This window comes from Cellulomonas sp. P4_H4, assembly GCF_056400865.1.
The window spans coordinates 1-55,348 of the sequence record NZ_JBFUKL010000002.1 but is presented as its reverse complement, the minus strand read 5'-3'; the positions used below and the strand labels follow the sequence as shown (position 1 = coordinate 55,348).

Annotated in this window: 59 protein-coding genes and 1 tRNA gene (1 of these 60 cut by a window edge); 30 read left to right on the top strand and 30 right to left on the bottom strand. The window is 71.6% G+C overall.

From position 1 onward, the window contains the following. The 6 genes from AC1DPN_RS06525 to AC1DPN_RS06500 form a co-directional block, all read right to left on the bottom strand. Positions 1–436, bottom strand: partial view of a uracil-DNA glycosylase family protein gene (locus AC1DPN_RS06525; RefSeq protein WP_477083925.1) — the 5' portion only. Its footprint begins 389 nt before the window's first position; only the first 436 of its 825 coding nucleotides appear in the window; it begins with the start codon at positions 434–436; the stop codon falls past the left edge of the window. A gap of 230 nt (positions 437–666) precedes the next feature. Beyond that, positions 667–1,587, bottom strand: coding sequence for a siderophore-interacting protein (locus AC1DPN_RS06520; RefSeq protein WP_477083924.1), 921 nt, complete (start codon positions 1,585–1,587; stop codon positions 667–669). Continuing rightward, on the bottom strand, positions 1,587–3,689 hold the full coding sequence (locus tag AC1DPN_RS06515; protein ID WP_477083923.1) for an iron ABC transporter permease: 2,103 nt from the start codon (positions 3,687–3,689) through the stop codon (positions 1,587–1,589). Before AC1DPN_RS06515 ends, AC1DPN_RS06520 begins: the two co-directional genes overlap by 1 nt. 34 nt (positions 3,690–3,723) lie before the next feature. Next, entirely contained in the window at positions 3,724–4,716 is a 993-nt protein-coding gene (locus tag AC1DPN_RS06510) for an ABC transporter substrate-binding protein (RefSeq protein ID WP_477083922.1), read from the bottom strand. A 32-nt stretch (positions 4,717–4,748) separates the two neighbouring features. Continuing rightward, complete coding sequence (locus tag AC1DPN_RS06505) at positions 4,749–5,600, bottom strand: ABC transporter ATP-binding protein (protein ID WP_477083921.1); 852 nt, start codon at positions 5,598–5,600, stop codon at positions 4,749–4,751. Positions 5,601–5,651: 51 nt separating this feature from the next. Continuing rightward, the gene (locus AC1DPN_RS06500; RefSeq protein WP_477083920.1) at positions 5,652–6,722 is read right to left on the bottom strand and encodes a VIT1/CCC1 transporter family protein; all 1,071 of its coding nucleotides are present in this window, start codon (positions 6,720–6,722) and stop codon (positions 5,652–5,654) included. 124 nt (positions 6,723–6,846) lie between these two features. Here AC1DPN_RS06500 and AC1DPN_RS06495 point away from each other — a divergent pair, with 124 nt between their 5' ends. Next, positions 6,847–7,230, top strand: coding sequence for an ATP-binding protein (locus AC1DPN_RS06495; protein WP_477083919.1), 384 nt, complete (start codon positions 6,847–6,849; stop codon positions 7,228–7,230). Between the two features lie 65 nt (positions 7,231–7,295). Here AC1DPN_RS06495 and AC1DPN_RS06490 read toward each other — a convergent pair whose 3' ends face one another. The 4 genes from AC1DPN_RS06490 to AC1DPN_RS06475 all read right to left on the bottom strand — a co-directional run bounded on the left by AC1DPN_RS06490 (position 7,296) and on the right by AC1DPN_RS06475 (position 11,535). Beyond that, entirely contained in the window at positions 7,296–8,393 is a 1,098-nt protein-coding gene (locus AC1DPN_RS06490; protein ID WP_477083918.1) for a Gfo/Idh/MocA family protein, read from the bottom strand. Further along, a complete protein-coding gene (locus tag AC1DPN_RS06485) occupies positions 8,390–8,941 on the bottom strand; it encodes a dihydrofolate reductase family protein (protein WP_477083917.1) in 552 nt (183 codons plus the stop codon). Before AC1DPN_RS06485 ends, AC1DPN_RS06490 begins: the two co-directional genes overlap by 4 nt. Before the next feature lie 13 nt (positions 8,942–8,954). Further along, positions 8,955–10,601 carry an ABC-F family ATP-binding cassette domain-containing protein gene (locus AC1DPN_RS06480; protein WP_477083916.1) on the bottom strand — a complete coding sequence of 549 codons (1,647 nt, stop codon included), beginning with the start codon at positions 10,599–10,601 and terminating at the stop codon, positions 8,955–8,957. Positions 10,602–10,674: 73 nt separating this feature from the next. Beyond that, a complete protein-coding gene (locus AC1DPN_RS06475; RefSeq protein ID WP_477083915.1) occupies positions 10,675–11,535 on the bottom strand; it encodes an SDR family oxidoreductase in 861 nt (286 codons plus the stop codon). A 100-nt stretch (positions 11,536–11,635) separates the two neighbouring features. Here AC1DPN_RS06475 and AC1DPN_RS06470 point away from each other — a divergent pair, with 100 nt between their 5' ends. From AC1DPN_RS06470 to AC1DPN_RS06420, 11 genes are all read left to right on the top strand, one after another. Further along, on the top strand, positions 11,636–12,007 hold the full coding sequence (locus tag AC1DPN_RS06470) for a winged helix-turn-helix transcriptional regulator (protein ID WP_477083914.1): 372 nt from the start codon (positions 11,636–11,638) through the stop codon (positions 12,005–12,007). A 106-nt stretch (positions 12,008–12,113) separates the two neighbouring features. Continuing rightward, entirely contained in the window at positions 12,114–13,841 is a 1,728-nt protein-coding gene (locus AC1DPN_RS06465; protein WP_477083913.1) for a DEAD/DEAH box helicase, read from the top strand. Positions 13,842–13,897: 56 nt separating this feature from the next. Then, complete coding sequence (locus tag AC1DPN_RS06460; protein WP_477083912.1) at positions 13,898–15,580, top strand: alpha-amylase family protein; 1,683 nt, start codon at positions 13,898–13,900, stop codon at positions 15,578–15,580. Between the two features lie 81 nt (positions 15,581–15,661). Beyond that, positions 15,662–16,618: an FKBP-type peptidyl-prolyl cis-trans isomerase gene (locus tag AC1DPN_RS06455; protein WP_477083911.1), complete on the top strand. Its 957-nt coding sequence runs from the start codon at positions 15,662–15,664 to the stop codon at positions 16,616–16,618. A gap of 100 nt (positions 16,619–16,718) precedes the next feature. After that, positions 16,719–18,767, top strand: a complete 2,049-nt coding sequence (locus AC1DPN_RS06450) for an elongation factor G (protein WP_477083910.1) — start codon at positions 16,719–16,721, stop codon at positions 18,765–18,767. A 127-nt stretch (positions 18,768–18,894) separates the two neighbouring features. Beyond that, entirely contained in the window at positions 18,895–19,851 is a 957-nt protein-coding gene (locus tag AC1DPN_RS06445) for an FKBP-type peptidyl-prolyl cis-trans isomerase (RefSeq protein ID WP_477083909.1), read from the top strand. 73 nt (positions 19,852–19,924) lie between these two features. After that, positions 19,925–20,281 carry a nucleotide pyrophosphohydrolase gene (locus AC1DPN_RS06440; protein ID WP_477083908.1) on the top strand — a complete coding sequence of 119 codons (357 nt, stop codon included), beginning with the start codon at positions 19,925–19,927 and terminating at the stop codon, positions 20,279–20,281. A 27-nt stretch (positions 20,282–20,308) separates the two neighbouring features. After that, positions 20,309–20,929 (top strand): L-threonylcarbamoyladenylate synthase, encoded by a 621-nt coding sequence (locus AC1DPN_RS06435; protein ID WP_477083907.1) that lies wholly within the window; start codon positions 20,309–20,311, stop codon positions 20,927–20,929. A 227-nt stretch (positions 20,930–21,156) separates the two neighbouring features. Then, positions 21,157–21,603, top strand: a complete 447-nt coding sequence (locus AC1DPN_RS06430; RefSeq protein WP_477083906.1) for a TIGR00725 family protein — start codon at positions 21,157–21,159, stop codon at positions 21,601–21,603. Then, positions 21,600–22,337: a uracil-DNA glycosylase gene (locus AC1DPN_RS06425; RefSeq protein ID WP_477083905.1), complete on the top strand. Its 738-nt coding sequence runs from the start codon at positions 21,600–21,602 to the stop codon at positions 22,335–22,337. The genes AC1DPN_RS06430 and AC1DPN_RS06425 overlap by 4 nt, the downstream gene beginning before the upstream one ends. Positions 22,338–22,348: 11 nt before the next feature. After that, positions 22,349–22,771, top strand: a complete 423-nt coding sequence (locus AC1DPN_RS06420; protein WP_477083904.1) for a VOC family protein — start codon at positions 22,349–22,351, stop codon at positions 22,769–22,771. Here AC1DPN_RS06420 and AC1DPN_RS06415 read toward each other — a convergent pair. From AC1DPN_RS06415 to AC1DPN_RS06395, 5 genes are all read right to left on the bottom strand, one after another. Next, a complete protein-coding gene (locus tag AC1DPN_RS06415; RefSeq protein ID WP_477083903.1) occupies positions 22,768–23,238 on the bottom strand; it encodes a DUF2510 domain-containing protein in 471 nt (156 codons plus the stop codon). The genes AC1DPN_RS06420 and AC1DPN_RS06415 overlap by 4 nt on opposite strands. Continuing rightward, a complete protein-coding gene (locus AC1DPN_RS06410; protein ID WP_477083902.1) occupies positions 23,235–24,128 on the bottom strand; it encodes a DUF2510 domain-containing protein in 894 nt (297 codons plus the stop codon). Before AC1DPN_RS06410 ends, AC1DPN_RS06415 begins: the two co-directional genes overlap by 4 nt. A 98-nt stretch (positions 24,129–24,226) precedes the next feature. Beyond that, a complete protein-coding gene (locus tag AC1DPN_RS06405) occupies positions 24,227–24,676 on the bottom strand; it encodes an HNH endonuclease (protein WP_477083901.1) in 450 nt (149 codons plus the stop codon). 19 nt (positions 24,677–24,695) lie between these two features. Continuing rightward, positions 24,696–24,769: transfer RNA gene (locus AC1DPN_RS06400), tRNA-Arg, on the bottom strand. Between the two features lie 299 nt (positions 24,770–25,068). Beyond that, positions 25,069–25,788, bottom strand: a complete 720-nt coding sequence (locus AC1DPN_RS06395) for a TetR/AcrR family transcriptional regulator (protein WP_477083900.1) — start codon at positions 25,786–25,788, stop codon at positions 25,069–25,071. 137 nt (positions 25,789–25,925) lie between these two features. On the opposite strand from AC1DPN_RS06395, the gene AC1DPN_RS06390 reads away from it, so the two are divergent. Continuing rightward, positions 25,926–26,834, top strand: a complete 909-nt coding sequence (locus AC1DPN_RS06390) for an NAD-dependent epimerase/dehydratase family protein (RefSeq protein ID WP_477083899.1) — start codon at positions 25,926–25,928, stop codon at positions 26,832–26,834. On the opposite strand, the gene AC1DPN_RS06385 is transcribed toward AC1DPN_RS06390, so the two are convergent. After that, positions 26,831–27,772: a hypothetical protein gene (locus tag AC1DPN_RS06385; RefSeq protein ID WP_477083898.1), complete on the bottom strand. Its 942-nt coding sequence runs from the start codon at positions 27,770–27,772 to the stop codon at positions 26,831–26,833. The genes AC1DPN_RS06390 and AC1DPN_RS06385 overlap by 4 nt on opposite strands. 255 nt (positions 27,773–28,027) lie before the next feature. Here AC1DPN_RS06385 and AC1DPN_RS06380 point away from each other — a divergent pair, with 255 nt between their 5' ends. Then, positions 28,028–28,849, top strand: coding sequence for a zinc ribbon domain-containing protein (locus AC1DPN_RS06380; protein ID WP_477083897.1), 822 nt, complete (start codon positions 28,028–28,030; stop codon positions 28,847–28,849). Positions 28,850–28,852: 3 nt separating this feature from the next. Here the strand turns inward: AC1DPN_RS06380 and AC1DPN_RS06375 are convergent, their stop codons facing one another. Next, positions 28,853–29,263: a VOC family protein gene (locus tag AC1DPN_RS06375; protein WP_477083896.1), complete on the bottom strand. Its 411-nt coding sequence runs from the start codon at positions 29,261–29,263 to the stop codon at positions 28,853–28,855. Positions 29,264–29,324: 61 nt separating this feature from the next. Between AC1DPN_RS06375 and AC1DPN_RS06370 the strand changes: the two genes are divergently transcribed. Then, positions 29,325–30,302, top strand: a complete 978-nt coding sequence (locus AC1DPN_RS06370; protein ID WP_477083895.1) for a helix-turn-helix transcriptional regulator — start codon at positions 29,325–29,327, stop codon at positions 30,300–30,302. Here the strand turns inward: AC1DPN_RS06370 and AC1DPN_RS06365 are convergent. Further along, on the bottom strand, positions 30,275–31,750 hold the full coding sequence (locus AC1DPN_RS06365; RefSeq protein WP_477083894.1) for a DHA2 family efflux MFS transporter permease subunit: 1,476 nt from the start codon (positions 31,748–31,750) through the stop codon (positions 30,275–30,277). The two genes, AC1DPN_RS06370 and AC1DPN_RS06365, sit on opposite strands and share 28 nt — an antisense overlap. Before the next feature lie 91 nt (positions 31,751–31,841). Beyond that, the gene (gene tsaA, locus AC1DPN_RS06360) at positions 31,842–32,249 is read right to left on the bottom strand and encodes a tRNA (N6-threonylcarbamoyladenosine(37)-N6)-methyltransferase TrmO (protein WP_477083893.1); all 408 of its coding nucleotides are present in this window, start codon (positions 32,247–32,249) and stop codon (positions 31,842–31,844) included. Between the two features lie 163 nt (positions 32,250–32,412). Here tsaA and AC1DPN_RS06355 point away from each other — a divergent pair, with 163 nt between their 5' ends. From AC1DPN_RS06355 to AC1DPN_RS06335, 5 genes are all read left to right on the top strand, one after another. After that, positions 32,413–34,629: a glycoside hydrolase domain-containing protein gene (locus tag AC1DPN_RS06355; protein WP_477083892.1), complete on the top strand. Its 2,217-nt coding sequence runs from the start codon at positions 32,413–32,415 to the stop codon at positions 34,627–34,629. Positions 34,630–34,639: 10 nt separating this feature from the next. Continuing rightward, on the top strand, positions 34,640–35,929 hold the full coding sequence (locus tag AC1DPN_RS06350; RefSeq protein WP_477083891.1) for a glycosyltransferase: 1,290 nt from the start codon (positions 34,640–34,642) through the stop codon (positions 35,927–35,929). A gap of 65 nt (positions 35,930–35,994) precedes the next feature. Next, positions 35,995–36,609, top strand: a complete 615-nt coding sequence (locus AC1DPN_RS06345) for a DUF6318 family protein (RefSeq protein ID WP_477083890.1) — start codon at positions 35,995–35,997, stop codon at positions 36,607–36,609. A 518-nt stretch (positions 36,610–37,127) separates the two neighbouring features. Next, positions 37,128–37,505: a hypothetical protein gene (locus AC1DPN_RS06340; RefSeq protein ID WP_477083889.1), complete on the top strand. Its 378-nt coding sequence runs from the start codon at positions 37,128–37,130 to the stop codon at positions 37,503–37,505. Between the two features lie 96 nt (positions 37,506–37,601). Continuing rightward, positions 37,602–38,621 (top strand): LLM class flavin-dependent oxidoreductase, encoded by a 1,020-nt coding sequence (locus AC1DPN_RS06335; RefSeq protein WP_477083888.1) that lies wholly within the window; start codon positions 37,602–37,604, stop codon positions 38,619–38,621. Here the strand turns inward: AC1DPN_RS06335 and AC1DPN_RS06330 are convergent. Both AC1DPN_RS06330 and AC1DPN_RS06325 read right to left on the bottom strand, forming a co-directional pair. After that, a complete protein-coding gene (locus tag AC1DPN_RS06330) occupies positions 38,610–39,455 on the bottom strand; it encodes a DUF429 domain-containing protein (RefSeq protein ID WP_477083887.1) in 846 nt (281 codons plus the stop codon). The genes AC1DPN_RS06335 and AC1DPN_RS06330 overlap by 12 nt on opposite strands. Positions 39,456–39,495: 40 nt before the next feature. Next, positions 39,496–40,308, bottom strand: a complete 813-nt coding sequence (locus tag AC1DPN_RS06325; protein ID WP_477083886.1) for an SCO4651 family lipoprotein — start codon at positions 40,306–40,308, stop codon at positions 39,496–39,498. Positions 40,309–40,478: 170 nt separating this feature from the next. Between AC1DPN_RS06325 and AC1DPN_RS06320 the strand changes: the two genes are divergently transcribed. The 3 genes from AC1DPN_RS06320 to AC1DPN_RS06310 are packed head-to-tail and all read left to right on the top strand — an operon-like array spanning position 40,479 to position 43,597. Then, positions 40,479–41,078: a DUF4956 domain-containing protein gene (locus AC1DPN_RS06320; protein WP_477083885.1), complete on the top strand. Its 600-nt coding sequence runs from the start codon at positions 40,479–40,481 to the stop codon at positions 41,076–41,078. After that, positions 41,075–41,812: a polyphosphate polymerase domain-containing protein gene (locus AC1DPN_RS06315; RefSeq protein WP_477083884.1), complete on the top strand. Its 738-nt coding sequence runs from the start codon at positions 41,075–41,077 to the stop codon at positions 41,810–41,812. The genes AC1DPN_RS06320 and AC1DPN_RS06315 overlap by 4 nt, the downstream gene beginning before the upstream one ends. 9 nt (positions 41,813–41,821) lie before the next feature. Further along, positions 41,822–43,597 carry a carbohydrate-binding domain-containing protein gene (locus AC1DPN_RS06310; RefSeq protein WP_477083883.1) on the top strand — a complete coding sequence of 592 codons (1,776 nt, stop codon included), beginning with the start codon at positions 41,822–41,824 and terminating at the stop codon, positions 43,595–43,597. A gap of 45 nt (positions 43,598–43,642) precedes the next feature. On the opposite strand, the gene AC1DPN_RS06305 is transcribed toward AC1DPN_RS06310, so the two are convergent. Next, positions 43,643–44,929, bottom strand: a complete 1,287-nt coding sequence (locus AC1DPN_RS06305; protein WP_477083882.1) for an alpha/beta fold hydrolase — start codon at positions 44,927–44,929, stop codon at positions 43,643–43,645. A gap of 159 nt (positions 44,930–45,088) precedes the next feature. Here AC1DPN_RS06305 and AC1DPN_RS06300 point away from each other — a divergent pair, with 159 nt between their 5' ends. The 3 genes from AC1DPN_RS06300 (at position 45,089) to AC1DPN_RS06290 (ending at position 47,182) form a co-directional block, all read left to right on the top strand. Continuing rightward, positions 45,089–46,450, top strand: coding sequence for an MFS transporter (locus tag AC1DPN_RS06300; protein ID WP_477083881.1), 1,362 nt, complete (start codon positions 45,089–45,091; stop codon positions 46,448–46,450). Positions 46,451–46,516: 66 nt separating this feature from the next. Continuing rightward, on the top strand, positions 46,517–46,699 hold the full coding sequence (locus AC1DPN_RS06295) for an Rv0909 family putative TA system antitoxin (protein WP_477083880.1): 183 nt from the start codon (positions 46,517–46,519) through the stop codon (positions 46,697–46,699). A gap of 45 nt (positions 46,700–46,744) precedes the next feature. Continuing rightward, the gene (locus AC1DPN_RS06290) at positions 46,745–47,182 is read left to right on the top strand and encodes a nitroreductase family deazaflavin-dependent oxidoreductase (RefSeq protein ID WP_477083879.1); all 438 of its coding nucleotides are present in this window, start codon (positions 46,745–46,747) and stop codon (positions 47,180–47,182) included. Here AC1DPN_RS06290 and AC1DPN_RS06285 read toward each other — a convergent pair. Genes AC1DPN_RS06285 through AC1DPN_RS06275 form a run of 3 tightly spaced genes read right to left on the bottom strand, consistent with a single transcriptional unit; the run spans position 47,148 to position 48,948 of the window. Then, positions 47,148–47,507 (bottom strand): DUF2809 domain-containing protein, encoded by a 360-nt coding sequence (locus AC1DPN_RS06285; protein WP_477083878.1) that lies wholly within the window; start codon positions 47,505–47,507, stop codon positions 47,148–47,150. The two genes, AC1DPN_RS06290 and AC1DPN_RS06285, sit on opposite strands and share 35 nt — an antisense overlap. A 32-nt stretch (positions 47,508–47,539) precedes the next feature. Continuing rightward, positions 47,540–47,935, bottom strand: a complete 396-nt coding sequence (locus AC1DPN_RS06280) for a MerR family transcriptional regulator (RefSeq protein WP_477083877.1) — start codon at positions 47,933–47,935, stop codon at positions 47,540–47,542. Between the two features lie 14 nt (positions 47,936–47,949). After that, on the bottom strand, positions 47,950–48,948 hold the full coding sequence (locus tag AC1DPN_RS06275) for an aldo/keto reductase (RefSeq protein WP_477084579.1): 999 nt from the start codon (positions 48,946–48,948) through the stop codon (positions 47,950–47,952). Between the two features lie 131 nt (positions 48,949–49,079). On the opposite strand from AC1DPN_RS06275, the gene AC1DPN_RS06270 reads away from it, so the two are divergent. Both AC1DPN_RS06270 and AC1DPN_RS06265 read left to right on the top strand, forming a co-directional pair. Beyond that, the gene (locus AC1DPN_RS06270; RefSeq protein WP_477083876.1) at positions 49,080–49,778 is read left to right on the top strand and encodes an HNH endonuclease family protein; all 699 of its coding nucleotides are present in this window, start codon (positions 49,080–49,082) and stop codon (positions 49,776–49,778) included. Further along, positions 49,775–50,932, top strand: a complete 1,158-nt coding sequence (locus tag AC1DPN_RS06265) for an alanine racemase (protein ID WP_477083875.1) — start codon at positions 49,775–49,777, stop codon at positions 50,930–50,932. Before AC1DPN_RS06270 ends, AC1DPN_RS06265 begins: the two co-directional genes overlap by 4 nt. 2 nt (positions 50,933–50,934) lie before the next feature. Here AC1DPN_RS06265 and AC1DPN_RS06260 read toward each other — a convergent pair whose 3' ends face one another. Together AC1DPN_RS06260 and AC1DPN_RS06255 are read right to left on the bottom strand one after the other, a co-directional pair. Continuing rightward, the gene (locus AC1DPN_RS06260; RefSeq protein WP_477083874.1) at positions 50,935–51,309 is read right to left on the bottom strand and encodes a RidA family protein; all 375 of its coding nucleotides are present in this window, start codon (positions 51,307–51,309) and stop codon (positions 50,935–50,937) included. Positions 51,310–51,319: 10 nt separating this feature from the next. Next, positions 51,320–52,852, bottom strand: coding sequence for an N-acyl-D-amino-acid deacylase family protein (locus AC1DPN_RS06255; protein WP_477083873.1), 1,533 nt, complete (start codon positions 52,850–52,852; stop codon positions 51,320–51,322). A gap of 144 nt (positions 52,853–52,996) precedes the next feature. On the opposite strand from AC1DPN_RS06255, the gene AC1DPN_RS06250 reads away from it, so the two are divergent. Continuing rightward, positions 52,997–53,431 (top strand): MarR family winged helix-turn-helix transcriptional regulator, encoded by a 435-nt coding sequence (locus AC1DPN_RS06250; protein ID WP_477083872.1) that lies wholly within the window; start codon positions 52,997–52,999, stop codon positions 53,429–53,431. Then, complete coding sequence (locus AC1DPN_RS06245) at positions 53,428–53,688, top strand: zinc ribbon domain-containing protein (protein WP_477083871.1); 261 nt, start codon at positions 53,428–53,430, stop codon at positions 53,686–53,688. Before AC1DPN_RS06250 ends, AC1DPN_RS06245 begins: the two co-directional genes overlap by 4 nt. Here the strand turns inward: AC1DPN_RS06245 and AC1DPN_RS06240 are convergent. The 3 genes from AC1DPN_RS06240 to AC1DPN_RS06230 all read right to left on the bottom strand — a co-directional run. Beyond that, the gene (locus AC1DPN_RS06240) at positions 53,669–54,394 is read right to left on the bottom strand and encodes a M50 family metallopeptidase (RefSeq protein ID WP_477083870.1); all 726 of its coding nucleotides are present in this window, start codon (positions 54,392–54,394) and stop codon (positions 53,669–53,671) included. The genes AC1DPN_RS06245 and AC1DPN_RS06240 overlap by 20 nt on opposite strands. Next, positions 54,391–55,095, bottom strand: coding sequence for an LmeA family phospholipid-binding protein (locus AC1DPN_RS06235; protein WP_477083869.1), 705 nt, complete (start codon positions 55,093–55,095; stop codon positions 54,391–54,393). Before AC1DPN_RS06235 ends, AC1DPN_RS06240 begins: the two co-directional genes overlap by 4 nt. 45 nt (positions 55,096–55,140) lie before the next feature. Continuing rightward, on the bottom strand, positions 55,141–55,348 hold a 208-nt coding region (locus AC1DPN_RS06230; RefSeq protein ID WP_477083868.1), incomplete at its 5' end, for an excalibur calcium-binding domain-containing protein.

Sequence of the window (55,348 nt, the reverse complement as noted above, 5' to 3'; positions counted from 1 at the left end):
GGTACGCCTGGTCGGCCAGCTGGCCGAGGCTGACGATCGCCTCGATCGGCTGGTCCTTCACGATCGTGTCGATCCACCGGTTGCGGTAGGCCGTGATCGCCGGGTCCCCGATGTGGCGTGACCCACCACCCTGGCCGTACACCGAGTACAGGAACGTGTTGACCAGGACGTAGCTGCGGGTGATGCCCAGACGCGCCAGCAGGCCCTGCGTCCGCTGCCCGGCCTCGCCGACCAGGATCCGCCGTGCGATGGCCTCGTGCGCCGCCGGGTCCTGACCGATGATCAGCACCCGAGCAGTTCCGTCCAGGCGGCCGCGATGGAAGATCGGTCCCCACTCGACCCGGAACGAGTCGGCCGGGTACACCGACTCGTCTGGGTAGCTCTCCACCAGCGGCCGGTAGACGCCGCGGTAACCCCGGTCGAATTCGCGCATCATCGCGCCCTCCTCGCCCCACCCCATGATGGCGCTCCGGGTCGTCGACCCACCAGACCCGCTGCACGCGAGCGCCGGACCTACGTGATCGCCCGCCGGCGATGAGCTTGCGCGGGGCGACGATGAACGTGAGCAGACGGAATGCTCAAGAAGATGACGTAGGCAAGGATCACGTCCCGGTCGTTCAGATACACACACGCCGTCCCGCGGAAGGGCGTGGTGCACGTCGTCGGTCACTCGTCCTCGCGACGTCCCGCCCGCCAGTACCCCATGAACGCCACGGCCTTGCGGTCGACGCCACACTCACGCACGAGGTGCCGGCGCAGGGTCTTGATGACGCTCGCCTCGCCCGCGAGCCAGGCGTAGAACCCGACCCACGACCGCAGGGGTGCGCCTGACGCGTCGACGGGGACCTCCCAGAGCAGGTCGCCGGCGTCCTCGGGCTCCGTGCCCTCGCCGGTGCAGGGCAGCAGTCGGGCGCAGGCCCCCTGCACGGCGGGCACCAGGAGCGAACCGTGCGGGCGTCCGTCGCGGCCGAGGAAACGGACGACCACACCCGCGGGTGCCACGAGCGGCAGGACGTCGTCGGACAGCGGCATCTCGAGCAGGGCCTCGCCGACGGCGTCGGCAGGCAGCCGCTCCAGGATCCCCGCGATCGCGGGCAGCGCGGTCTCGTCGCCGGCCAGCAGCAGCCGGTCCACGTGGGGCGGCGGGACGAAGTCGACGCCGCCGTGCGGGCCGTCGGCCAGCGCGTTCGGACCGAACAGGACGAGCTCGTCGCCGGGGACGGCAGCGGACGCCCAGCGCGAGGCGGGGCCGAGGTCGCCGTGCAGCACGATGTCGACGTCGAGCTCGCGGACCTCCGGACGGACGCCTCGCGCGGTGTACGTGCGCATCGGGTGCCTGTGGGAAGCCGGCAGCGCCCGGTACGCGCCGAACCAGTCCTCCGAACGCCCGGCAGCCAGCAGCTCGTCGTACGACACTCCCGGCAGCGGGAGGAAGAACTTGATGCGCTGGTCCAGGCCGTTGTCGGCGAACTGGTCCAGGTCGTGGCCCGTGAACGTCACCCGCAGCACGCTCGGGCTGAGGTAGGCGGTGCGGGCCACCTGGACGGCGAACATGCGCCAGGGCAGGGCTTCGACCAGGGTCGTCATCATGCGCTCCTTCGGGTTCGCCACAGCAGGTAGATGAAGTAGGGGGCGCCGATCAGGGCGGTCAGCAGCCCGGCGGGGATCTGGGCCGGCGCGATCACCGTGCGTCCGAGGGTGTCGGCGATGCTGACCAGCAGCGCGCCGAGCAGGACGGCGACCGGGATCACGCGGGAGTGCCGTGAGCCGACGAGCGAGCGGGCCAGGTGCGGCGCGATCAGGCCGACGAACCCGACGATGCCGATCGCCGAGACCGACGCGGCCGTGAGGAGGGCGGTCACGACGAGCAGACCGAGGCGGGTGCGCTCGAGCTGCACGCCGAGCACGCGTGCCACGTCGTCGTCGACCGAGAGCACGTCGAGGTCGCGCCGCCAGCGGACCACGAGCGGGGCGAGCACCAGCAGTGCGACCGCCACCGGCACGACCTGCTCCGCCGTGCGGCCGTAGGTCGACCCGGACAGCCAGGTGAGCGCCATGGTCGTGTTCCACGGGTTGGTAAGGACGACGATCAGGGTGATCAGGGACGTCGCCGCCGCGGAGACGCCGATGCCGACGAGCACGAGCCGGTCGGAGCTCAGGCCGCGTCGTGACGCGAGCGTGTAGACGAGCGCGAACGTCGCCAGCGCACCGACGCACGCCGCCGCGGACACCATCCAGATGTTGGCCCCGGGGAACAGGACGAGGGCGAGGACCGCTCCGACGCCCGCGCCGCCCGTGATGCCCAGCAACCCCGGTTCGGCGAGCGGGTTGCGTGCGACGGCCTGCACGGTCGTGCCGGCCAGGCCGAGCGCGGCGCCCGCGAGCACCGCGGCGAACACGCGCGGCGTGCGCTGGTCGAGCACGAACGACACCTGCGTGCCGCTGACGCCCGCGAACCAGTTGGCCACGTCACCGAGCAGGAGCATCCGGTCGCCGACGAGGAAGCCGGCCACCACGGACGCGAGCACGGCCAGCGCGAGCACGACGGTGATCGTCGCGGCCCTCACCGAGGACGCGGGCCGCGCGCCGACGGCGGCGGTGCTCCGGGCCGGGCCGCTGTCCCGCAGCCGACGCGCGAGCCAGACCATGATCACGGCGCCGAACAGGCTGGTCACGACTCCCGTCGGGATCGCTACACCGGCGGTCCCGGGCACGAGCACCCGCAGCAGCACGTCGGCCGCGAGGATCACCGCGCAGCCCGCCAGCGCGGACAACGGCAGCAGCAGCCGGTGCTTGGAGAGGCCCGGGACGCGGCCGGCGACGAGCCGCGCGATGACCGGCGCACTCAGCCCGACGAACCCGATCGGCCCGGCGACCGTCACCGCGACCGCGGCCAGGAGGACTGCGAGCAGCACGGTCACCACGCGCGTGCGGCGGACGTCGAGGCCCAGCACGGAGGCCGTGTCGTCGCCGAGGGCGAGCACGTCGAGGCGTCGCGACCAGAGCACGAGGATGACGCACGCGACCAGGACCACCGGCAGCGCGTCGAGGACCTTCTGCGTCCCCGACTGCACGATCGAGCCCTCGCCCCAGGCGAACAGCCCGAGGGTCTCCTGCTCGAACAGGAGCATGAGCAGGATCGTCAGCGACGAGAGCGCGAGCATCGTCGCCGAGCCCGCGAGCACCAGCCTCGTCGGCCCCTCGGCGCCGCCGCGGGCGATCGCGAGCACGAGCGCCGCGGCCGCGAGCCCGCCGACGAAGGCGAGGGCTCCGTCGATCGCGAACGGCAGCGTGAGGCCGGTGACTGCCGCGAGGACGACCGTGAAGTAGGCGCCGGCGTTGACGGCGAGCGTGTCGGGCGAGGCGAGCGGGTTGCGCGCCACCGACTGCAGGGCGCTGCCGGACATGCCCAGCGCGGTCCCGACGAGCAGCGCGGCGAGCACCCGCGGCGCGCGGCTGGCGACCAGGACCGCGAGCGCCTCGTCGTCGTCGGCCCCCAGGAGCACCCGGACGATGTCGATGGCGCCGATGTGCGACGTGCCGAGCATGAGGTCCACCAGCGCGAGGCCGACGACCGCGAGCACGGCGATCCCGAACACGACGACGATCGTCCGGGTGCGGGCAGGGGGCGACGATGCGGGGGCCGTGACGTCCACGGCCTCTGCCCTCGTCGCGACGTCCACGCTCACGCGTGCTCCGCCCGCCACCCGGAAGATCGGCTCATCAGGAGGTCACGGCCGCCACGGCGGCGTCGATGAACGCCTCGGCCGACTGGGGCCCGCCGAACATCCAGATGCCGTCGGGCAGGCGGTGCGTGTTGCCCGCCACGACGAAGGGCAGCTGCTCCCAGATCGCGTTCCCCGTCAGGCCGTCCTTGAAGGCGTCCCCGCCGTCGGTGTCGTTGCCCACGTAGAGGAACTGGATGTCGCCGAGCCCCGTCAGGCCCTCGACGTCGGTCTGCGCGAGGCCGTAGTCGGGGTCACCCTCGGCGGTCCAGGCGTTCTCCAGGCCGAGCTCGCCGGCGACGCCGCCGAGGAACGAGCCCGGGGTGTACATGCGGATGGAGACGGCGCCGTCGGAGATCCAGCCGTCGGCCATGGTGAACGCGGCACCGGCCGCGCCGGCGTCGTCGAGCTTCTGCTTGCCGTCGGCGACCGCCGTGTCGAAGTCCGCGAGCGCGGCCTCGGCGTCGTCCGAGGTTCCCGTCGCCTCGCCGAGCACCGTGAGGGTCTTGCGCATGTGACCGATCGGGTCGGACGCGTCCGAGCCCCGCAGCGCGATGACCGGGTACTGCTCCTCGATCTGAGCGATGACCTCGGCGGGCAGGTCGGTGGTCGTGACGACGAGGTCGGGCTCCAGAGCCGCGATCGCGTCGAGGCTCGGCTCACCGCGCATGCCGACGTCCGGCACCGACGCGTCCAGCGGCACCACCGTGTCCCACGTGTTGTAGCCCTTCACGTCCGCAGCACCGACCGGCGTGACGCCGAGGGTCAGCAGGTTCTCGGTCAGACCCCACTCGAGCGAGACGACCTTGGTGGCCGGGGCGTCGAGCGTCACGGTGCCGCGGTCGTCCTGCACGGTGACAGGGCCGGCACCTGAGTCGGTTGCCGACGCCGCGGGGTCTGCAGCCTCCTCGGTGGTGCCGCACGCGCTCAGGGTGAGCGCGACGACGGCGGCCAGGACGGCCGGCAGGGTCAGGCGATGGCGGTTGCGCACAGGGATGTCCTCTGGTTCGTCGACGGGATGGGTCAGGCGGTGGTGAGGTCCGCGCACTCGCGGACGCGGGGTGCCGGGCGGGCCGAGTGCCGGCCGACCGGGCGGGTGTGCACGCGTCCGGTGTGCTCGTCGAGCACGACGTCGACGCGGATGCCGTAGGTCTCGGTGAGCGCCTCGGCGGTCAGCACCTCGTGCGGCAGACCGGCACCGACGACGACGCCGCGGCGCAGGAGGACCAGGTGGTCGGCGACGGCGGCGGCCTGGTCGAGGTCGTGCAGCACCACGCCGACCGCCACCTCGTGCTCGTCGGCCAGGTCCCGGACCAGGTCCAGGATCTCGACCTGGTAGCGCAGGTCGAGGTACGTGGTCGGCTCGTCGAGCAGCAGGACGCCGGTCTCCTGCGCCAGGCACGTGGCCAGCCAGACGCGCTGCAGCTCGCCACCGGACAGCTCGTCGACCCCGCGGGCAGCCATGGACGTGACGCCGGTGACCTCCATGGCCCAGCCGATCGCGCGCGGGCCGTCGGCGTCGTTCTGCCGCCAGCGCCCGCGATACGGGTGGCGGCCGTAGCCGACGACGTCCTGCACGCTCACCCCGGTCGGCGTCGGCCGCGACTGCGACAGCAGCGTGACGCGACGCGCGAAGTCCTTCGCGGAGAGCGCGAGCGCGTCCGGAGCGTCGGGCAGGCTGACCGAGCCGAAGGTGGGGTGGTGCAGCCGTGCGAGCGCACGCAGGACGGTGGACTTGCCGGAGCCGTTGGGCCCGACGAGCGCCGTGACCTGGCCGGGCATCAGGCGCAGGCTGGCCGACTCGACCACGACGGTCCCGTGGTAGCCCAGCCGGAGGTCGTCGCCGCGTAGGGCAGCGCCGTCGATTGCGTTCACATGGGTGAGGTTAGCCTGTACTTACTTAGGTTTGGCAAACCTTGGCGCAGATCACACCGTCGCACCGAACGCGAGACCCAGCAGGTAGGTCGCTGCAGCAGCCCCGAACCCGATGGCCAGCTGGCGCAGCGCACGCTTGCCCGGGGACGCACCCGAGAGCACGCCCACCGCGGCGCCGGTGCCCAGGAGCGCGATCCCCACGAGCCCGGCGGACCAGGCCACGGCGTCCTTGCCCTCGGCGCCCAGCAGGTACGGCAGCACCGGGATCGCGGCACCGGACGCGAAGAAGCAGAAGCTCGCCAGCGCGGCTCCCATCGCGGAACCGATCGTCTCGTGCGCCTCCTCGGCCTCCCCGGGCGCCACCAAGGTCGGTCGCGACGACACGAGCACCTGGTCGGCGCGCGCCTGCGCGTCCTCCATGGACATGCCCCGCGCGCGGTACACGAGGGCAAGCTCGTTGGCGTCGACGTCGAGGAACGGCAGGGCCTCGGCCGCCGCGTTCCCGGGACGCGACGCCTCCAGCAGCTCGCGCTGCGAACGCACCGACACGTACTCACCCGCACCCATCGAGAGCGCGCCTGCGAGCAGCCCGGCCAGGCCGGCGAGCAGCACGGCCTGCTGGGACGCGCCGCTGGCGCCGATGCCCAGGATCAGGGCGAGGTTGCTCACCAGACCGTCGTTGGCGCCGAAGACGGCCGCACGGAAGGTGCCGGACATCTTGTTGCGCCCGCGCGTGGCCAGACCGCGGACGACCTCCTCGTGAATCGCCTCGTCGGCGGCCATCGCGGGCGTCGCGTCGTGGTCGTCGTTGTAGTCGGACCGCGCCTCGGCGCGCTGTGCGAGCGCGAGCACGAACACCGAACCGAACCGGCGGGCCAGGAAGCCGAGGATGCGGGTGCGCAGGTCGCCGCGGCGGGGGTGCCCGACATCGTTGCCGAGCAGATCGAGCCAGTGCTGCTCGTGGCGCCCCTCGGCGTCGGCGAGCGCCAGCAGGATCTCGCGCTCCTCGCCTGTGCGTCGCGACGCGATGTCGCGGTAGACGGCGGCCTCGGCTCGTTCGTCGGCGAGGTACTGCCGCCAACGGCGGATCTGGCTGCGGGAAGGCTGGGTCACGGCACCCATGGTCGCAGCCGTGATCACCCGAAAAGCGCTCCAGGGCCATGTTCGAGTTGCCGAATCAACAGATGTGAACAACCGTGGTCCGGGTCGACGGGAACCCGTCGCAAGCCCGGACGGGAGGCAGCCGATGTTCGCAGAGACGGCGGTCGCCCCCGCGCTCTCGTCGATCGCGCCCGCTCGGCACTGGGCGCGTGAGCGCCTGACCGAGGCCGGTGTGACCGACGGTCCGCTCGACACCGTGGTCCTGCTCGTCAGCGAGCTCGTCACCAATGCGGTCACCCACGCCCGCCCGCCGCTCGTGCTGCGGGTGGACGTCGACGCGGAGCGCACCCGCGTCGAGGTCACCGACGGCGCGCAGGCCCTCCCCGTGGTCCACGACCCTCCCCCCACGGCGGGCGGCGGCCGCGGTGTGATGTTCGTCGACCGCCTGGCCACACGGTGGGGGACGTCGCGCGAGAAGGGGTCCGCCAAGAAGGCGGTCTGGTTCGAGCTCCGGCACGACGACGTTTGATCCTGTCCGATTTGCGAGGTTGGCTGGACGAGTCCGTTCAGCCGTGATGTCGGCCGACGGGTACATCACCCGGCCCACGCCTCCGTGCCGACGCGGACCGTCTCGCCCGTGCGCGCCGCCTCCTCGATGGCCAGGCCCAGCAGGTGGTCGTGGCAACCGTCGGCCAGGGGGTACGGGGGTCCGGCCTCTCCGCGCAGCCAGGCACCGGTGGCGTCGAGCAGACCGGCGACCGCGATGTCCTCGTCGGACAGGCGCGCGCCGTTGTAGTCGTTCCGGAACAGCACCTCGCCGTCGAGGCTGAGGTGCTCGAGGTCGAACCCGTCGAGGTTCTGCTCGATCCCCGCGACCCGCCGCTCGATGGTCGAGCTGAGCACCGTCCGGTCGGCCGCCCAGCGCGTGAACGTCTGGTCGACCAGCTCGCCGTGCGACCCCCGGATCACGAGCCGGTTCGTGCGCAGCGGGTTGTGCCACTGGTTGTCGGTGAAGTCGTACAGCGCGCTGCGGCCCTCGCCGAAGTCGAGGGTGGCGAGGGTGGTGGCCGCCTGCGCGGGCTCGGTGGCGTTCGTCCAGCCGTCGCGGCTCAGCGGGTCGAGCAGCGGTGCGACGAAGGACGTCGCCTTGACGGTCACCGGCCCGCGGCCCGCCCCGAGGAACATCCGGATGAGCGCGACCGCGTGGTACAGGTGCGTCGACGAGATCTGCACGCTCGTCGGGACGCCGATGATCGGAAGGGCCGCGAGGCGCGCAGAGTGCACCGGAAGGTAGGGGCTGTGCTCGGCCACCTGCACCAGCCCGGTCGAGCCCACGTCGTCCCACAGCTCACGCAGGCCGTCGGGGTCGGGAGCGGGCGGCGTCTCCGCGAGCACCGGCACCCCCAGCGCCACGACTTCGCGGATCACCTCAGGCGTGACCGGCCAGGGCACCGAGACGACGACGAACTCCGGCCGGTCGGGCGACACACCGGCACCTGCGACCGCTCCCGTGACCAGCTCCTCGACCGTGCGCACGGTCGGTACGCCCCACTCGGCCTCGACGAACGCACCCCGTTCCGCCGACCGCGTCACGACACCTACGCACTCGAACCGGTCGGGCAGCAGGCGCGCCATCCGCACGAAGAACTCGGCCCGCCACCCGCTCCCGACGACCCCGAAACGCGTGGTCATGACGCCACCGCGTAGCGCAGCTGCACGACGCCGTTGCCGAAGGTCTTGGTCCCCAGCAGCCGCAGGTCCACCGGCACCTCGAGCGCCGGCCTGCCCGCCCCGATAGCGACGGGGTTCACGAACAGCCAGACCTCGTCGACGAGCCCGAGCCGGAAGAACTCCGCCGCGAGGTCAGGGCCGCCCACCACCATGTCGCCACCCGGCTGGTCCTTGAGCGCCAGCACCTCGTCCCGCGACACCGAGCGCACGACCGTCACGTTCCAGTCGGTGGAGACGTCGTGCTCCCGCGAGTAGACGTACTTCGGCTTGTCGCGCCAGATGCCGGCGTACTCGCCCACCGCTCCGCCCTGGGTCTCGTCGGCGGTCGGCCAGTACGCGGCCATCAGCTCGTGCGTCACGCGCCCGTCGAGGTAGGCGCTCATCGGCCGGAAGATGTCGTTGAAGTACTGGTGGAGCTCGTCGTCCACGCGACCCCAGGAGATGTCGTGGTCGGGGCCCTCGAAGTACCCGTCGAGCGAGACGGACAGCGAGAAGACGATCTTGCGCACGGGCGGAGCTCCTTCAGTCGGCGGTGACCTCGGTGACCTGGCCTTCCTCGACGTGCCAGCGGCGCGTGAGGCGAACGGTCTCCAGCATGCGCCTGTCGTGCGTCACCAGCAGGATCGTGCCCTCGAACGAGTCCATCGCTGACTCGAGCTGCTCGATGGCCGGCAGGTCCAGGTGGTTCGTCGGCTCGTCGAGGACGAGCAGGTTCACGCCGCGTGCCTGCAGCAGCGCGAGCGCGGCTCGGGTCCGCTCGCCGGGCGACAGCGAGACCGCACGCCGGTCGACGTGGTGCGCGCCGAGCCCGAACTTGGCCAGCAGGGTGCGCACGTCGGCGGTCGTCCAGTCGGGCACCTCGCGAGCGAAGGCGGTGGCCAGCGACTCCGGCCCCTCGAATGCGGCACGCGCCTGGTCGACCTCGCCCACCAGCACGCCCGAGCCCAGGTCGGCGGACCCCTCTGTCGGCTCGAGCCGGCCGAGCAGGAGCGCCAGGAGCGTCGACTTGCCCGACCCGTTCGGCCCGGTCACCGCGACGCGGTCCAGCCAGTCGAGCTGCAGCGTGACCGGCCCGAGAATGAAGTCGCCTCGGGTCACCACCGCGTGGCGCAGGGACGCGACGACCGCACCCGAGCGGCCCGCCGACGCGATCGTCATCTGCAGCTGCCACTCCTTGCGCGGCTCCTCGACGACCTCCAGCCGGGCGATCATCTTGTCGGTCTGACGGGCCTTCGCGGCCTGCTTCTCCGACGTCTCGCCGCGGAAGTGCTTGACGTGCTTGTCGTTGTCGGTCGCCTTGCGCCGGGCGTTGCGGACGCCCTTCTCCATCCAGGCGCGCTGCATCCGCGCGCGCTGGTTCAGCGCGTCGCGTCGGGCCGCGAAGCCCTCGTACGCCTCGCGCGCCTGCCGCCTGGCGACCGAGCGCTCCTCCAGGTAGGAGTCGTAGCTGCCGCCGTAGACGCTGACCTTCTGCAGGCTGCGGTCGATCTCGACGACCGCCGTGACCGTGCGGCTGAGGAACTCGCGGTCGTGGCTCACGACGACGATCGGTGCGTCCGAGCGCTCGACGAACTCCTCCAGCAGGTCGAGCCCGTCGGCGTCGAGGTCGTTGGTGGGCTCGTCGAGCAGGTAGAGGTCGTAGCGCGAGAGCAGGAGCGCGGCGAGGCCGACCCGGGCCGCCTGGCCGCCCGACAGCGAGGCCATCGTCTGGTCGAGGTCGACGGTCAGTCCGAGGTCGTCGGCGACGGTGCCCAGGCGGGCGTCGAGGTCCGCCCCGCCGAGCGCGAGCCAAGCCTCCAAGGCGTTGGAGTAGAGGTCGTCGGCCCCCGCGATACCTGCACCGAGGGCGTCCGCCGCGGCGTCCATCGCCTCCTGGGCCGGCGCGACGCCGGTCCGCCGCTCGAGGTGCGCCCGGACCGACTCCCCCGGCAGGCGCTCGATCTCCTGGGCCAGGTAGCCGAGCTGCGCGTGCGGCGGCGAGACCGACACCGACCCGTCGTCCGCTGCGCGGCGACCGCCGAGGATCTGCAACAGGGTCGACTTGCCCGCACCGTTCGGCCCGACCAGCCCGAGCACGTCCCCCGGTGCGACGACGAGATCGACGCCGCTGAACAGCTCCCGATCCCCGAACCCGGCGCCCACGCCCTTCGCCTGCACCGTCGCACTCATGGGCGCCATCCTCTCCTGACGGCACCGGCGGGCCCAACGCGTTTGCGCGGGCCCGCCGTCCGGGGCGAGGCGATCAGGCCGCGGCGGGAACCGCGAGCGCGCGCAGACCCTCGAGCAGCGGCGTCGTCGGGCGGCCGAGCAGGTCGCGCAGGTCGCTCGTCGCGTCACCGAGCACGCCTGCACGGATGTCAGCGTCCACGGCGACGAGGAACCCGACGGTCCCCGCGTCGAGACCGGCACCGGCAAGGATCTCCGCCTGCTCCTGGCCGGAGACGGCGGCGACCGCGACTGGGCGGCCGAGCACCTGCGCCGCGGCGGCGGCGAACTCGTCGGACGTCCACGCCACGTCGCCCGTGAGCTCGTAGACGCGGCCGTCGTGCCCGTCAGTGGTGAGCACCACGGCGGCGGCCTCGGCGAGGTCGGCGCGCGAGGCGGAGGCCACACGACCGTCGCCGACGCTGGTGAGCACCGTGCCGGTCTGGGCGGCCTGCTCGAGGGTCGGGGCGTAGTTCTCGTGGTACCAGTTGTTGCGCAGGATGGTCCAGGTGAGGCCGGAGGCGCGCAGCACCTCCTCGGTCGCCTTGTGCTCGGGCGACAGCGTCCACTCGGGGCCGGTCGCCTTCGGTGCGCTCGTGTAGACGACGCGACGGACGCCGACGGCCTTCGCGGCCTCGATCGCGCGGGTGTGCTGCGCGATTCGGGCACCGGGCTCGCTGCCGGAGACCAGCAGGACGGTGTCGGCGCCCGCGAACGCGGCCTCGAGGGTCGCCGAGTCGTCGAAGTCGGCGACCGCGACCGGGACGCCGAGGTCCGTCAGCCGCTCGGTGCGGCGGCCCGTCGCGAGGATCTCCTCGGCCGGGACACCCCCGGCGAGCAGGCTCTCGACGACGAGGCGGCCGAGGTGGCCGGTGGCTCCGGTGATGACGACGGACATGGTGGTTCCTCCAGGGGTCTAGGACGTTCGCTCGCCACAACCCGCGGAGGCGCAGCTACCTTCCTGTTCGTCGGTACCCACTTACGAGTAGGGTACGCACATGACGGTAAGTACCGAGGTCAGCGTCCTGCAGCGCATCCAGGCCGAGGGGGCCCTGACGACCGCGTGCCCCACACGGACCGTGCTCGACCACGTGACCAGCAAGTGGGGCGTGCTGCTGCTCGTCTTCCTCTCGGACAAGAGCATGCGATGGGGAGAGCTGCGGCGGGCCGTCGACGGCATCAGCGAGAAGATGCTCGCCCAGACCCTGCGCACGCTCGAGACCGACGGCTTGGTGCACCGCGAGGTCACGGCCACCGTCCCGCCGCGCGTCGACTACTCGCTGACCGAGCGTGGCAAGGGCCTCGTCGAGCGCCTGCTGCCCCTGATGGAGTGGATCGTGGACAACGCCGACGACATCGTCGGGGCGTGATCTGACAACCCATCCACCGGTCGCACTGAACTCGCGGCCCTGACGTGCCGAAGAATTTCAGGTAGGCGTCGTCGAGGGCGCCTCCCGATCCACGGACGAGGTCGCAGTGACGAGCCCGAGTGACGTGCTGTACGCCGCGCTCAGTGCGCGCGCGCCGCAGACCACTCGCGAGCTGACGCGCGGGCTCGCGCGCCTCGGGCACAAGCTCCTCCTCTCGTCGGACGTCGAACGACTGCTCCACGCGGACCCGCGGCTGCGCAACGACGGCGGTCGCCCCCTGCTCTGGCGTGCGCTGCCGGTCGGGAAGGCTCCTGCCCTGAGCGGTCCGCCGACTCCCAAGACGGCGCCGCCCGAGGTCCTCCCTCGTCGCGCGAAGGAGCTCAGCGCGACGCCGCGGCCGCTCGACCAGAGCGTGGTCGCCGCGCGCATCTCGCCGGTCGCCGCGTTCTGGCGCCAGCCCGTGTCGCTCGAACCCGCCGCTCAGCCGACGGATCTCGCCGCCGATCTGGGCGTGCCGGCCGTGCACCGCAAGCCGCTGCCGCCGGGCAGCCCGCCGCGGTACGTAGGTCCGCGCCTGCGGGCGTGGCAGGCGGACGTCCTCGACGGGTGGCTCGCGCACAAGCGCCGCGGGATCGTGCAGTCGGTCGCAGCGGCGGGCCGGGCGGGCGTCGGGGTCCTCGCGGCCTGGGACGGCGTCACTCGAGGCGAGAAGGTCCTGGTGCTGGTCCCGACGACCGACCTGCAGGAGCAGTGGCTGCACACGCTCGAGCTGCAGCTGCCCGGCCTGTCGCTCGGCCGCCGCGGGGGCGGCCCCACCCACACGTTCGACGACTGCGACGTGCTCGTCTCGCTCGCGGCCGCCACCACCGACGACCTCCTGCCCGACGGAACCGCCGGCCTGCTGATCGCCGACGACGTCCACCGCTTCGGGTCGAACGTGCTCGCCGCCACGCTCGCCGACCCCTTCGACGCGCGTCTGGGCCTGTCGGTCGCGCTCGAGGGGACCGACCAGGCGCTGCTGCCCTACTTCGACGCGGTGCTCGACGGCTGCGACCTGCGCCGCGGCCGCGACGACTCCGAGATCGCCCGCTACCGCGTCGGCCTGGTCCCCGTCGAGCTGCTGCCCGACGAGCGCGCCGAGTACCGCGAGCTGAGCCTGCGGATCGACCAGCTGGCCGCGCGGCTCGTCGCCACCCACGGCTGTGCACCCGAGACGTTCCTCGACGACATCGCGCGCCTGCAGGCCGGCTGGTCGCAGCGCCCGGACGCCGCGACCGACGCGAGCGCCTACCTGCGCACCGTGAGCGAGCGCCGCCTGGTCGTCTCGACCTCCGCCGCCAAGCTCGCCTCGCTCCCGCGTGTCGCGCCGACGCTCGCGCGCCACGAACGCAGCCTCGTCTTCACGCACTCCGCTGCGGACGCCGAGCGCGCCGCGACGATGCTCCAGGACAGCGGGGTCGACTCCGAACGGTTCCCGCACGGCCGGAACCTCGACGCGCGTCGGGCCGCGGTCCGGTACCTGCGCTCAGGCGAGGTGCGGACGCTCACCGCGCACCGACCGCTGTCGATCGGCACCGACCTGCCCGGCGTGTCCACGGTTGTGCTGCTGTCCGGCACGCGCACGGGGCGTCAGCTGATCGAGCGCGCGGATCCCGCGCTGCGGCCCAACCGTTTCGACGCGATCAGCACGCTGCTCGTCGTCTACGCCCGCGGCACCGTCGAGGACCCGGGCCACGGGCACCTCACGGACCTGCTCGACTCCGCGGTCGAGGTTCGCACGTTCGGGATCGACACCGACGGGGCGACGATCGCCGCGTGGTCGGTCGGCCTCTGACCCCGTCCGGGACGACCCACCGCGCGCGGTGGGCCCACCTCGGGTAGAACCGAGCGGTGAGGATCCACGACACCGGCGACCTGTGGTGGAAGAACGCGGTCATCTACTGCCTCGACGTCGAGACCTACATGGACTGGAACGACGACGGCGTCGGCGACCTGCCCGGGCTCGTGCAACGCATCGACCACCTGGCCGACCTGGGCGTGACGTGTCTGTGGCTGATGCCGTTCTACCCGACGCAGGACTACGACGACGGCTACGACATCTCCGACTTCCTCGGCGTCGACCCGCGGCTCGGCGACGCCGCCGACCTGGTCGAGGTGATCCGCACCGCCCGCGACCGCGGGATCCGGGTGATCGCCGACCTCGTCGTCAACCACACGTCGTGGAAGCACCCGTGGTTCCAGGAGGCCCGCAAGAGCGTCGACAACCCGTACCGGGACTTCTACGTGTGGCGCTCGGACAAGCCGCCCTCGACCAAGGACAAGGTCGTCTTCCCCGACAAGGAGGGCGGCATCTGGACCAAGGACGACGCGACCGGCGAGTGGTACCGGCACACGTTCTACCACCAGCAGCCGGACCTCAACACCGCGAACCCGCAGGTCAGGGACGCCATCGCGAAGGTCATCGGGTACTGGGCGGAGCTCGGCCTCTCGGGCTTCCGGGTCGACGCCGTGCCGTTCTTCCTCGCGGACGCGGCCAACACCCCGGGCGACGACATCGAGCACAAGCACGACTTCCTCAAGGAGCTGCGCTCGTTCCTGACCCGCCGGGTGGGCGACGCGATCCTCATGGGCGAGGTGAACCTGCCGTACGAGGAGCAGCGCCTGTACTTCGGGGGTGGCGCGGCGGACAGCGACGAGCTGACGCTCCAGTTCGACTTCATCGGCATGCAGAACCTGTACCTGTCCCTGGCCCGGCAGGATGCGGGCCCGATCACCCAGGCGTTGCGGGACCGCCCACCGATCCCGCACGACGCCCAGTGGGCGACGTTCGTGCGCAACCACGACGAGCTCACGCTCGACAAGCTCACCGACGACGAGCGCCAGGAGGTGTTCGACGCCTTCGGGCCCGACCCCGACATGCAGCTGTACGGCCGGGGACTGCGCCGTCGCATCCCGCCCATGCTCGGCGGGGACCCGCGACGCATCCGGATGGTCTACTCCCTGCTCTTCTCGCTGCCGGGCACCCCGGTGCTTTTCTACGGCGAGGAGATCGGCATGGGCGAGAACCTCGCCGCCGAGGGGCGGATGGCGGTGCGCACGCCGATGCAGTGGACCTCGGGGCGCAACGGCGGCTTCTCCCAGGCGACGCCGTCCCGGCTGCCCGGCCCCGTGACCACCGGCGGGTTCGGCCCCGAGCACGTCAACGTGGCCGACCAGCGCCGCGACCACGACTCGCTGCTCAACTTCGTCCAGCTGCTCGTCCGCCGGTACCGGGAGAGCCCCGAGCTGGGCTGGGCGCAGTCGCCGGAGATCCTCGACCAGCCGCACGCGGCCGTGCTCGCGCACCGCAGCACGTGGGGCGACGGCTCGACGATCAGCGTGCACAACCTCGGGTCCGAGCCCGTGTCGGTGCCCCTGCGGTTCGCCGACTGCGACGACACCGTGCAGCTCGTCGACCTGCTCCAGGACGGCACCTGCACGATCGACGCCCGCGGCCGCACCGAGGTCCAGCTCGACGGCTACGGCTACCGGTGGTTGCGCGTGGTCCGCCCCGACGACCGACGGCTCCTCTGAACGAACAGCGGGCTCCCAGCAACCTCGGCTAACCTCCCAGGGCCGCCGCGCTCGCGCGGCCCTGACCTTCCGGAGGCCCCCGTGCGACGCACGACCACCGCCCGACGCGGCATCGCCGCCACCGCCCTCGCGCTGACGCTCGGCCTCGTCCTGGCCGCGTGCTCCGGCGACTCGTCCGACGACGCGAGCGCGACGCCGACGCCGTCCGCGTCGGAGACGTCCGCCGTGAACGCGGCCGACGAGGCCGCGGTCGAGGGGATCGTCGTGACCGGCGACCTGGGCACCGAGCCCACCGTCACGCTGCCGACCACGCCGTTCACCGCGTCGACGGTCGTCGTCAAGGTCCTCGACCCCGGCACCGGCGCGACCATCGAGGAAGGTCAGCAGCTGACCATCAAGTCGGTCGTCGTCTCCGGGGCGGACGGATCGGTCGCCGCCTCGACGTACACGGGCGATCCCGACGTGGTCCCGCTCACGTCCGACCTGGGCGTGCTGCACGACACGCTCGTCGGTGAGAAGGTCGGCGTGCGGTTCGTCATGACGACGCCGCCGCAGTCGGCCGACGATCCCACCACCTACGTCCGCGTCGGCGAGATCGTCGACGCCGTGACGGTACCCACCCGCGCCTCGGGCACGCCCGTGACGCCGGCACCGGGTCTGCCGACCGTGAAGCTCGACGCCGACGGGGCGCCCACGATCACGCCGGCGACCGGCGCCGCGCCGACGACGCTCGTCGTGCAGCCGCTCATCACCGGTACCGGCGCACCCGTCACGGCCGAGCAGACGCTGACCGTGAACTACACGCTCGCCCTCTGGGACGGCACCGAGGTGCAGTCGACGTGGGAGGACGGCAAGACCGCGCAGTTCGCGCTGAGCAGCACGATCGCCGGCTGGCAGGAGGGCCTCGTCGGTCAGCCCGTGGGCAGCCAGGTCCTTCTCGTCGTCCCGCCGGACAAGGGCTACGGCGCCAAGGAGTCGGACACGATCCCGGCGAACTCGACGCTGGTCTACGTGGTCGACATCCTCTTCGCGAGCTGACCGCTCTCGCACGTCACGAGCCCAGGACGCCACGGTGCGTCCTGGGCTCGTCGCGTTCGCGAACCGTCGCTAGGGTGGCTCCCACAGCCCTGACCGGGAGATGCCGATGGCAACGATGCCCAGGATCCGCACAGTGGCGCTGCTGGGCGCCGCAGGATCCGGCAAGACGACTCTCACCGAAGCCTTGCTCCACCGCGCCGGGGTGCTCACGCGCGTCGGCCGTGTCGAGGACGGCTCCACGGTGACCGATCACGAGCCCGAGGAGATCGCGCGCGGGCAGTCGCTCACGCTGGGCGTCGCGCCGTTCTCGTGGACGACCGGCTCGGGCGCCTACGACGTCACGCTCCTCGACACCCCGGGCTCGGCGGACTTCGTCGGCGCGATGGACGCCGCGCTGTCAGCCGCGGACCTGGCGCTGCTCGTCGTCAGCGCGGTCGACGGCGTGCAGGCGGGCACGCACGCCGCCTGGCGGGCCGCTGTCGACGCCGGGCTCCCCCGGATCGTCGTGGTGACCAAGGAGGACAAGGCGCGCGCCGACTTCCGGCACGTCCTCGCCGACCTGCGGACCGCGTTCGGCGAGGGACTCGTGCCGCTCGAGCTCCCGCTCGGCGAGGAGACCGCGTTCACCGGGGTCGCCGACGTGCTCACCGACGAGGGCCTCACCTACGACGCCGACGGGCACCACCACAGCGAGCCGCTGGGCGCGGCGATCGCCGACGAGGAGCACCGGCTGCACGACGAGGTCACCGAGGAGATCGTCGCGCACGACGACGACCAGCTCGAGCGGTATCTGTCGGGCGACGTGCCGAGCGCCGCCGAGCAGCTCAGGACGCTCGCGCACGAGGTGCTCGAACAGACCGCGTTCCCGGTGCTCGTGGTCTCGGGCGTGACCGGCGTCGGCGTCGACCGCCTCGCCGACCTGTTGTGCGACCTCGGCCCGGACCCGGCCGACAGGTCGGTGCGCGCGGGCAGCACGACCGTCACCGTGCGCCCCGACCCGACCGGCCCGACGCTCGTGCACTGCTTCCGTACGCTCGCCGACCCGTTCGTCGGCCAGGTCACCATGTTCCGCGTGCTCAGCGGCACGGTCCGGCCGGGCGACCGCCTGGTCAACACGACGACCCACGTCGAGGAACGCGTGCCGGGGGTCTTCCGGCTGCGCGGCAAGGAGCACGTGCCGCTCGACTCCGTGCCGGCCGGGCAGATCGGGGCCGTCGCCAAGCTGACCGGGACACCGAGCGGCTCGCTGCTGGCCGAGCGGACCGGACCTGGTGCGTCCATGACCGCCGTCCCGCCGCACCGCCGCGAGCCGGTGTTCGGGCTGTCGCTCGAACCGGTCAGCCAGTCCGACGACGACCGGCTCTCCGCCGCCCTCACCCGCCTGACCGCCGAGGACCCCACCCTCAGCGTCGAGCGTTCCGGCGACCGCACGATCCTGCGCGGCCTGGGCGACACCCACCTCGCGGTCGCGCTCGACCGGCTGGCCCGCGTGTTCGGGGTGCACGTGAGCACGTCGCCCGTGCCCGTCGGCTACCGCGAGACCATCCGCCGGCCGGTCGCCGCCGAGGGCAAGGTGAAGAAGCAGTCGGGCGGGCACGGGCAGTACGCCGTGGTGCAGCTGCGCGTCTCGCCGCTCCCGCCGGGGTCGGGGTTCGAGTTCGTCGACGCCATCGTCGGCGGGGCCATCCCGCGCACCTACGTCCAGGCGGTGCACAAGGGCGTGGCCGAGGCGATGTCCGCGGGCGGCCCGCACGGGTACCCGGTGGTGGACCTGCGCGTCGAGGTCTACGACGGCAAGTCGCACTCGGTGGACTCCTCCGAGATGGCGTTCCGGACGGCGGCCGCCTACGGGCTGCGCGAAGCCCTGCAGGCGGGCGGCACCACCGTCCTCGAACCGATCAGCCACGTCTCCGTGACGGTGCCGACGACCGTGCAGGGCGACGTGATGAGCGACCTGTCCGCCCGCCGGGGACACATCAGCGCGACGACGTCGCTCGACGACGGCACGGTGCTCATCGAGGCGTCGGTGCCCGAGGCCGAGCTCGCCCGGTACGTGCTGGACCTGCGCTCGCTCACCGGTGGCCGAGGCGAGCTGTCGATGGTGCCGGACAGGTTCGACGTGTGCCCGGACCATCTGGTGCCTGCGTAGGTCCCGTGCGAGTTCGGCGTAGATAAGGTCCAGCGCCCGGTCCACTCAGCGCGCTCCCAGCCAACTCGCGTACGGTTTCCGCGTTCCGCCGTCTCGGGCGTGGACCCGAACTGACGGAGGACGTCCCGTGCGCCGACACCGCACCGCACGCCGCGGCCTGGCTGCCGCTGCCCTCACCGTGGCCCTTGGCCTCTCGCTGACCGCCTGCTCCGGCGACTCGGGCAACGACCCGTCGCCGAGCCCGACCAGCTCGGTCGACGCCGCCGAGGCCGCCGCCACCGCAGCCGACAAGGCGGCCCTCTCCGAGATCGACATCGAGTTCGGCGACGGCAAGCCCACGGTCACGCTGCCGAGCAGCCCCTTCTCGGTGACGACGGCGCCCGTCGAGGTCCGCGGGCCCGGTACGGGTGCGGAGCTCAAGGCCGGCCAGGCCATCACGATCGACTACGTCGCCGTGTCCGGCGACGACGGGTCGGAGCTCCACGAGACCTACTCGACCGACCCGGAGCCGGCCTCGCTGGGCGAGACCTCCGTGCTGAGCGCCCTGATCGGCGAGAAGGTCGGCGTCCAGTTCGTCGTCGCCCTCCCGCCGCAGGCCGAGGGTTCGCCCACGACCGTCATCGCGGGCACGATCGTCGAGGCCAAGGACGTCCCCACGCGCGCCTCGGGCGAGGCCGTCGCACCTGTCGCCGGTCTGCCGACCGTCACGCTCGCCGACGACGGCAAGCCGTCGCTGACCCCCGCCACCGGCGCGGCACCGACCACGCTCGTCGTGCAGCCCCTGATCAAGGGCTCCGGACCTGAGGTGACCGCGGGCCAGACCGTGACGGTCCACTACTCCGGCTGGCTCTGGGACGGCACCCCGTTCGACTCCTCCTGGGACCGCGGTGAGCCGTTCCTGGTGGAGAACGTGGGCCAGGCCCAGGTGATCGCCGGGTGGAACGAGGGCCTCGTCGGCCAGACCGTCGGCAGCCAGGTGCTGCTCGTCGTCCCGCCGGACAAGGGCTACGGCGCGACGGCCAACGGTGACATCCCCGCGAACTCGACGCTCGTCTTCGTGGTGGACATCCTCGCCGCGCAGTAGTCGTCGGCCTTGTCGACGAACCCCCGGGTGCCCCGCGCACCCGGGGGTTCGCGCGTTCTGAGAGGCTGGCGCGGTGACCGACGAACGAGAGATCGCCGAGCTGACCCGGCTCGTCCGGGAGTTCAGCACCGAACGCGACTGGCAGCAGTTCCACGACCCGAAGTCGGTGATCCTGGCCCTCGTCGGCGAGGTGGGCGAGCTGGCGGAGCTGTTCCAGTGGGTGCCGGCCGCCGAGGCCGTGGACCGGTTCTCGGCCCCCGACCGTCACGCGCGCGCAGCGGAGGAGATGGCCGACATCCTCGTCTACCTCGTGTGCCTGGCTGACGTGCTGGGGGTCGACCTGGGGTCGGCTGCGCGGGCCAAGCTCGCGGCCTCGCACCGGCGGTTCGCTGCCGACGAGGTCCGCGGCATCGCGCCGGAGAAAGCTTGACCCGCTCGCGCTACTAGGGTCGGTCCCATGGCGCGCTACTTCGACGTCCACCCCGAGCAACCTCAACCGCGGTCGATCGCGCAGGTGGTCGATCTGCTGCGCAACGACGCGCTGATCGCCTACCCGACCGACTCCTGCTACGCGCTGGGGGCGCGCATGGACAACCACGCCGGCGTCGACCGCATCCGCAAGATCCGCAACCTCGACGACCGGCACCACTTCACGATCGTCTGCTCCGACTTCGCGCAGCTCGGTCAGCTGGTGCAGCTCGACAACAGCGCGTTCCGCGCGATCAAGGCAGCGACCCCCGGGCCGTACACGTTCATCCTGCCGGCCACCCCCGAGGTGCCCAAGCGGCTGGCGCACCCGAAGAAGCGGTCCATCGGCGTGCGGATCCCGAACCATCCGGTCGCGCAGGCGATCCTGCGCGAGCTCGGCGAGCCGCTCCTGTCCAGCACGCTCCTGATGCCCGGTGCCGAGTGGCCGATGGTCGAGGGCTGGCAGATCAAGGAGGAGCTCGACCTCGTGCTGGACGCGGTCGTGGACGCCGGTGACTGCGGCACGGTGCCGACGACGGTCGTCGACTTCACGTCCGGCGCACCGGAGGTCGTGCGTGAGGGCGCGGGCGACCCGTCCCGGTTCGAGTAGCCCGCCACTCACCCCTCGGGCCGGCCGACACCCGCCCTCCCATGGTCCAGCTGACTCCCCCCCGCTCCGCCGACCCACCCACCCTCACCCAGCGCGCGCCCGCCGCCGAGACCGGCAGTCCGGCACGAGACCGGCAGTTCCGAGTGCCGGTCTCGTGTCACAGTGCCGGTCTCGCGTCACAGTGCCGGTCTCGCGTCGGAGGGCCGGTCAGGAGGAAGGTGACCCGCATGGCCTACATCGGAGTCGTCGGTCCGTCGGACGCGTCTGGCGACGAGGTCGCTGCTGCGCACGCTCTGGGCCACGGGCTCGCTCAGCGCGGGCACGTTGTCGTGTGCGGCGGGCTCGGCGGAGTGATGGCGGCGGTGTCGCACGGTGCCGCGGGGGCCGGCGGTGTCGTCGTCGGACTGCTGCCGGGGATCGACCGCGCGGCGGCGAACGAGCACGTCACGGTCGCGATCCCGACCGGGCTCGGGGAGCTGCGCAACGGGCTGCTCGTGCGCAGCTGCGACGTCGTCGTGAGCATCGGTGGCTCGTGGGGGACGCTCAGCGAGGTCGCCCTGGCGGTCCGCACCGGCGTCCCGGTGCTCGCGCTCGGTGGGTGGGAGCTGCCGCCCGGCCCGGTGCCCGTGGCGTCTGTCGCCGAAGTCCTCGAGCGGCTGGACACCGTGCGGTGAGGGATGCGGCCGAGGTCGCACGGGCGGCCCGGGACGCGCCCGACATCGCGACGCTCGACGCGATCGTCCCGGAGTGCCGGGCGTGCCCCCGGCTCGTGGCGTGGCGCGAGCTCGTCGGCGTGGAGAAGCGGGCCGCGTTCCGCGACGAGACCTACTGGGCCCGACCCGTGCCGGGCTTCGGCGACGCACTCGCGCGCGTGCTCGTCGTCGGACTCGCGCCTGCCGCGCACGGTGCCAACCGCACGGGCCGGATGTTCACGGGAGACCGGTCGGGCGACTTCCTGTTCGCGGCGATGCACCGGACCGCGTTCGCGTCCCAGCCGACCTCGACGTCCCGCGACGACGGGCTGGTCCTGTCCGACGTCCGCGTCACGGCACCGGTCCGCTGCGCGCCGCCCGCGAACGACCCGACGCCCGAGGAACGGCGCACCTGCGGGCCGTTCCTCGCCCGCGAGCTCGAGCTGCTGCAGCCGCGCGTCGTCGTGGTGCTCGGTGCGTTCGGGTGGCAGGCGCTGCTGGCGACGCTCGCCGAGCAGGGCTGGGAGGTCCCGCGCCCACGCCCACGGTTCGCGCACGGCGCGGAGGTCGACCTGCGACACCCGACGATCGGCTCGGTCACCCTGCTCGGGTGCTTCCACGTGAGCCAGCAGAACACGTTCACCGGACGGTTGACCCCGGCGATGCTCGACGCGGTGCTCGAGCGTGCGCGGGCGCTTGTCGGACCTCGTGGCTAGCGTCGGTGCGCATGGAGATCTCGTTCGTCGCCGGGTTCGGTCCGATCACACGTGACGCGGGTGCGGCCCGTGCGTTCTGGGAGGACGGGCTCGGCATCGCGCTCGAGGAGCCCGCACCGGGCTACCTGACCAACGACTCGCTCGAGGGCGTCAAGGCGTTCGCGCTCTGGCCGCTCACGCAAGCCGCGCAGTCGACGTTCGGGAGCCCGCAGTGGCCTGCCGACCTGCCGACGCCGCAGGCCTGGCTCGAGCTCGACGTCGAGTCGGTGGAGGCGGTCGGCGCGGGCGTCGCCGAGCTGACCGAGAAAGGTCATCGTCTGCTCCGGGACACCACCGAGGAGCCGTGGGGTCAGACGACGGCCCGGCTGCTCAGTCCCGAGGGTCTGCTGGTCGGTGTGACCTACACGCCGTGGCTGCACCCGAAAAGTGGCTAGACCATCCCGTTGAGCAGGACGAGCAGGCACAGCGCCGACGCGATGGCCCCGGTGACGAGCGCGAAGATCGCCCGACCGGTGCCGTGACCGCCCGAGCGCGCCTGACGCAGGGCGAGCACCCCGAGAACGATGGCGACCGGCCCCAGGATCCAGATGGCCAACGCCACGAGGCCGACGTACCCGGCGGTCACGGACTGCCAGGACCGGCCGACGGGGGCGATCCAGTGCAAGGCGTTGTTCGGCCCGTACTCGTCGGACGCCGGCTGACCCGCGGCGGGGTAGCCACCGGCGTAGCCGTAGCCGGTCGGCTGGCCCGCGTAGGACGGAGCCTGCCCGACCGAACCGGGGACCGGTGCCGTGTGGGCCGTCCAGTCGCGCCCGTCGTACCAGCGGAGCACGCCGGGGGTCACGTTGTCGGCGTACCAGCCGGGTGCGGTGGCGGTGGGCCACCCATTGTTGGTGCTCATCCTGCGCTCCCGCTGGTGGTCGGTGTGAGGCACAGCGCGGCCCCTGAGTCGTCGGGCAGGGGGACCACATGGTCCGCCCCGGTCGGGCACGTCATGCCGTCGGAGATCCGGGCCGAGGCGACGTAGGTGTGGGGGAACTCGCACGAGACCTGCCAGACCGAGGTACCGGATTCCGCCCAGCACGAACCTGCGTCGACCGACTCCGTCCCGGGCACTCCGGTCGAGGTGTACGCGTGCACGATCGAGATGACCGAGATCAGCACCGCCATCCCGCCCCCGATGCCCGCGAGCGCGGCACCGGACGAGCTCCACGGCTGGCCGCCCAGGCTCACCATGACCTTGTAGTTCTTGCGCGCGCGGTAGAGCGACGCGAGGCCTCCGACCACCCCGGCCGTCGAGACGTAGTGCCGGCCCCCGTACCCACCGGTCGTGCTCATCGAGGACGCCACCAAGGACGCGATGAGCGCGCCGAGCAGCAGCCAGCCGATGCCCAACCAGAAGTCGCGGTAGACGCGTCGGCGGGCCTGATCGATCGCCCGCTGATCGACGACCGTGCCGGGCAGCTGGTTGTAGGTGGCGGCGCCGAACCCGTAGCCGCCGCCGAAGCCATTGCCGTTGCCTTCGGAGTCGAACCGGGCGATGGTCGGCTGCTGCCCGAAGGCATCGAACCGGGAGGGCTCAGCGCTGAAGGGCTGCTGCCCAGGGGCGTGCGTCGGGAACGGGCTGTACTGCGCGACCGTCGGGCGAGCTGCGACGGGAGCGAACGCCACCTCGGCCGCGGGCGCCTCGACGGGGCGCGTGTGCTCGGTCCACGCGGTCCCGTCGAACCAACGCACGACCCCGGTCGTCACGCGGTCGTCGTACCACCCGGCAGCCAGTCCCCCTGTCACAACCCACTGTTCGGCAGATCTGAGGAATTTCTTGATCCCGAAGCGGTGACGATCCTGGCCCCGAACAGGTGACGCTCCTCAGTTCTCCTCAGTGCTCCTCAGTGGGCGAGCAGCTCGCGGTGGGTCGGGACGTGCGGCTCGAAGTGCAGCCTCATGCCGGCCTCCTGCGGGGTGCGGTCCCGCTTGCGGTGGTTGCAGTCGAGGCAGGCGGCGACGGTGTTGAGCCAGGTGCTCGTGCCGCCACGGCTCCGCGGCAGGACGTGGTCGACGGTCGCCGCGTCGCGCGAGCCGCAGTAGGCGCAGACATGGTGGTCCCGCTCGAGCATCGCGGACCGGGACCAGGCCGGGATGCCGCGGCGGTTGCGCCAGCGCATCTGCACGTAGCGGACCAGGCGGAGCACCCTGGGCAGCGGGTACGGCCCGAACGTGCGGCCGTCGACGGCCTCCTCGACGACTGCCACCTGGCGGTGCAGCATGCGGACGGCGTGCGCGAGGCTCACGCGATGGAGGGGCTCGTACCCCGCGTTCAGGACCAGGACTCCCGCCATGGCCGTTCCCTTCTGTGAGTGCCCTGCGCTGGACTTGAACCAGCTGCCTCCGGCTTCGTAGGCCGGCGCTCTGTCCTTCTGAGCTAGCAGGGCGTGGGGGGTGGTGAGACGGCGATGGGCCGCCCCCGAGATCGGAGACGGCCCATCGCGCGACTGAGTGTGTGCTCAGGCAAGGTTCGGTGACCTCCGAGGTCGGGTTCGGGACGTGCGCTTGGTCAGCTCGTACACCATGGCGTCGTCTCCTCTCGGCGGTCGGGTCGTCGGTCCAGCGCGACAAGGTCCGTGAACGCGTCGCGGGCCTGGTCCAGGGTGACCGACGAAACGCGATCCCACCAGGGGATTTCCGGATGAATCCCACGAACGGGCGTGGAACATCTGGCGGCGCCGGCTGCTCAGTCGAGGTCCACCACGAGCCCGACGCCCGCCGCGGCCGTGCCGATGGTGACGTCGAACAGACGCGCGAAGTCACCGGCGACGTTGTGCAGGTGCCCGAAGAGCTCGACCGAGATCGCCCCGACGAGCGACGTGAACAGGGTCACGGACCGCGCGGCGAGCCGGGCTACGTGGTCAGGAACGTCGGCGGGGTCCGAGAAGCCGACGAACGCGAACACCTGCGGCGCGACGCGGCCGCGCGGGTCGAAGTCGGGTCCGGCGGGGCTCAGCGCGCCTTCCGCGTCGGCGCGCATGACCAGCCCGACGAGCACGGCCCAGATCCGCACGGCGTGCACGACGGTGTCCTGCGGCGCCTGGTACCCGCGCACCGGCGTGCCGTAGATCAGCTCGAACGAGTGCGGGTGCTCGAGCGCCCAGCCGCGAACGGCACGGGCGACGTCGAGCCACACCGCCGCGGGGTGCTTGCCATGCGCGGCGGCCACCGCGGTCTCGGCGACGTGCCCCACGGCGTCGTACGCCTCGATGATGAGGAGCGTCAGCAGGGCGTCGCGCGAGTCGACGTACCGGTAGACCGCCGACGACGCCATGCCCAGGTCCCGTGCGACGGCGCGCAGCGACAGCTCGGCCGCACCGTCGGCGACCAGGCGGGCCCGCGCAGCGTTGAGCAGCTCGGCCATGACCTCGGCCCGTGCGCGCTCGCGGGCGGTGGTGGTTGTCATTGCCCCATTCTGCCTGCTCCGCGACGATATTGAGAGCACCGATCCGATGTGTGAGCACTGCTCTTGTATCGCCGATCGGATTGTGCGAGCATCGCTCTCGGACGAGAGCACCGCTCTCACATTCGGAGGGACTCATCATGACCCGGCACGTCATCGTCGGAAAGGGAGCCGTCGGCTCCACGCTCGCGCAGGAGCTCGTCGCACAGGGCCACGACGTCCTCGTCGTGAGCCGAACGGGCGGCACCGGATCCGGGCACGTGGCGCTCGACGCCACCGACGCGGACGCGCTGGCCGCCGTCGTGCAGGGCGCCGACGTCCTCTACAACTGCGCCAACCCGAAGTACACGCGCTGGACCACGGACTGGCCGCCGCTGTCGTCGGCGCTGCTGGACACGGCCGCGCGTACGGGGGCCGTCCTGGTCACCGCCGGGAACCTCTACGGCTACGGGGTGCACGGTGAGGTGATGACGGAGCAGACGCCCCTGCGCGCGACCGACGCCAAGGGCATGGTCCGTGCCCAGATGTGGCGGGACGCCGTCGCGCGCACCGACGTGCGGACCACGGAGATCCGCGGCGGCGACTACTTCGGCCCGCGTGCCGATGCGGCTGCCCACGCCGGACCGCGATTCGTCCAGCCGATCCTCGCCGGGAAGGTCACCCGGACGATCGTCGCGGTAGACCAGCCGCACAGCTGGACGTACCTGCCCGACTTCGCACGCGCCCTCGCCGCCGCCGGGCAGACCCCCGACGCATGGGGACGTGCCTGGCACGTGCCGACCGCGGAACCGCTGACGTTCCGTGCGCTCGGCGCACTGATCGCCGAGACGGCGGGAGCCCCGGCGCCGCGGATCAAGCCCATGAGCAGTGGGGTCCTACGGGCGCTCGGCGTCGTCTCGCCGCTCCTGCGCGAGGTCTCGGACGTCGCCGACCACTTCAGTGAGCCCTTCGTCATGGACACGACCGCGTCCTCGCAGATGCTCGGCATGACCGCGACCCCGTGGGCCCGGGCCGTCGCCGAGACGCTCGGGACCGGAGCGCGGGTCTAGGAGGAGGCCCCGGCGGCGCGTCGCGCGAGACGCACAGCACCCTCGACCGCGGGCACGTCCAGCATCCGCACGTCGGCGTCGGGGAGCCGCTCGAGGATCGATCGTCGGATCCCCGCGAACAACCGCGGCACCTCGGGTGCCACGTCGCCACCGACCACGGCGTGCACGACGTCGACACCGCGATCGGAGAGCTGGACGACGAGCGTCGCGATGGCCCGCGCGTTCGCCGTCACGAGGCCGTACGCGTCGCTCGACCCTTCGTCGGCAGCCTCGAAGACGGCCGGCGCGTGGCTGCTCCAGGGCAGCGCGCGGGCGTCCCAGCGCAGCACCTGGGCGAGCTCGTCGACCGACGTGAGCTGCATCGACTGCATGAGCCGGAGGTGCAGCACCTCCGGCCGGTCTCCGCGGGCCGCGCGGGTGAGGACCGCCATGGCGGCCTCGCGGACGAGCGCGCTGGCGCTGCCGGCGTCGGAGAACGCCCAGCTCGACATGCCGGAGAGCGAACCCGGACCTGTGGCCACGGCGATCGCGGAGCCGCCGACCAGGACTCCGACACCGCGGAACAGCCCGGCAGCGGGGACCAGCAGCTCGGCATCGTTGACGACGATCGTCGGCACCCGCAGTGCGGCACCGACCGTCGTGCCGAGCGCGTCACGCAGCGCGCGGACCTCGCAGCCGGTGGCCCCCACCCCGACCGCGACCAGCTCGACGTCGGCGCAGTCGTCGAGCGCACGGCGCACGGTGTCGACGATCCAGCCGGTCGCGTAGCGCAGAGGGGTCGCGGACCAGCTGGCCGACGCCGAGACGTGGTCGAGGACGATCGCGCCCGACGCCTGCTCCACCACCTGCACCTGCGCCGTGACGGCGCCGATGTCCAGGCCCATCACGACGCGTCGGCGCGCCACGGAGCGGTCGGGCGGCGGGTGGCGCTCGGTCATCTTTCGTCCTCGTGGTCTGACGGCGACCCCGCGGTGGGTGGGCGGGGGTCTGTCGTCGGGGAGATCACAGGGCGACCGGGTGTGGGGCGCCATCCGACATTTCACGTTAAGCGCCAGGTCAGGGGCCTATCCCGGACTTAGGTCCTGGGTCGGCACTGATCCCGATAACAAGATGGAAACGACCACCTGCCGAGGACCGGGCCCGCCGCCCCGCGAGGACGTGCACACTTGACCTACAGAGGCGAAGGAGCACTCATGCTGGAATGCCCGGTCTGCAAGTCGGACGAGCTGGAGCTCGTCGAGCGACTGCCGGACGATCGCCGGAAGATTCGTTGTTCGTCGTGCCACCACACGTGGATCCGCGGCGAGGCCAAGCGCGTGACCGAGACGCCCGCGTCGTACGCGGGCCTGCGCGACCGGTTCCCCGACCGCGCGTCGGTCGACCCCGCTCGGATGGCCGTCGTGGAGGAGCTCAAGGGGGTGTTCCTGCAGGAGCACCAGACGCCCGACCCCGAGGTGCTGGCCTACTGGGCCAAGTACCAGGAGATCTTCAGCGCCGAGAACATCGTCGACGCCGACCCCGAGGACCTGCGCGAGTTCGCCAACAGCACCGTGGGCGCGGCCCCCGGGAACATGTCGGTGTTCAACCGCGCGTGGAAGACGATGGGCGACTACGAGGCAACCGCCAGGACGCGGAACACCATCCGCTACCTGCTCTACGGCCCCGCTACTGTGCCCCTCGCGGACCGGTTCACCCGCCTCGTGCACGAGCAGGGCGGGCTCGGCATGACCGGCTTCAAGGAGTCGCTCCTGACCCGCGTGCTCTGCGTCGTCGAGCCTGAGCGCTACCTGCCGATCCTCACCTACAGCACCGCCGCCGGCGGCAAGCGTGAGATCGCGCAGCTGGTCTACGGGCTCGAGCTGCCCGAGGCGGCCCGCGTCCAGTGGACGATCGGGCGGCTCATGATGTGGAGCAACGACCTGCTCGTGGACCTGGCCGGCGACGGTTTCAGCACGCTGCAGCAGGTGTCGCAGTTCTTCTGGGAGACCAAGAGCCGCGAGCTCGAGCCCGCCTGACCGTCATCCCCACGCGACCGCCTGCCGCAGTCCGAGCAGGTGGCCGTCGGGGACCCGGACGACAGCGAGTCGGGCACCGTTCATATCGACGATCCCCGTCTCAGGGTTCCCGTTGGTGACCGGTGCGGTGCCCAGCTCGGCGAGCCCACCGCCCTCGACCTCGGCCATCGGGGCGCACCCGCTGGCCAGCAGGCCCGCGCGGGCGTCGTCGATGTCGGCCACGTCGAGCATGACCAGCGGGAAGTCGACCCACGGCAGCCTCGTCAGGCCGATCTCGGTGCCGGCGAACCGGAACGCCGCGTAGTCCGGCGTCGCGAACAGGGGCGCGTTCCCCGTGACCGCCGTCCAGGCGGTGATGCCCGCGTCGATGTCGCGCGCGGGGTAGACGATCGTGGCGATCCCGTTGATGTCCATACGACGATCGTGCTCGCCGATGCGGCAGGTCTGCTTCCGCAACTTCTGGAATCCTGGACGGATGCTGACCACGTCGGCCCGTCTTCTGCGGCTCCTGTCTATCCTGCAGGCCCCCGGTCTGCACGGTGGACCGGACCTCGCCGCACGCCTCGGCATCTCCACGCGCTCGCTCCGTGACGACATCGCCGCACTCCGCGAGCTGGGCTACCCGGTCCACGCCCGCCCGGGATCCTCGGGCGGCTACACGCTCGGTGCCGGCGTCGCCCTCCCGCCGTTGCTTCTCGACGACGACGAGGCGGTCGCCGTCGCGGTCGGCCTCGGGCTCGCCGCGACGGCAGCGGTCGAGGGGATCGAGGAGGCCTCCGTCATCGCGCTGGCCAAGCTCGAACGCGTCCTCCCGTCGCGCCTGCGGCACCGGGTCGACGTCCTGGCCTCGTCGACCGAGTTCGCGCACCGCCCGCCCGAGCCCGTGGCCAGCGCCACCCTGCAGACGATCGCCGAGTGCTGCCGGTCCTTCGTGAGCCTCCGCTTCGACTACATCTCGCCTTCGTCGACCCGGCTGGAGCCCGGACGGCGCGAGGTCGAGCCCTACCGGCTGGTCCACCGCGCCGGCCGCTGGTACCTCGTCGGCTGGGACGCCGCCAGGCGGGACTGGCGCGCGTTCCGGGTCGACCGCATGACGCTGCGCGTGCCGAACGGTCCGCGCTTCCGACCGCGGCCGACGCCCCCGGACATCGCGGCCTTCGTCGACGCTGCGATCGGGGCCTCCACGTGGGGCTTCCGCGCGCGCGTCCGACTCCACGCCAGCGCCACCGAGATCGTCCCGCGCGCCCCCGCCGCCGTGACGGTGACCGCCGAGACGGACAGCACGTGCACCGTCGACGTCGGGTCCGACGACGCAGCGGCGCTCGCTCGCTACCTGGGGATGTGGGGCGTCGACTTCGACGTGCTGGACTCGCCCGAGCTCGTCGCGGCTGTGCAGGAGCTGGCGGCCCGGTATGGCCGGGCAACTCACTCCGTCGGCGTCGGCGCCCCGTGACCTGAGTCGACCTTCTTGGGCAGGACGAACACCAGCACGACCGCGGCGACGGCGAGCACGGTGCTGACGAACATCGCGGCGGCCGCGGCGTCGGTGAACGCCTGCGGGACGGACTGCGGGCTCGTGATGTGCAGCTGCCCGAACAGCACGCTGCCGATCACGGCGATACCGATCGCGCTCCCGACCCGCTGCATCACGCTGATCACGCCACTCGCGGCGCCCGCTTCGGACCGGTCCACAGTCGCGACGATGAACTGCACGTTCGGCGCGATGAACAGTCCGCTGCCGATCCCGGCCAGCAGGAGCGGGACGAGCAGGTCCCAGTTGGTGAGGTCCGCCGCGGCCTCGTTGCGCAGCACCAGCCACACCCACGCCAGGCCGATCGCGACGAGAAACGTGCCGACGACGAGCACCGAGCGCCCGAGCCGCTGCGAGAGCCGGTTGCTCTGTGACGCACCAACGATCGACCCGAGCGCGAACGGCACCCCGACCACGCCGGACTGCAGTGCGGTGTGCCCGAGCCCGGCCTGCCACAGCAGCGAGATGGTGAAGAAGATGCTGGTGAACGCCGCGAAGTAGACCATCGCGAGGATCGTGCCGCCCGTGAACGCGGGGTGGCTGAACAGGTGCGGCGGAACCATCGGGTTGGCGTCCTGGATGCGGACCTCCCAGGCACCGAACGCCACGATCAGGAGCGCACCGGCCGCGAGCGTGATCCAGGTCCACGCCGGCCAGCCCTTGTCCTGCCCCTCGATCAGCGGCACCAGGATCGCGACGAGGCCAGCCGTCAGCAACGCGAGCCCGACGAAGTCGTAGCCGGTCTTGGAGGTCGTGCCGAGCTTTCCCGCTGGCAGCAGGATCGCTGCCGCGATGAGCGCGACGATCCCGATCGGCAGGTTCACGAAGAACACGATCCGCCAGCCGTTCGCCTCCCCGAACGCCTCGATGATCAGGCCACCGAGGATCGGGCCCAGCGCCGTGCTCACCCCGATCACCGACCCCATGATCGCGAACGCCTTGCCCCGCACCGGCCCCGGGAAGAGCAGCTGGATGAACGCCGTGACGCCCGGCACGAACATGCCACCGGCCAGCCCCTGGATCACCCGCGCGATGATCAGCTGGAAGCTCGTCTGCGCCAGCCCGCACAGCAGGCTCGCGAGCGTGAACAGCGCCAACCCGGTGAAGAAGACCCACTTGTGCCCGATCCGGTCCCCCACCCGGCCGGCCGGGATCAGGGCGATGCCGAACGCCAGCGCGTAGCCGGAGATGATCCAGCTCAGCGTCGCCTCCGACGCACTGAGATCCTCACGGATCGTCGGCAGCGCGACGTTGACGATCGTGGTGTCGAGCAGGGCCATGAACATGCCGGCCATGAGGACGATCAGCGCGTTCCACGCGCTCCTCGGAACCTTCGGGGGCGTCCACGCCTGCGCGGCGGCCTCGGTCATGGGGTCACGGGTCCTCTCGCCGACGACGAGCGTGGGAGCTCCTCGGCTCGATCATGACGGGACGGAGGCTCGGGCGCCCCTCGGGCCCGCGTCAGCGCTCGTCGAGGGCTCCGAGCACCGGCTTGATGTCGAGCACCGGCGTTCCGTCGATGGCTTCCAGGTCACGGACGAGCAGTCGCGTCCCGTTTATCTCCAGCACCGTCACACGGTGCAGTCCGATCGGGTTCGGGCGGTCAGGCGAGCGGGTGCTGAACACGCCGAGCGGGGTGCGAGTGACGTCACCGCGGGGGTGCACCACCTGCACGTCACGGTCCGCGCGGTCGAGCCAGGTGAGCACGAGGACGTCGTCACCGACAGCGATGTCTGCAACAGCGTCCGCAAACTCGGGCGCAACGACGACCCACGCGTCAGGTGCACCCTCGTCGCCTTGCCTTGGCGCAGATGCCCGGTCGGTGAGCGACGACTCGACCCGCCCCACCTCGGTGACTTCGTAGCCCATGTCTCCACGATGACGACCGAGATCGCCGTCGACAAGACACGAAGCGAGAGGACACCTGTGCAATCGGCGCACGGCCCTCGGTCGACGAAACCCGCCCGTAACCCGCCAGACGTACCGTCCGCAGGACGAGGCACTGACGCACGAGCGCGACAGGAGCGACCGCATGTTCGAGCGAGTCGACCCGTTCATCGGGACCGAGGCCACGAGCCTGCCCCAGCAGCACGGCCTCGCGACGACGTGGTGGTGGCCGAAGCCGCAGGTCGGGAACACGCACCCCGGCGCCACCTACCCGCTCGGCATGGTCAGCGCGTGCGCGTACTCGGGCGGATACCCCACGGGCTACGGCAAGTACGACCTGGGCACCGAGGGTCTGCCGAACGAGATCTACGACCGGCCGGTCGCCAGCGGGTTCACGCACTTCCAGCAGTCCGGCACGGGTGCGATCCGCAAGTACTACAACTACTTCCGCGTGACCCCGATGCTGCAGCCGCTCGACGACCTGGGGCAGCTCTGGGACATCGTCGACGAGACCGCGGAACCCGGCTACTACTCGGCCACGCTCGAGAGCGGGATCCGGGCGGAGATCGCGGTCGGGCCGAAGTCGGCCGTCCACCGGTACACGTTCCCTGCGCACCGCGACGCGCGGCTGGTCATCGACTTCTCGCTCGGCGGGCTGGTCATCCCGTACGGCCGGACGGTCCCGCTGCGGGCGCACCTGCACTCGATCGCGCCCGGGGTCGCGCAGGGCGAGATCGTCGTCGAGGGCACGCCGCTCGCCGTGCACGTCGAGTGCGACGACCCGCGCTGGCGGCAGATGCTCTGGTACGACCGGCGCCTGATGCCCGGCGGCACGCGCCTGGACTTCGACCACATCCGCCCGACGACGCTGCGCCCGTTCGGGCTCATGTGGGCCGGTCCGTCGGAGCCGGGGCAGGTGGTCGAGCTGCGGTTCGGGTTCTCGCTGCGCGGCGTCGACCAGGCCCGCAAGAACCTCGAGGACGAGTGCGGTCCGGGTCCGTCCAGCTTCGCGACGAGACGAGCGGACACGGCCGAGGTCTGGCGCTCGACGCTCGGCAAGATCCGCATCGACACCCCGTCGACCGACAAGCAGACCGTGTTCTCGACGGCGCTGTACCACTCGCTGATCAAGCCGTGCCTGGCGCCGGGCGAGAGCCCGTTCTGGCCGACGAACGGGCCGTTCGCGTTCGACATCGCGACCATGTGGGACATCTACCGCACCCAGCTGCCGCTGCTCACGACGTTGCTTCCCGACAAGGCAGTGGAGCTCGCGCAGGCCCTCCTGTCGATCGCCGAGGAGGAGGGGAACCTCCCGATCGGCTACCGGATGGCGCGCGGCGCCGACCAGTTCAGCCGGCAGGCCTCAGCCCTCGCACACACCTTCCTCGCAGACCTGTGCCAGCTCGGCCTGACGGGTCTGGACTGGAACTGGGCGCTCGTGCACATGCACAACGACCTTCGTCGGACCTACGGCGAGGAGTTCCTGCTCAACGGGGTCGCCCACCCGATCAGCCACACGCTCGACCTGGCCTTCGGGTACTGGTGCACGTCGCAGGTCGCGGCACACGTGGGCGACCCGGACCTCGTCGACCAGTTCGCGCCCCTCGCGGCCCAGTGGGTCAACGCCTACGACTCGTCGACGGGGCTGCTCAAGGACTCCACCTACTACGAGGGCGGCCGCTGGAACTACTCGTTCCGGCTGATGCACGACATGGCGGCGCGCATCAAGCTCTCGGACGGCGACGACGGGTTCGTCGAGCAGCTCGACGAGTTCTTCGGCTACGGAGCGCCGCCCGTCGTGCAGCCCGGTCTGCGGCCCGGCGTCGCGGAGATGGCCGCCGGGTACGCGCTCAACCGTTTCGAAGGCCTGAACAACGAGCCGGACATGGAGGCGCCCTGGGCCTACCAGTACGCCGGCCGGCCCGACCGCACCGCCGAGGTGGTGCAGGCCATCATCCAGAACCAGTTCTCGGTCGGCCGTGGCGGAATGCCGGGAAACGACGACTCCGGCGGCCTCTCGTCGTGGTTCGTCTGGGCGTCGCTGGGCCTCTTCCCCGTCGCCGGCCAGAACCTCTACCTGATCAACGCGCCGTCCTGGCGTGAGGCGAGCATCGAGATCGGCGACCGGTCGCTGAACATCGAGACCCAAGGATTCATCGAACCGACACCCGACGGACCGACCCAGTATGTACAGTCCGTCCACCTCGACGGCGAGGTGCTCGACCGCACCTGGCTGACAGGCGCCGAGCTGCATCGCGGAGGCCGCCTCCTCATCGCGCTCGGCCCGAAGCCGTCTGACTGGGGCACCACCGTCCGGCCACCGTCCGTCAGCACGTCCCTACCCGCCGTCCTGCGACGCTGAGGAGACCCTTGTGACGACACCGCGACGCAGGCTCGTGATCGTCGTGCGCGCCGACCCGGTCATCTGCGGCCACTCGGGCGAGGCACGCAACCTCGCGGAGGCCGCGCTCGACCGCGGTTTCGACGACGTCCGCATCATCACCTGGACCATCGAGCGGCTCCAGGCCACCGGCCTGCCCCTCAAGCCGCTGGACGGGGTGCTGCCCTACAGCCCTGGCATCACGATCGAGCGCCCGGAGCCCGTGGGCGACTACAAGGTGCCCGACGGACGCTGGCTCGCCGGTATCACGGGCCGCCTCGTCGAGCTCTTCACCGACGGTGTACCAACGGTGGCCATGTCGTTGTACTTGTCGCCTCACTCGCTCGCGATCGCCGACGCCGTCCGCGTCGCGCGGAGCACCGGCCTGCCCGTCAACGTCGTCACCGTGGCCGAGGCGGTCGGCTCCGACGTCACCAACGTGGTCCGCGCCTGCGTCGAGAACGACCAGTTCGGCGCCGCCGCCCACGTGCTGTCGTCGTACCTCGAGCACGACATCTGCCTGGCCGTCTCCGACTACACGCGCGAGCTGATCATCAGCGAGGCCGCTGCGATCGACGCCAAGCACGGCACCACGTTCGCCGCCCAGTGTCGCGACCGCGTCACCGTCTCCTACCCCGCGGTCGACGTCGGCTCCTACCTGAACCTGCCGCCGTCGGACGTGCTCGAGACCCGTGGCCTCACGCCCGACGGCTACGTCCTGTTCCTCTCCCGCCTCGCACACGCGAAGGGTGTCGACGACCTGATCGAGGGCTTCGCAGCCAGCACCCTGGCGGCCGACCTCCAGCTCGTGATCGCCGGCAACGGTCCCGACGCGGCCCGCCTGCAGGGTCTGGCGGCCGCCTCGCCCGCAGCCTCGCGCATCGTGTTCCTGGACGACGTCGACGATGCCGAGAAGTCCTACCTCATGGCCGGCTCGGCCGCGTACGTCCTGCCCAGCAAGCCCCGACCGGAGTTCGTCGAGACGTTCGGCATCGCCCTCGTCGAGAAGATGCTCTCGGGCGGCGGTCCCGTCATCACCACCGACACCGGTGGCATCGGAGAGGCCGTCGGCGACTGCGCGCTGATCGTGCCCGTCGAGTCCCCGTCCGCGATCGCCGAGGCCCTCGACCGCGTGCTCGCCATGTCCTTGGACGAGCGTGCCTCGTGGGAGCAGCGCGCCCGCGCGCACGCCCTCCAGTTCGACCGGGTCGCCGTACTCGACGGCATCCTCGGCCGTGTCTCGTCCGTGCAGATCCCCTGGATCCCGGTCCCCGTCGGCTGACCCCGGCTGTCCACAGGTTCCCGGTTCTCCCCCTGCGCCCGCCCGATTTGGGTAGGTTCACCGTCATGCACACCAGCAGGGGGCTGCCGATGTCCACGTTCCGACGAGGCACGATCGCCGTCGTCGCGCTCGCCCTGACGTTGACGGTGGCCAGTTGCACCGACAAGCCAGCAGCTCTCGATCCGACGTCGTCTTCGTCCAACACGGCTTCCACCACGCCGGACCCAACACCCACCGCCGTCGCCGCCCCGGAGCGGCCCGAGGCGATGAACACTGCGAGCGTCGACGGCGCCGTCGCTGCTGCGACGTACTTCATGGACCTCTACACCTACGCCCGTCAGACCGGCGATCTGACGGAGTGGAACGCGTTCTCGGCGAACGACTGCCAGTTCTGCAACGCGGTTATCTCGGGTGTCGAGGACTCGACGGCCGCCGAGCACGTCGTACGAGGTGCGGAAATTCAGGTTCTCGAGTCGACGGGAAGTGACGTTGACGGGACCCTTTTCTCCGCGCAGCTTCGCGTCAGGGAGGCGGCGGCGCAGGAGTTCGATCAGTCTGGAGCCGTCGTCGCTGCAGGCGCGGGTGCGGAACACGATCTGCTAGTTGCACTCTCGTGGGACTCAGGTGCATGGACGGTTAGGGCGATCGATGTCCACCCAACCCCCACGGCAGCGCCGTGATCCGGATGACTTCAGGACTCGCGCTCGGCCTCGTAGCTGCGTTGGTCGCACTTCCACCGACACCTCCGCCGATTCGAGAGCTAGATTCCTTCGCGACTACCAGCCCGAACCAGCAGGCTGTGGACGTGCTCGGTCACGGGGGAATCGAGCAGAGCGCTGCGGCCAACTCTGCGACGGGCAGCAGCCAACTGATTCTGGAGCAATACCGCAACGCGCCAAAGTGCGTCGCCATCGAGCTCATTGCGACGACTCCTATGAATGAACCGTGTGCTGACGGCCAGGTCGTTCAGGAGGCCGCTGGCTGCAATGGTCAATCGCCGATCGAGCCACTCTGGGTACGCCGCCGAGCGACCGAAACTACGCCATGGGGCCCGTGGTCTTGGGTCGCGCCAGGCGGATGTGCGGCCGATGCCATTCCAGTCTTCACTGCTGCAGACTTCCGGCGGCTGCCAATCGCGCCGCCCGTACTGCACACTCAGCCCGACCGGGGCTGGGTGTTAGTCAATAAGGACACGATCGTGTCGACCGACAAGGCCGAGCAGACGTTCCGGACCGACCTGCTCGGGTACGGGATCGACGTCGTCGCGACGCCCGACACGTTCACCTACGACTGGGGTGACGGCAGCGAGCCGCTCGTGACGCACAGCGCCGGCCGCGCTTACCCGAACCAGGACACCTTCCACGCCTACACCGAGCTCGGCACCGTCCAAGTCACGCTCACCACCACGTGGACCGCGAAGTACCGCGTCGACGGCACGAACCAGTGGCGCGACGTCGTCGGGACCGCGGCGACGTCGGCAACCAGCGCACCGTTCACCATCGAGGAACGCCGCTCCCACCTGGTCGCGGAACTCTGCACGGCGGAGCCGACACCTCCGGACTGCGACGACGACTGAGCAGACGAGCTTTGGGCTCGAACTCGACGTGTCGCGTCGTGAGACGACCGATCACCCGGGGCGTGGTCGACAATCCGCGCCGCGTACCCTGCGCGCGTGAGCCCACGACTCGAGCTGAGCTTCCTGACGTTCGTCCCCTACGACGACCCGGCCGACGCCGCGCAGTCACTCAGGGACGCGATCGACCTGTTCACGTACGCCGAGGAGCTGGGCTACGACACCGGTTGGGTGCGCGTGCGGCACCTGGAACAGTTCCTGTCCTCACCGTTCCCTCTCTTCGCGGCGATCGCGCAGGCGACGGAGCGCATCCGGTTCGGCACGGCGGTGCTCCCGATGCGGTACGCGGACCCGATCACGATCGCGGAGGACGCGGCGACGGTCGACCTGCTCTCGGGCGGTCGACTCGAGCTGGGCGTCGCGGGCGGGATCAAGCCGTCGGCGAGCATCCTCGATCCTGTCTACGGCGCGGTCGAGCGGTCGTTCGAGGACGAGTCTCAGCACCGCATCGAGCGCCTGCGCTCGGCTATCGCCGGGGAGCCGGTAGCCGTCGCGCCCGAGTCGGGCTTCCCGATCGCGCCGCCCGGCACCGAGCTGATCGTCCGGCCGCACAGCCCGGGGCTCGCGGAACGCATCTGGTACGGACCGGGTTCGAAGGCGACCGCCGTGCGCACCGCCGAGCAAGGGTTGGACCTGCTGGTCTCGACGCTCAACAGCGAGGACGACGGCCGGTCGTTCGAGGAGACGCAGCGCGACCAGATCCGGGCCTACAAGGCGGCGTTCGACGTCCCCGGGCGCACACCGCGCGCGGTCGCGGGACGCATCGTGCTGCCGAGCGTGACGGCCGCCGACGACGAGCTGTTCGCCGAGTACATCGCCTGGTACGCGGGACGGTTCGACGCGACGGGCCGCGTGCCGGGCGGGTTCGGGGTGTTCAGCCCGACCCACCACGGCAGCCCGGAGCAGGTCATCGCGAGCCTGACCGCCGACGTCGCGCTGGCAGAGGCCACAGGCCTCGACATCGTCCTGCCCGCGAACGCCACGCACGCGATGAGCCGCCGCATCCTGGAGAACGTCGCGACGAGCATCGCACCGGCCCTCGGCTGGTCACCGGTCTGAGCGGGCCACCCGCGCCAGCCGCTCCGCCTCGTCGGCGGTGAGGTGCGGCACCTCGGCGCGGAACAGGCCGGCCAGATCGGGCGGGTTGACGGTCCGACGAGAGGGCGGAGCCAGCAGTCGGTCGGGCACGACGATGTACCCCTCGGCCAGCGAACCGAAGAGGCGCATCCCGGACCGGTCTGTCGCCCAGAGCCACGCCAGGTACGCGCACAGGATCGCGTCGAGCTCGTCCTCGATCCGCTCCAGGTCGACCTGCCTCTGCGCGGTGGCGACCTTCTCCTTCAGCGCGAACCACCGGGAGGACGACGAGAGCCGCAACGGTGACTCGCAGACGCGCTCGAGGTGACCGACGAGCTCCTCGAACGCCGACCGTCGCATCCCGACGTCGCGACCGCGCTTCGCCTTGTAGGGGATCACGGACCCCAGCCCGAAGAGCGCGACCATCGCCGGGTGTGGGTAGACCTCGATCGCGACGGACCCGTCGGAGGACGGGTCGACGGACCAACCGAACCGGCCGGCCAGCTTCTCGGCACGCGGCGGGTCGAGCCAGGCGATCGACCGGTTCGCGGCGTGCGCCCCGGCGTTGTAGGCACGGAACACGGCGCCCAGGTCCCGCTCGGCGACACGGTGCCCGGTCGCGTTCGGCACGACCAGAGGCGCATCGATCGCCGCGACCACGTGACCGGGCGCGTGCGTCGCGACGAACGCGGCGATCTCGTCGTCGGTCACGACGGACGTCGACGCGACGAGCCGCCCGTCGCCGTCGAGCATCGCGAGCCCGGTGCGCGCTCTAGATCCCCACGCCAGGTCGATGCCCAGATACGCGGAGTCCAAGGCGCGAGCGTCAGTCGCGGCCTCGTCCATCTCCGGCAGGTCAGAACGCCGGCTCGACCGTGGTGATCTGGTCCGCCGGCGGGGCCTGGATCGCGACGGCGCCACCCCAGTTGGTGAACAGCATCTCAGTCGCCGTGCCGAACAGCTCCGTCGTCATCTTGCGCAGGAGCTTGTCGTCGCCGACCCAGTACGTGTACGTGATCTGGGTGGGGACGGGGACGCCCGCCGCTGCAGCGGAGGCAAGCGCCTCGGCCGCCGGGCCGGTGAGCTTGCTGGTGTCGACGACGACCGCGTAGGCCTGCGTCGGGACGCCGTCGATGGCCTCCGGAGCTCCGGTGGGCGTGACGCTCACGATCGCGGCCTTCAGGGCCTCGGTGCTGTCGGCGACGCTCGTCTCTTCGACGGCGTCGGCAAAGGATGTGGCGAGCTCGCTGGTGCTGCTCGGGTCCACCTGCCAGAACAGGTTGCCGGTCCCAGGGCCGAGGTTGACGTACACGACGCCACCGACGACGCGGATCTCGACGGGCGTCTCGACCCCGGGGACGGTCTCGGACAGCTGCACGTCGGACCCGCTCACGTCGCCGACCATCTCGAGGGACTGGCCCGCCGCACTGACCGTGGCGTGGAACGAGTAGGACTTGGCGGCCAACGCCACGGTGCCCAGGTCGGAGAAGTTGCTGGCCGTGAGGACGAACCCAGCCTGGTCGACCTGCACCGGCACGGGCACCGGCACCATAGACGTCTGAGTAGTGGGCTCCACCGCCTGAGGCGTCGAGCCCGCGCCGCACGCAGCCAGCGATCCCGCCATGACCAGGGCGACGGGAACCGCGAGGAGACGACGGGACAGGCGCACGAGAGAACCCCCTGGGGATGTCAGGCAAGGAGCGCATTTTCCCACGCACGGAGCAACCGGCACGACGGGCATCAGGGTGACATCGCACGCCTGCGCCTCAGCCTCCGCACAGCAACGCCACAGCGACGATCGGCTGAATAGAGCCCTCACCAACCACCGGGAGGGTTCCCATGTCGCAGTACGCGCTCCTCGCGCTCGACCTCGTCGCCATCAGCGTCCTCGCTTTCGGGGTCTACTTCCCCCGGCACCGCCGCCGTGACCTCGTGGTCGCCTACCTCGGCGTGAACATCGGGGTGCTCGCCGTCTCGGCTGCTCTCGCGAGCAGTGCGGTCGGCGCCGGCGTCGGGCTGGGACTGTTCGGGGTCCTGTCGATCATCCGGCTGCGGTCCACGGAGCTCACCCAGCACGAGGTCGCCTACTACTTCTCGGCGCTGGCCCTCGGGCTGCTGGGCGGCCTGGCCGTGTCTCCGGTCGCGCTCAGTGCGGCGCTGATGGTGCTGGTCGTGGCCGTGCTGGCCGTCGTCGACCACCCGCGCATGCTGCGTCGCTACCGCCAGCAGACGATGGTGCTCGACTCCGCGATCACCGACGAGGTCGCCCTCGTCGGACACCTCGAGCGCCTGCTCGGGGCGCGCGTGCACACCGTGATCACGCAGCGCGTCGACCTGGTCAACGACACCACGACGGTCGACGTCCGGTACGAGCTGCCCGACCGCACCCAGACCCTCACCTCCGACGACAACGCGATCCTGCGGGCGGCCCAGCGATGACGGCCGTCCTGGACGACCTCGACCCGATCGACGTCGTCGAGCTCACCGAGCGGGCGTCCCTGCAGACGCGGTTCGACCGCAAGTACGTCATCCCGGAGAACTCCATCGACGTGCTGCTCCGCGGTCTCGAGCCGGGCTCGCGCGTCCTCCAGATCGGCGCCGAGCGGGACTTCGCCTACGAGTCGGTGTACTTCGACACCGACGACCTGACCAGCTACCTCGGCGCGGCCCGGCGACGCCGGCGACGGTTCAAGGTCCGCACACGCACCTACGTCGACTCCGACCTGTGCTGGGTCGAGGTCAAGACCCGCGGCCCGCGCGGCAGCACCGTCAAGACGCGCCTGCCGTACGACCCGTCGGACCGCTCGACGTTGACCGACGAGGGTCAGCGGTTCGCCGACGAGGTCCTCGACGGCTCGCCCGACGGCCTGACCCCGACGCTGACCAGCCGCTACCGGCGCTCGACGCTCTACCTGCCGGCCACCGACAGCCGCACGACGATCGACACCGGCCTGGTGTGGACGCTGACGCGGACCGGTGCCACCCGAGCCGTCGACGGTCTGGCAGTCGTCGAGACCAAGACCGGTTCCACCCCCTCGTCCACCGACCGCCTGCTGTGGCGGTACGGCCACCGGCCCGTCCGGATCTCGAAGTACGGGACCGGCATGGCTGCCCTGGACCCCGACCTTCCCTCCACCCCATGGCGCCGCGTCCTCGACCGGCACGTCCGTTAGGAGCCCCCCGTGCGACACCCGAAGTTCCTCATCTCCGCCGCGTTCGTCGCGGCTCTGCTCACCGGCTGCTCGGCGGCCGCGGAGGCCGCGAGCTCCGACGACACCTCCTCGTCCTCCGGCACCTCGACCGTGACCGTCGCGGCCGGCCAGACCGTCGAGGAAGCGCTCGCGGCGAACACCGCGCCGGAGGACCTCCCCGAGTCCACAGGCGACGAGGTCGCGATCTTGCTCGACGACCCGACCGCCGGGACCGGGTACACGGTCGACGACAGCACGATCACCATCACGTCGGCGGGCACGTACCGGCTCTCCGGCACCCTGGCGGACGGCAGCGTCGTGGTGAACACCACCGACGACGGCGTCGTGACGCTGATCCTCGACGACGCCGACCTCACCTCGTCGACCACGTCCCCGCTGCAGGTGCTCGACGCCAAGCAGGTGGTCGTACAGCTCGAGGGCGACAACCACCTGGCCGACACGACGAGCTACGCCGAGACCGACGAGGCGAGCGCGGCCCTGTTCAGCAGCGCCGACCTCTGGATCACGGGCGACGGGTCGCTCACGGTCGAGGGCCGCGCGAACGACGGCATCGCGAGCAAGGACGGCCTCGTGATCGTCAGCGGCACCCTCGACGTGACCGCGGTTGACGACGGCATCCGCGGCAAGGACTACGTGGTGGTCGAGGGTGGGACGGTCGACGTGACCTCCGGCGGCGACGGGCTCAAGTCCGACAACGCCGACGACGCGGCCGTCGGCTACGTGTACCTGGCCGGCGGCGACGTCACGGTCACCGCCGGCGACGACGGGATCGCGGCACAGACCGACGCGATCGTCGCCGACGGGTCGCTGACGATCACCTCGGGCACCTCGACCGCGGAAGACGCGTCCCCCAAGGGCATCACCGCCGAGGCGTCGGTGGTCATCGGCGGCGGCACGATCGCCATCGACACCACCGACGACGCCATCCACTCCACCGGTGCGGTGAGCGTCGCCGGTGGCACCCTGACCCTGGCGTCTGACGACGACGGCATCCACGCCGACGCGACGCTCGACATCTCCGACGGGACCGTCGACATCACCCAGGCGTACGAGGGCCTCGAGTCCGCGCTGATCACGATCGCCGGCGGTTCGACCTCCATGGTCACGTCCGACGACGGGGTCAACGCGTCCGACGGCTCTGGTGAGCAGCAGCCCGGCGCGGCGGCCTCCACCGACACCGGCACGTCCGTCGGGCTCACGATCACCGGCGGGACCGTCGTCGTCGACTCCGGCGGTGACGGCCTCGACGCCAACGGCTTCTTCACGATGAGTGGCGGCACAGCCGTCGTCAACGGGCCGACGAACGACGGGAACGGCGCCCTCGACGTGGACAGCACCTTCGAGGTCTCGGGCGGCACGATCCTCGCAGCCGGTGCGTCCGGCATGGCGATGACCCCGGCGGCCACGTCCCCCCAGTCGTTCGTGGCGTTCACCTTCGACTCGGTGCGGGCCGCCGGGACCGTGGTCCACATCCTCGACGCCGACGGCAACGAGATCGCCGCGTTCGAGTCCTCCAAGGACTTCAGCTCGCTGGTGTACGCGTCGGCCGACGTGACCGCCGGCGAGACGTACTCGGCGGCGACCGGCGGGACGGTCAGCGGGACCACCGTCGGCGGCCTCGCGCAGGCGGGCTCCAGCGACGGCTCGACGGTCGCGACGACCGGCGTCGCAGGCGAGGCGATCGCCGGGATGGGTGGCGGCGGCATGGGCGGCGGCGGAGGTGGCCCGCGCGGGCAGCGCCCCTGAGGGTCCGAGGGCGACGACGCTCAGCCGAGCGTTGTCGCCCTCGCGTCAGCGGCCCGTCACTCGGGCTTTGCCTGTCGCCATGTCCAGCAGCTTCGGGACGATGACGTCGCCCGCCACACGCAGGCCGTCGTGCAGGTACTCGTTGGTGATCCAGACCTGCTGGTTGCCGACCGTCGTCGCGAGCGCCAGCGAGAGGTCGACGTACGGGTCGTCGTAGTACTGCACCGCGGCGACGGGCACCTCGTTCGACGCCAGCCGGTCCAGGTCGTAGAGCGCGGGCCAGTCCCGAGGCTCCAGGAGCCGGTCGACGGCGGCGCGGAACGGTCGCAGGGCGCGGATCTGGTCGAACATCCACGGCAGGATCACCTCGCCCGTGAGCCGGAGCGGGCGCGCGGACGTCGCGTAGTCGGGTCGAGTGGCCTGCTCGGAGGCCGCGGCCCAGCCGCCCGGGACCGAGCCCTGGTGGTAGATCGCCTCGTGCAGCGCGGCGTACAGCGGGTTGCCGTCGAACGCGGTCTCGGTGCTGACTGTCCGCAGGAAGCCCTCCGAGAGGGACCCGTCGTCGTCGAAGGCCTGGTCGAGCTTCCAGTGCAACGCGTCGATGCCGGTGCTCATCCCGAGCGGCATGCCGAGCATCTGGAGCCGCTCCACGGTGAACGGGTCGCCGTCGGGCAGCACGACGTCACCGGCGGCGAGGACGTCCGCGATCGCGCCCAGCACGGGCAGGTCGCCAGGGTGCAGACGTGCGAGCTCGCGGTTGCGGGCGTCCTGCCGGTCGTACGTCGCGGTGTAGATCTGCGCCGCGGTGGCGGTCGCGGGCGGGAGGCCGCCGGTGACCAGGCACATCGTCAGAGCCTCGGGGTGCTTCGACAGGTAGGTGAGCGTGAGGAAGCCGCCGTACGACTGCCCGAGCGTCGCCCACGTCCGACCGCCGAAGACCGTCTTCCGCACGTGCTCGGCGTCCGCGACGATCGCGTCGCCACGGAAGCACGCGAGGTAGTCGGCGGCCTCCGACGGGTCGTCGAAACGCTCGATGGAACGGCCGTCCACGCGCGACGAGCGTCCGGTGCCCCGCTGGTCGAGCAGGACCACCCGGAACCGGTCCAGCAGCTTGGTCGCCCAGCTGCCGGGCATCGGGCGCGGCGACTCGTGGCCAGGGCCACCCTGGAGGTAGACGATCAGGGGCAGGTCGTCCTTCGCCTTCGTGGGGTCCACGAGCTCGCGCGCGAACACCTCGATCGACCCGAAACGCTCCGGCGCCGACCAGTCGACGGGCACCTGCACCCGATGGTCGCGCACGAGGAAACCGGTCATCGGGTATTCGGAAGACATGCGAACGAGACTAGGGGGACGTCCACCAGGCGGTCATCCGGAATGCACGGTCGCCCGCCGCGTTGTGGTCGACGACGAACGGAGCACGCCCTGACCAGCACCGCCACCACCACCGGCGTCGGATTCCGGTCCGAGCGCGGGCCCATCCTCATCGCGATAATGGTCACGACCGGCCTGGTCGCGATCGACGCGACGATCCTGGCGACGGCCGTCCCGACGATCGTCGGGGAGCTCGGCGGGTTCAGCAGCTTCCCGTGGCTGTTCTCGATCTACCTGCTGACGCAGGCCGTCAGCGTCCCCATCTACTCCAAGCTCGCGGACACCATCGGCCGCAAGCCCGTGGTCCTGCTGGGCATCGCGCTGTTCCTGACCGGCTCGGTGCTCTGCGGGTTCGCGTGGAGCATGCCCGCGCTCATCGCATTCCGCGCGGTGCAGGGCCTCGGGGCCGGGGCGGTCCAGCCGATGGCCATCACGATCGCGGGCGACATCTACACGGTCGCCGAGCGGGCGAAGGCGCAGGGGTACATCGCGAGCGTCTGGGCGATCTCGTCCGTGGTCGGTCCGACGCTCGGCGGCTTGTTCTCGGAGTTCGTCAGCTGGCGGTGGATCTTCTTCGTGAACATCCCGCTGTGCATCGCGGCCGCCTGGCTGCTGATCCGGTTCCTGCACGAGACGGTCGAACGCAAGACGCACCGCATCGACTGGGCCGGCGGCGCACTGCTCACGGTCTCGATGAGCCTGCTGATCCTCGGTCTGCTCGAGGGCGGCAACGCGTGGGCGTGGAACTCGCCGCAGAGCATCGGCGCGTTCGTCGTCGGCACCCTGCTGCTCGTCGCCTTCATCCGCGTGGAGCAGACCGCCGCGGAGCCGGTCCTGCCGCTGTGGGTGTTCTCCCGGAGACTGCTGCTGGCCGCGTCGCTGATCGCCGTAGCCGTCGGGGTGATCCTCATCGGGCTCACGTCCTACGTGCCGTCGTTCCTGGAGGCGCTGCTGCACGTGTCGCCGCTGGCCTCCGGGCTGGCTCTGGCAGCCCTGACCATCGGCTGGCCGATCACCGCGTCCCAGTCGGGCAGGCTCTACCTGCGGTTCGGCTTCCGCACGACCGCGCTCGTCGGCTCCGTGATCGCGGTCCTCGGCGTCGCCGCGCTCGTCTGGGTCAGCACCGATCCCACCCTCATCGGCGTCGGGACCGCCTGCTTCGTCGTCGGCGCCGGCCTGGGCCTGACGTCGTCGCCCACCCTGATCGCCGCGCAGTCCAGCGTCGGCTGGGGAGACCGGGGCGTCGTGACGGGCGCCAACCTGTTCGCGCGCTCCATGGGCAGCGCGGTCGGGGTCGCGGTGCTCGGCGCGGTCGTCAACGCCAAGATGGACGGCCTCGACCCCGGCCAGGCGCCTGAGCAGTTCGGCTCAGCCGTGACGGTCGCGTTCGTCGTCGTCCTCGGCGTCGCCCTCGCGATGGTCGTCGCTGCCGCTGCGATGCCCCGCGCCACGGTGGAGCACGTCACTGCCGGCACCAGCTGACGCGCGCTGTCGTCGGTACGAGCGGACACTGACGGGGTCAGTCCGATCACAGTGGGGAGCACGGTCATGGGGTTCGACGATCTGGTGGGTCAGGCCAAGGGCGCGCTGTCCGGGCACGAGGACGAGGCCAAGGCCGCACTCGACAAGGCTGCGGACGCGCTCAAGGCGAAGGTCGGGGACGACGCCGACGTGAAGGTGGACACCGTCGTCGACAAGGCCAAGGACTTCCTCGACGACCAGAAGAAGTGAGAGCGCATCGGGAATCCTCCGCCGAGGGACTCGGTTCGGGTGTGCATGCCTCTCTCCGGTGAGTACGCCCCGAGCACGTCCGGCTGGGCCCGCAAGCAGGCCGAGCTCTTCGAAGCGACCGACGGTCAGGAGGGAAACCTTCTGCAGGGCAAGCCCGTCATCGTCCTGACGTCCGTCGGAGCGGCCAGCGGCAAGCTCCGCAAGACCGCGCTGATGCGCGTCGAGCACGAGGGCCGCTACGCCGTCGTTGCGTCCAAGGGCGGTTCGCCCGAGCACCCCGCCTGGTACCGCAACCTGGTCGAGCACCCCCACGTCGAGCTGCAGGACGGGGCCGTGCGCAAGGACTACCTCGCGCACGAGGCGTCCGGGCCCGAGCGTGACGAGTGGTGGGAGCACGCGCTGAAGGTCTGGCCGGCCTACGCGGGCTACCAGACCAAGACCGACCGACTCATTCCCGTGTTCGTCCTGGTCCCGATGGGCTGAGCGCTGGTGCGGCGCGGCGACGACCGACCTGCGCGTCCACACCCGCCGCGAGCGCGACGCCGACCGCGTACGCCAGCAGGTCGGGCGCGTTGAACGTCGTCCCGAGCACGTAGCGGGCCACGGGGACCACGTCGACGATCGCGGCGGGCAACCCGGTCAGCTGGAGCAGCTCGATCGCGGCGCAGATGCCGAACGCGATCGCTGCCGCGCGCGGCGCCGCGATGCCCGGTGCGACGCCGACGATCACCACGTAGACGAGCACCGCGTACAGCGCGTCGCCGAGGAGGTTGCTGCCCGCGACGAGCCCGGCGACGACGACCACCACCGCGGCCGCGGCGACGACCCGCCGGTCGCGCCTCAGGCGACCACCTGCGACTCGTACAGGTTGATCTTGAACTCGATGGCGTCCAGGTGGGCGGCCACCTCGACCAGCTGCCGGCGAACGCGGTCCCGGTGCGCCCGCAGGAGCTCGAGGCGTTCGGCCTCGTTCCCGTCCCCCGCGCGCACCAGGTCCGCGTACTGCCGGACCTCACGGATGGGCATGCCGGTCGAACGCAGCCGGGTCACCATCCGGATCCAGCCGAGGTCCCGTTCCGTGTACCGACGATGGCCCGACGACGCCCGGTCCACCGAGCCCAGCAGCAGTCCGTCGCGCTCGTAGTAGCGGAGCGTGTGGGTCGTCAGGCCGGTCGCCTCGGCCGCCTCGGCGATGCTGAGGCTGCCGTGCTCGGCCCGCTCGGCAAGAAGGCTCATGGCTCGATCATGCCTCAGCCGTTGACGGTGGACATGTCCGCGTACCGCTCCCCGACCGGGACGTCCAGGCCGGCCAGCTCCGCGAGCTCGACGTCGGTCAGGGCGATCTGCGCCGCCGCGGCGTTCTCCTCGATGCGCGCTACACGCCGGGTGCCGGGGATCGGGACGACGTCGGGTCCCTGGGCCAGCACCCACGCGAGCGCGAGCTGCGCCGGTGTCACGTGCTTCACCTCGGCGAGCGCCCGGATCTTCTCGACGATGACGAGGTTGGCGTCCAGGGCGTCGCCGACGAACCGCGGGTTGATGCGCCGGAAGTCGTCGGCGGCCAGCGCGTTGGTCGAGGTGATCGTGCCGGTGAGGAACCCGCGGCCCAGCGGCGAGTACGGCACCAGGCCGATGCCGAGCTCGCGAAGAGTGGGCAGGATCTCCGCCTCGACGTCACGGCTCCACAACGAGTACTCGGTCTCCACGGCGGTGATCGGGTGCACCGCGTGCGCGCGCCGGATCGTGTCCGGCGACGCCTCCGACAGCCCGAGGAACCGGACCTTGCCCGCGGCCACGAGCTCGGCCATCGCACCGACCGTCTCCTCGATCGGCACGTTCGGGTCCACCCGGTGCTGGTAGTAGAGGTCGATGTGGTCGATGCCGAGTCGCTGCAGGCTGCCGTCGACCGCCGAGCGGACGTACTCGGGCCGGCCGTTGATGGCGCGCACGCTCGGGTCGTCGGGGTCGCGCTGGAAGCCGAACTTGGTGGCCAGCACGACCTCGTCGCGACGTGCCGCGATCGCCCGCCCGACCAGGCGCTCGTTGGTGTGGGGGCCGTACGCGTCGGCGGTGTCGAGGAACGTGACGCCGAGGTCGAGGGCGCGGTGCAGCGTCGCGATCGACTCCTGCTCGTCGGCGCTGCCCTCGTCCGAGCGGGCACCGTAGAAGTCGGACATGCCCATGCAGCCGAGCCCGAGGGCCGAGACCGTGAGCGCAGCGTCGCCGCTGCCGAGCGTGCGTGTCGAGATCGTCATGCGTCGAGCCTCCGCCTTCGAGTGCGCTCTAAGTCAAGCGGGCGGCGACCCGTCCACATCCCACCTCGGTCGAAAGGTGCCCACGGCTCGCGTCGGAGGCGTGGCGATCCTGCGAGCGTCACGGCATGAGACGCGCCTGGCCCTGGATCGTGGCCCTCCTCGTGTGCGTCGCCGTCGGAGCCGGCCTGCCGGCGTGGACGCAGGCACGGGTCGCGGCGCGCTACCCGGTGACCGCGGCGGACCTGGCCGACGCGCGCACGAGGCTCGCGGCGATCCCCGTCGACGCGCCGGGCGGGAGCGCCGGGTACGCGCGCGAGGAGTTCGGGCAGGCGTGGGCCGACGTCGACGGCAACGGTTGCGACACCCGCAACGACATCCTCGCGCGCGACCTCGTCGAGACGCAGACGCAGGACGGCTGCGTGGTCGTGAGCGGAACGCTCGACGAGCCGTACACCGGCGCGGTCGAGCCGTTCGCACGCGGACCGGACTCGGCGGCCGTGCAGATCGACCACGTCGTCGCCCTGGCCAACGCCTGGGTGTCGGGCGCGGAGCAGTGGACCGCGCCGAAGCGCGAGGCGTTCGCGAACGACCCGGCCAACCTGCTCGCGGTCGACGGCCCGGCCAACCAGGACAAGGGCGCCGCCGACGCCGCGACGTGGCTGCCGCCCAACCAGGGCTACCGGTGCGTCTATGTGGTTCGGCAGGTCCGCGTGAAGTCCGCGTACGGCCTCACCGTGACGGCGGCCGAGCACGATGCGCTCGAGCACGAGCTCGGCCGGTGCCGCGTTGCCAGCAGCCGGCCGGCGCTACCGTCTCCACCATGAGCGTGGGTGTTCCCCAGACCGTGATCGGGCCGACGACCAAGGGCTTCTGGGCGCCGACTCCCGTGACGGTCGACGAGTTCACGGCCGCGGGTCACACACTCACGGACGGGTCGATGACGTTCCCGCTGCTGACGCTGGACGCCGACGCGCTCGCGCACAACGTCGCCCAGCTGGCCGACTGGACCCGGGACCACGGGCTCGCGTTCGCGCCGCACGGCAAGACCACGATGTCGCCGGAGATCTTCGCCGCTCAGCTCGACGCGGGCGCCTGGGGCCTGACGGTCGCCACCGGCAACCAGCTGCTGGCCGCGTACTCGTTCGGGGTCCGGCGGATCCTCGTCGCGAACGAGATCGTCGACCCGACCGTGCTGCGCTGGATCGCCGCATGCGACGACGCGGAAATCCTCTTCTACGTCGACTCGGTGGAGGGTGTGGCTCTCGCCAACGATGCCGGCGGGTCGGTGACCGTGCTGCTCGAGGTCGGCTACGACCGGACCGGGGTGCGATCGCGGGAGGAGGCCGTCGCGGTCGCGCAGGCGGTCGCGTCCGCGGAGAACGTGTCGCTCAGAGGCGTGAGCGCCTACGAAGGCGGCTGTCCGACCGTCGAGGCGGCTCGGGCGTTCCTGGCCGAGGTGCGGCAGGTCGCCGACGAGCTCCGCCCGCTCATCGACGGCGAGGTCGTCCTGTCGGCCGGCGGGTCGGCGTACTTCGACGCGGTCGCCGACGAGCTGCGCCCGTTCCCCGGCGGCCAGACGATCCTGCGGTCGGGGTCCTATGTGACGCACGACCACGGCACGTACGTGACGGCGACACCCTTCAACCGGATCACGGGCAGCCTGCACCCGGCGCTGCGGGTCTGGGCACTGGTGCTCTCGACGCCGACGGACGGCCTCGCTCTCGTCGGCGCAGGGAAGCGCGACGTGCCCTACGACGCCGGACTGCCGGTCGTGCTCAACAAGCGGGGCTGGACGGTGACGCGCACCAACGACCAGCACGCCTACCTCGAAGCCGCCCCCGACGCCGAGCCGCTCGCGCCGGGGGACCTCGTCGAGCTGGGCGTCTCGCACCCGTGCACAGCGTTCGACAAGTGGCGCGCGATCCCGGTCCTGGACGCCGACCAGCGCGTGGTCGACGTGGTCACGACCTGGTTCTAGGGCTAGACGCGGCCCGCCACGACGTCGATCTCGACCTTGATGCCCGCGAGCACCGACCCCACCGTGGTGCGCGCCGGCTTGGGGTCGCCGAAGAACTCGCCGTACGCGGCGTTGAACTCGGCGAAGTCGGCCAGGTCCGCGAGGTGCACGGTCGTCTTGACGACGTCGTCCAGGGTCAGGCCGGCGGCCTTGAGCGTGGCCTCGACGTTGCGGAGCACCTGCCGCGTCTGGTCGGCCACGGAGTCGGCCATCGCACCCGTCACCGGGTCCTGCGGGCCGAAGCCGGCCGTCCACACCAGGTTGCCCAGGCGGATGCCCTGGGAGTAGTTGCCGGCGGGCTGCGGGGCGTCGGGCGTGCTGATCTTCTCGCGGGTCATGACCCCATTCTCACCTGGGGCGTCCGGGCAAGGCGCCCGTGAGGCGACCGTCCCGCAGGACCGGGACCCCGTTGACCAGGACCGCCTGGATCCCCGTCGCGAGTGTGCGCGGGGCGGCGTAGGTGGCCCGGTCGATGACGCTCGCGGGGTCGACGAGGACGAGGTCGGCCCGAGCGCCGACCGTGACCGTCCCCCGGTCAGTCAGGCCGAACCGGCGCGCGGCCGTGGTCGACAGGTGCCTCGCCGCCTCCGGCCACTCCCAGTCCGCAAGCTCGCGCGTGTGCTCGCCGAGGTACCGCGCGAACGTCCCCCAGCCGCGCGGGTGCGGGTGGCCGCCGAGATAGAGGCCGTCCGAGCCGGCGCAGTGCACGGGGTGCTTGAGCAGCTCCCGCATCGAGTGCTCGGTCGCGCCCGGCGGGAACCCGAACACGCACCCGACCTGCAGCTTCGTCTCGACGAGCAGATGGTGGGCCGCGTCCGTCGGGGTCATGTCGAGGCGCGCTGCGACGTCCAGCAGCGGCATCCCCTCGGTCCACTCCAGGCCAGGCACCCAGGACAGCGTCACGCGCGGCCACACGTCGTCACGCGGCGGCAGCTGCGCCCGGACCGCCGGGTCGCGCAGCAGGGCCAGCGTGCGGTCGGCGTCGGCCAGCGGCAGCCAGGGCGGCAGTGCCACGAGCGCGAGGATCGACGATCCGCGCAGGTACGGGTACGAGTCGAACGTCAGGTCCAGGCCCTGGTCCAGGGCGGCGTCGACCATCGGAGCGAGCACGTCGGACGGGCCGTGGAAGTGCGAGACGTGCGTCCCGACGCCGGTGGCGCGCGCGAGGTCGAGCAGCTCGGTCAGCGCCGTCGGGGCGAGGTCCTCGTACCCGCGCATGTGCGAGACGTGCGGTCGCCCGCGCGCGGAGAGGACCCGGCAGAGCGCTTCCAGCTCGTCGGTCTCGGCCGACATCGCCGGCGCGTACTCGAGCCCGGTCGACATGCCCACGGCGCCCTCCTCGAGGGCCTGCTCCAGCAGCCGCACCATCGCGGCGACCTCGTCGGGCGTCGCCGCCCGGTCGTCGGATCCCATGACCGCGTAGCGCACGGTGCCGTGCGGGACGAGGTAGGCGGTGTTGACCGTCGTGGAGCGGTCGTACGTGGTGAGGAGCTCGCCGACGCCGCCACCGCGGAAGGTCGGGTGCGTGCCGTTGATCGCCGCGAAGTAGCGCTCGGCGTACTCCGTCGCGCCCGAGCCGGGTGGCGACGGGGCGAACGAGACCCCGTCCTGCCCGAGCACCGCGGTCGTGATCCCCTGGTGGGTCATCGCGGCGCGCGCGTCCGGGTCCAGGACGAGGGCGTCGACGTGCACGTGCGCGTCGATGAACCCGGGCATCAGGAGCTGCCCACCGGCGTCGATCACGTCCGCGTCGTCGACAGCCAGGTCGGCCCCGATCTCGACGATCCGGTCGCCCTGGACGCGGACGTCCACCGAGCTCAGAGAGTCGCTGACGCCGTCGGCCAACAGACCTCCGCGCACCAGAACTGACGTGCCGTCCATTCCCGTCCTCACTCGCGGATCGTCCGATCATGCACCGCCACCCGCGCAGCCGCCGGGAGGCGAGCACGAGCCGCCCTCGGTCGGAGACCGGCCGACAGACCCATCGGGATTGACGATGGATAGCGTCCGCGCGAGCGTTGCCCCATGACCGAGGCCGAGGAGTTCGCGAGGGAGTTCGAGGACGCCTTCCAACGCGCCTACCTGCGTTTCCACCGGCGAGACGGCAAGCGGGCGCAGATGTCCGGCGCGTCGCGGGCCGTGCTGCTGCACCTCGCCCACGCGGGTCCCCTGACCGTCGGTGAGGCCGCGCGCCACCTGGACCGGGCGCAGTCGGTGGTCAGCGACATCGTCACGCAGCTCGAGTCCAAGGGGCTGCTGGAACGAGAACCCGACCCCGACGACCGACGCCGCACGCTCGTGTGGCTCTCACCGGCCGGGTTCGACGCGCTCGACCGCGAGCGCCGGGTCCTGTCCACCGAGTTCCTCGCCCGAGCCGGGGCGACTCTGACCCCAGACCAACGCGCCGCCCTCGTCGGTGGACTCGATGCACTGACCGATGCCAAGGAGGACACACCATGAGTGAGCACAGCATGAGTGAGCACAGCTGCGAGAGCTGCGGGATGCCCGTCGAGTCGGGCCGCTACTGCACGTACTGCACGGACGCCGACGGCAACCTGCAGGCGTTCGACGAGCGCTTCGAGCGCATGGTCGCGTGGCAGGCCCGACGCGAACCGGGCGCCAGCCGCGAACGGCTCGAGGCCGAGACGCTCGACCACATGGCGACCCTGCCGGCGTGGAAGAACCACCCGCGCGTGGTCAGCCGATCTGCAGGTTGACCAGCCACACGCCGCCCAGCACCAGCGCGGCGACGCAGAACAGGAACAGCAGGGCGACCCACAGGCCGCCGGGCGTGCGGGTCAGGCGTCCGAGCAGGCCGGCGTCCGACGTGTCCGTCGCACCGCGGCGCCGTCGACGCTGGGCCTGCATCTCGATGACCGCTCGCGGCGCCCCGAGCAGCAGGAACCACGTGACCAGGTACGCGAAGACGAGCTGGACCTCGGCCGAGCCCCAGAACGTCACGGCGACCACGAGGGCGCCGGTGACGAGAACCGACCAGAGCCCGTACCAGTTGCGGATCTGCACGAGCACCAGGACGAGTACGACCAGCAGCAGCCAGAGCAGCGCAACGGCGTACCCGCGGGACAGCAGGTAGGCCGCGCCGAGACCGAGGATCGCCGGCCCGGTGTAGCCGGCGGCGACAGTCGCCACCATGCCCGGTCCGCGGGGCTTGCCCGACGAGACCGTCAGGCCCGAGGTGTCGGAGTGCACCTTGATGCCGGACAGGCGCCGGCCGACGAGCACCGCGACTCCGGCGTGGAACGCCTCGTGCACGATCGTGAGCCCGTGCCGGGCGACGTGCCAGGCCACCGGCAGCACGAGCACGACGAGCACGGCGGCTGCCGTGCCGAGGACGACCGTCGAGGACGGGACCGGCTGCGGGGTCGTGATGTCCGACCACGCGTCGCCGATCCAGGACGTCACGGGGCCCCGTCGGGAATGACGACGTCCGTGCCGCTGGCCGTGATGCGGATGCCGTCGTCGACGACCGTGACCTCGGAGAGGGTCAGACCCTCCGGCAGGCCCGTCTTGACGGGGATCTCGATGTCGGTGAGCTTGTTGCCGATCGCGCGGGGCAGCGAGTCGACGCTCACGCTCGCACCGCCGATCGCGAGGTCCTCGACGTCCACCAGGATTTTGCCGTCCTCCGCCCGCGGCAGGAGGTTGGCTGACAGGGTCACACCGAGGATCTTGCCGGTCGCCTTGAGGTTGTCGCCGTCGATGCTCACGGTGACGTCCAGGCTGGTCTGGTCCGCGATGATCTGGTCGATCGACGCTGTCGGCAGGGTCGCGGAGATGCTCGCGGTGCCCGCGGTGTACGGCTCGCTCGTGGTGACGTTGGTGGCGTCGAAGGTGACATCGGTAGCCGGGATGCCCTCGATCGTCACGCCGTCGACCGACCCCGTGACCTCGTCGATCGAGCCCTTGATCACCTGCGTGAGGAACGGGAAGCCACCGATGTCGATGCTCGGCTTCCCGACGACGCCGTCGAGGTTGTCCTCGACCGCCTGCTGTGCCTGCCGCTCGACCGTCGACGCCACGACGCGGTCGGCGACGAACGCCCCACCGACCACCAGCACGATGACACCGACCACGACTCCGGCGATGACCGGTCCCCTGCTCATGGCCTCACCGTAGGGGCTAGGTCGCCGCTGGCCCACCCGACATCGTCACGGGCGCTGCTCGCACCCGATGCCGTCGCTGTCGCGGTCGAGCCTGGGCGCATAGCCGGGGTCGCCGACGTGCACCGGAGCGGCGCTTGCGGCCCAGGCCTCGGTGCAGTTCTTGAACGGCAGGCTCGAGGCAGGCGCAGGAACGGGTGCCACCGCGGCCGGCGCGGGCGCGGCCGGCGCGGGCGCGGCTGGGGCGGGCGCGGCC

Excerpts from the sequence above, each read along its gene's own strand:
- AC1DPN_RS06430 (WP_477083906.1), top strand. The coding sequence starts at position 21,157 with ATGGCCTACATCGGAGTCGTCGGTCCGTCGGACGCGTCTGGCGACGAG.
- AC1DPN_RS06265 (WP_477083875.1), top strand. The coding sequence starts at position 49,775 with ATGAGCGTGGGTGTTCCCCAGACCGTGATCGGGCCGACGACCAAGGGC.
- AC1DPN_RS06420 (WP_477083904.1), top strand. The coding sequence starts at position 22,349 with ATGGAGATCTCGTTCGTCGCCGGGTTCGGTCCGATCACACGTGACGCG.
- AC1DPN_RS06290 (WP_477083879.1), top strand. The coding sequence starts at position 46,745 with ATGCCTCTCTCCGGTGAGTACGCCCCGAGCACGTCCGGCTGGGCCCGC.
- AC1DPN_RS06415 (WP_477083903.1), bottom strand. The coding sequence starts at position 23,238 with ATGAGCACCAACAATGGGTGGCCCACCGCCACCGCACCCGGCTGGTAC.
- AC1DPN_RS06520 (WP_477083924.1), bottom strand. The coding sequence starts at position 1,587 with ATGACGACCCTGGTCGAAGCCCTGCCCTGGCGCATGTTCGCCGTCCAG.
- AC1DPN_RS06470 (WP_477083914.1), top strand. The coding sequence starts at position 11,636 with ATGACGGTAAGTACCGAGGTCAGCGTCCTGCAGCGCATCCAGGCCGAG.
- AC1DPN_RS06315 (WP_477083884.1), top strand. The coding sequence starts at position 41,075 with ATGACGGCCGTCCTGGACGACCTCGACCCGATCGACGTCGTCGAGCTC.
- AC1DPN_RS06345 (WP_477083890.1), top strand. The coding sequence starts at position 35,995 with ATGCACACCAGCAGGGGGCTGCCGATGTCCACGTTCCGACGAGGCACG.
- AC1DPN_RS06300 (WP_477083881.1), top strand. The coding sequence starts at position 45,089 with ATGGTCACGACCGGCCTGGTCGCGATCGACGCGACGATCCTGGCGACG.
- AC1DPN_RS06500 (WP_477083920.1), bottom strand. The coding sequence starts at position 6,722 with ATGGGTGCCGTGACCCAGCCTTCCCGCAGCCAGATCCGCCGTTGGCGG.
- AC1DPN_RS06395 (WP_477083900.1), bottom strand. The coding sequence starts at position 25,788 with ATGACAACCACCACCGCCCGCGAGCGCGCACGGGCCGAGGTCATGGCC.
- AC1DPN_RS06295 (WP_477083880.1), top strand. The coding sequence starts at position 46,517 with ATGGGGTTCGACGATCTGGTGGGTCAGGCCAAGGGCGCGCTGTCCGGG.
- AC1DPN_RS06320 (WP_477083885.1), top strand. The coding sequence starts at position 40,479 with ATGTCGCAGTACGCGCTCCTCGCGCTCGACCTCGTCGCCATCAGCGTC.
- AC1DPN_RS06305 (WP_477083882.1), bottom strand. The coding sequence starts at position 44,929 with ATGTCTTCCGAATACCCGATGACCGGTTTCCTCGTGCGCGACCATCGG.
- AC1DPN_RS06280 (WP_477083877.1), bottom strand. The coding sequence starts at position 47,935 with ATGAGCCTTCTTGCCGAGCGGGCCGAGCACGGCAGCCTCAGCATCGCC.
- AC1DPN_RS06370 (WP_477083895.1), top strand. The coding sequence starts at position 29,325 with ATGCTGACCACGTCGGCCCGTCTTCTGCGGCTCCTGTCTATCCTGCAG.
- AC1DPN_RS06365 (WP_477083894.1), bottom strand. The coding sequence starts at position 31,750 with ATGACCGAGGCCGCCGCGCAGGCGTGGACGCCCCCGAAGGTTCCGAGG.
- AC1DPN_RS06355 (WP_477083892.1), top strand. The coding sequence starts at position 32,413 with ATGTTCGAGCGAGTCGACCCGTTCATCGGGACCGAGGCCACGAGCCTG.
- AC1DPN_RS06375 (WP_477083896.1), bottom strand. The coding sequence starts at position 29,263 with ATGGACATCAACGGGATCGCCACGATCGTCTACCCCGCGCGCGACATC.
- AC1DPN_RS06380 (WP_477083897.1), top strand. The coding sequence starts at position 28,028 with ATGCTGGAATGCCCGGTCTGCAAGTCGGACGAGCTGGAGCTCGTCGAG.
- AC1DPN_RS06255 (WP_477083873.1), bottom strand. The coding sequence starts at position 52,852 with ATGGACGGCACGTCAGTTCTGGTGCGCGGAGGTCTGTTGGCCGACGGC.
- AC1DPN_RS06475 (WP_477083915.1), bottom strand. The coding sequence starts at position 11,535 with ATGTCCGTCGTCATCACCGGAGCCACCGGCCACCTCGGCCGCCTCGTC.
- AC1DPN_RS06235 (WP_477083869.1), bottom strand. The coding sequence starts at position 55,095 with ATGAGCAGGGGACCGGTCATCGCCGGAGTCGTGGTCGGTGTCATCGTG.
- tsaA (WP_477083893.1), bottom strand. The coding sequence starts at position 32,249 with ATGGGCTACGAAGTCACCGAGGTGGGGCGGGTCGAGTCGTCGCTCACC.
- AC1DPN_RS06270 (WP_477083876.1), top strand. The coding sequence starts at position 49,080 with ATGAGACGCGCCTGGCCCTGGATCGTGGCCCTCCTCGTGTGCGTCGCC.
- AC1DPN_RS06385 (WP_477083898.1), bottom strand. The coding sequence starts at position 27,772 with ATGACCGAGCGCCACCCGCCGCCCGACCGCTCCGTGGCGCGCCGACGC.
- AC1DPN_RS06405 (WP_477083901.1), bottom strand. The coding sequence starts at position 24,676 with ATGGCGGGAGTCCTGGTCCTGAACGCGGGGTACGAGCCCCTCCATCGC.
- AC1DPN_RS06250 (WP_477083872.1), top strand. The coding sequence starts at position 52,997 with ATGACCGAGGCCGAGGAGTTCGCGAGGGAGTTCGAGGACGCCTTCCAA.
- AC1DPN_RS06260 (WP_477083874.1), bottom strand. The coding sequence starts at position 51,309 with ATGACCCGCGAGAAGATCAGCACGCCCGACGCCCCGCAGCCCGCCGGC.
- AC1DPN_RS06245 (WP_477083871.1), top strand. The coding sequence starts at position 53,428 with ATGAGTGAGCACAGCATGAGTGAGCACAGCTGCGAGAGCTGCGGGATG.
- AC1DPN_RS06450 (WP_477083910.1), top strand. The coding sequence starts at position 16,719 with ATGCCGATGGCAACGATGCCCAGGATCCGCACAGTGGCGCTGCTGGGC.
- AC1DPN_RS06390 (WP_477083899.1), top strand. The coding sequence starts at position 25,926 with ATGACCCGGCACGTCATCGTCGGAAAGGGAGCCGTCGGCTCCACGCTC.
- AC1DPN_RS06435 (WP_477083907.1), top strand. The coding sequence starts at position 20,309 with ATGGCGCGCTACTTCGACGTCCACCCCGAGCAACCTCAACCGCGGTCG.
- AC1DPN_RS06480 (WP_477083916.1), bottom strand. The coding sequence starts at position 10,601 with ATGAGTGCGACGGTGCAGGCGAAGGGCGTGGGCGCCGGGTTCGGGGAT.
- AC1DPN_RS06490 (WP_477083918.1), bottom strand. The coding sequence starts at position 8,393 with ATGACCACGCGTTTCGGGGTCGTCGGGAGCGGGTGGCGGGCCGAGTTC.
- AC1DPN_RS06495 (WP_477083919.1), top strand. The coding sequence starts at position 6,847 with ATGTTCGCAGAGACGGCGGTCGCCCCCGCGCTCTCGTCGATCGCGCCC.